The 57,671-nt window shown below is 59.7% G+C and carries 48 protein-coding genes and 4 pseudogenes (1 of these 52 running past the window's edge); 24 read left to right on the forward strand and 28 right to left on the reverse strand.

From position 1 onward, the window contains the following. The first annotated feature begins 465 nt into the window (after positions 1–465). The 11 genes and pseudogenes from ABMA59_RS25030 (at position 466) to ABMA59_RS25080 (ending at position 12,114) form a co-directional block, all read left to right on the forward strand. Positions 466–1,428 carry an NUDIX hydrolase gene (locus tag ABMA59_RS25030; RefSeq protein ID WP_349008108.1) on the forward strand — a complete coding sequence of 321 codons (963 nt, stop codon included), beginning with the start codon at positions 466–468 and terminating at the stop codon, positions 1,426–1,428. A gap of 62 nt (positions 1,429–1,490) precedes the next feature. Beyond that, positions 1,491–2,465, forward strand: coding sequence for a quinolinate synthase NadA (nadA, locus tag ABMA59_RS25035; RefSeq protein WP_349008109.1), 975 nt, complete (start codon positions 1,491–1,493; stop codon positions 2,463–2,465). Then, positions 2,462–4,003: an L-aspartate oxidase gene (locus ABMA59_RS25040; protein WP_349008110.1), complete on the forward strand. Its 1,542-nt coding sequence runs from the start codon at positions 2,462–2,464 to the stop codon at positions 4,001–4,003. The genes nadA and ABMA59_RS25040 overlap by 4 nt, the downstream gene beginning before the upstream one ends. After that, positions 4,003–4,857 (forward strand): carboxylating nicotinate-nucleotide diphosphorylase, encoded by an 855-nt coding sequence (gene nadC, locus ABMA59_RS25045; RefSeq protein ID WP_349008111.1) that lies wholly within the window; start codon positions 4,003–4,005, stop codon positions 4,855–4,857. Before ABMA59_RS25040 ends, nadC begins: the two co-directional genes overlap by 1 nt. Before the next feature lie 152 nt (positions 4,858–5,009). After that, positions 5,010–5,951, forward strand: coding sequence for a biotin synthase BioB (gene bioB / locus ABMA59_RS25050; RefSeq protein WP_349008170.1), 942 nt, complete (start codon positions 5,010–5,012; stop codon positions 5,949–5,951). Further along, on the forward strand, positions 5,948–7,087 hold the full coding sequence (locus ABMA59_RS25055; RefSeq protein WP_349008112.1) for an 8-amino-7-oxononanoate synthase: 1,140 nt from the start codon (positions 5,948–5,950) through the stop codon (positions 7,085–7,087). The genes bioB and ABMA59_RS25055 overlap by 4 nt, the downstream gene beginning before the upstream one ends. Beyond that, on the forward strand, positions 7,084–7,719 hold the full coding sequence (gene bioD / locus ABMA59_RS25060; protein WP_349008113.1) for a dethiobiotin synthase: 636 nt from the start codon (positions 7,084–7,086) through the stop codon (positions 7,717–7,719). Before ABMA59_RS25055 ends, bioD begins: the two co-directional genes overlap by 4 nt. Then, positions 7,719–8,984 (forward strand): adenosylmethionine--8-amino-7-oxononanoate transaminase, encoded by a 1,266-nt coding sequence (locus ABMA59_RS25065; RefSeq protein ID WP_349008114.1) that lies wholly within the window; start codon positions 7,719–7,721, stop codon positions 8,982–8,984. Before bioD ends, ABMA59_RS25065 begins: the two co-directional genes overlap by 1 nt. After that, positions 8,981–9,964 carry a beta-ketoacyl-ACP synthase III gene (locus ABMA59_RS25070; RefSeq protein ID WP_349008115.1) on the forward strand — a complete coding sequence of 328 codons (984 nt, stop codon included), beginning with the start codon at positions 8,981–8,983 and terminating at the stop codon, positions 9,962–9,964. Before ABMA59_RS25065 ends, ABMA59_RS25070 begins: the two co-directional genes overlap by 4 nt. A 69-nt stretch (positions 9,965–10,033) precedes the next feature. After that, complete coding sequence (gene panD / locus ABMA59_RS25075; RefSeq protein WP_349008116.1) at positions 10,034–10,555, forward strand: aspartate 1-decarboxylase; 522 nt, start codon at positions 10,034–10,036, stop codon at positions 10,553–10,555. A gap of 1,137 nt (positions 10,556–11,692) precedes the next feature. Continuing rightward, positions 11,693–12,114, forward strand: a pseudogene (locus ABMA59_RS25080) (Ros/MucR family transcriptional regulator). A 254-nt stretch (positions 12,115–12,368) separates the two neighbouring features. On the opposite strand, the gene ABMA59_RS25085 reads toward ABMA59_RS25080, so the two are convergent. The 3 genes from ABMA59_RS25085 to ABMA59_RS25095 form a co-directional block, all read right to left on the reverse strand. Further along, positions 12,369–12,581 (reverse strand): cold-shock protein, encoded by a 213-nt coding sequence (locus ABMA59_RS25085; RefSeq protein ID WP_027038889.1) that lies wholly within the window; start codon positions 12,579–12,581, stop codon positions 12,369–12,371. A gap of 555 nt (positions 12,582–13,136) precedes the next feature. Next, a complete protein-coding gene (locus ABMA59_RS25090; RefSeq protein ID WP_349008117.1) occupies positions 13,137–13,376 on the reverse strand; it encodes a DUF982 domain-containing protein in 240 nt (79 codons plus the stop codon). A gap of 215 nt (positions 13,377–13,591) precedes the next feature. After that, positions 13,592–13,894, reverse strand: a complete 303-nt coding sequence (locus tag ABMA59_RS25095) for a DUF982 domain-containing protein (RefSeq protein WP_349008118.1) — start codon at positions 13,892–13,894, stop codon at positions 13,592–13,594. 749 nt (positions 13,895–14,643) lie between these two features. On the opposite strand from ABMA59_RS25095, the gene ABMA59_RS25100 reads away from it, so the two are divergent. From ABMA59_RS25100 to istB, 11 genes and pseudogenes are all read left to right on the forward strand, one after another. Next, positions 14,644–15,066, forward strand: coding sequence for a hypothetical protein (locus tag ABMA59_RS25100; protein ID WP_349008119.1), 423 nt, complete (start codon positions 14,644–14,646; stop codon positions 15,064–15,066). A 669-nt stretch (positions 15,067–15,735) separates the two neighbouring features. Next, a complete protein-coding gene (locus ABMA59_RS25105) occupies positions 15,736–15,915 on the forward strand; it encodes a hypothetical protein (RefSeq protein WP_349008120.1) in 180 nt (59 codons plus the stop codon). A gap of 286 nt (positions 15,916–16,201) precedes the next feature. Next, positions 16,202–16,396 (forward strand): acyl-CoA dehydrogenase family protein, encoded by a 195-nt coding sequence (locus tag ABMA59_RS25110; protein WP_349008121.1) that lies wholly within the window; start codon positions 16,202–16,204, stop codon positions 16,394–16,396. Then, positions 16,393–17,229: an ABC transporter permease gene (locus ABMA59_RS25115; protein ID WP_349008122.1), complete on the forward strand. Its 837-nt coding sequence runs from the start codon at positions 16,393–16,395 to the stop codon at positions 17,227–17,229. The genes ABMA59_RS25110 and ABMA59_RS25115 overlap by 4 nt, the downstream gene beginning before the upstream one ends. Beyond that, positions 17,226–18,026 (forward strand): ABC transporter permease, encoded by an 801-nt coding sequence (locus tag ABMA59_RS25120; protein WP_349008123.1) that lies wholly within the window; start codon positions 17,226–17,228, stop codon positions 18,024–18,026. The genes ABMA59_RS25115 and ABMA59_RS25120 overlap by 4 nt, the downstream gene beginning before the upstream one ends. Next, entirely contained in the window at positions 18,023–19,093 is a 1,071-nt protein-coding gene (locus ABMA59_RS25125) for an ABC transporter ATP-binding protein (protein WP_349008171.1), read from the forward strand. Before ABMA59_RS25120 ends, ABMA59_RS25125 begins: the two co-directional genes overlap by 4 nt. A 16-nt stretch (positions 19,094–19,109) precedes the next feature. Continuing rightward, on the forward strand, positions 19,110–20,165 hold the full coding sequence (locus tag ABMA59_RS25130; RefSeq protein ID WP_349008124.1) for an ABC transporter substrate-binding protein: 1,056 nt from the start codon (positions 19,110–19,112) through the stop codon (positions 20,163–20,165). A 71-nt stretch (positions 20,166–20,236) separates the two neighbouring features. After that, positions 20,237–21,532 carry an NAD(P)/FAD-dependent oxidoreductase gene (locus ABMA59_RS25135; protein ID WP_349008125.1) on the forward strand — a complete coding sequence of 432 codons (1,296 nt, stop codon included), beginning with the start codon at positions 20,237–20,239 and terminating at the stop codon, positions 21,530–21,532. Positions 21,533–21,552: 20 nt separating this feature from the next. Continuing rightward, complete coding sequence (locus ABMA59_RS25140; protein ID WP_349008126.1) at positions 21,553–21,921, forward strand: ethanolamine utilization protein EutQ; 369 nt, start codon at positions 21,553–21,555, stop codon at positions 21,919–21,921. After that, a pseudogene (locus tag ABMA59_RS25145) lies at positions 21,918–22,559 on the forward strand (oxidoreductase); the annotation flags it as partial. The gene ABMA59_RS25140 and the pseudogene ABMA59_RS25145, both read left to right, overlap by 4 nt. Beyond that, a pseudogene (istB, locus tag ABMA59_RS25150) lies at positions 22,556–23,286 on the forward strand (IS21-like element helper ATPase IstB). The pseudogenes ABMA59_RS25145 and istB, both read left to right, overlap by 4 nt. Positions 23,287–23,609: 323 nt before the next feature. Here the strand turns inward: istB and ABMA59_RS25155 are convergent. From ABMA59_RS25155 to ABMA59_RS25170, 5 genes are all read right to left on the reverse strand, one after another. Next, positions 23,610–24,266 (reverse strand): LuxR C-terminal-related transcriptional regulator, encoded by a 657-nt coding sequence (locus tag ABMA59_RS25155; protein WP_349008127.1) that lies wholly within the window; start codon positions 24,264–24,266, stop codon positions 23,610–23,612. Between the two features lie 139 nt (positions 24,267–24,405). Further along, a complete protein-coding gene (locus ABMA59_RS37290) occupies positions 24,406–24,792 on the reverse strand; it encodes a helix-turn-helix domain-containing protein (RefSeq protein ID WP_425475982.1) in 387 nt (128 codons plus the stop codon). Between the two features lie 109 nt (positions 24,793–24,901). Next, the gene (locus ABMA59_RS25160) at positions 24,902–27,343 is read right to left on the reverse strand and encodes a GcvT family protein (protein ID WP_349008128.1); all 2,442 of its coding nucleotides are present in this window, start codon (positions 27,341–27,343) and stop codon (positions 24,902–24,904) included. A 206-nt stretch (positions 27,344–27,549) separates the two neighbouring features. Next, positions 27,550–29,613 (reverse strand): oxidoreductase, encoded by a 2,064-nt coding sequence (locus ABMA59_RS25165; RefSeq protein WP_349008129.1) that lies wholly within the window; start codon positions 29,611–29,613, stop codon positions 27,550–27,552. A 412-nt stretch (positions 29,614–30,025) separates the two neighbouring features. Further along, positions 30,026–30,937, reverse strand: coding sequence for a LysR family transcriptional regulator (locus tag ABMA59_RS25170; RefSeq protein ID WP_349008130.1), 912 nt, complete (start codon positions 30,935–30,937; stop codon positions 30,026–30,028). A 183-nt stretch (positions 30,938–31,120) separates the two neighbouring features. On the opposite strand from ABMA59_RS25170, the gene ABMA59_RS25175 reads away from it, so the two are divergent. Continuing rightward, complete coding sequence (locus tag ABMA59_RS25175; protein WP_349008131.1) at positions 31,121–33,118, forward strand: oxidoreductase; 1,998 nt, start codon at positions 31,121–31,123, stop codon at positions 33,116–33,118. Positions 33,119–33,360: 242 nt separating this feature from the next. Here the strand turns inward: ABMA59_RS25175 and ABMA59_RS25180 are convergent, their stop codons facing one another. The 18 genes and pseudogenes from ABMA59_RS25180 to ABMA59_RS25265 all read right to left on the reverse strand — a co-directional run bounded on the left by ABMA59_RS25180 (position 33,361) and on the right by ABMA59_RS25265 (position 54,249). After that, a complete protein-coding gene (locus ABMA59_RS25180) occupies positions 33,361–34,290 on the reverse strand; it encodes an electron transfer flavoprotein subunit alpha/FixB family protein (protein WP_349008132.1) in 930 nt (309 codons plus the stop codon). 23 nt (positions 34,291–34,313) lie between these two features. Beyond that, entirely contained in the window at positions 34,314–35,063 is a 750-nt protein-coding gene (locus ABMA59_RS25185) for an electron transfer flavoprotein subunit beta/FixA family protein (protein WP_349008172.1), read from the reverse strand. Positions 35,064–35,172: 109 nt separating this feature from the next. Then, positions 35,173–36,009 carry an ABC transporter permease subunit gene (locus ABMA59_RS25190; RefSeq protein WP_349008133.1) on the reverse strand — a complete coding sequence of 279 codons (837 nt, stop codon included), beginning with the start codon at positions 36,007–36,009 and terminating at the stop codon, positions 35,173–35,175. A gap of 3 nt (positions 36,010–36,012) precedes the next feature. Next, positions 36,013–37,080, reverse strand: a complete 1,068-nt coding sequence (locus ABMA59_RS25195) for an ABC transporter permease (RefSeq protein WP_349008134.1) — start codon at positions 37,078–37,080, stop codon at positions 36,013–36,015. 17 nt (positions 37,081–37,097) lie between these two features. Beyond that, positions 37,098–38,216 (reverse strand): ABC transporter ATP-binding protein, encoded by a 1,119-nt coding sequence (locus ABMA59_RS25200; protein WP_349008135.1) that lies wholly within the window; start codon positions 38,214–38,216, stop codon positions 37,098–37,100. A gap of 43 nt (positions 38,217–38,259) precedes the next feature. After that, positions 38,260–39,429 carry a polyamine ABC transporter substrate-binding protein gene (locus ABMA59_RS25205; RefSeq protein WP_349008136.1) on the reverse strand — a complete coding sequence of 390 codons (1,170 nt, stop codon included), beginning with the start codon at positions 39,427–39,429 and terminating at the stop codon, positions 38,260–38,262. 785 nt (positions 39,430–40,214) lie between these two features. Beyond that, complete coding sequence (locus tag ABMA59_RS25210; RefSeq protein ID WP_349008137.1) at positions 40,215–40,427, reverse strand: type 2 periplasmic-binding domain-containing protein; 213 nt, start codon at positions 40,425–40,427, stop codon at positions 40,215–40,217. A 60-nt stretch (positions 40,428–40,487) separates the two neighbouring features. Then, positions 40,488–40,682, reverse strand: a pseudogene (locus ABMA59_RS25215) (transcription elongation factor GreA); the annotation flags it as partial. An 804-nt stretch (positions 40,683–41,486) separates the two neighbouring features. Continuing rightward, positions 41,487–42,707, reverse strand: a complete 1,221-nt coding sequence (locus ABMA59_RS25220) for a substrate-binding protein (RefSeq protein WP_349008139.1) — start codon at positions 42,705–42,707, stop codon at positions 41,487–41,489. A gap of 807 nt (positions 42,708–43,514) precedes the next feature. Continuing rightward, positions 43,515–44,372: a branched-chain amino acid ABC transporter permease gene (locus ABMA59_RS25225; protein ID WP_349008140.1), complete on the reverse strand. Its 858-nt coding sequence runs from the start codon at positions 44,370–44,372 to the stop codon at positions 43,515–43,517. A gap of 119 nt (positions 44,373–44,491) precedes the next feature. Further along, positions 44,492–45,751, reverse strand: a complete 1,260-nt coding sequence (locus ABMA59_RS25230) for an amidohydrolase family protein (RefSeq protein WP_349008141.1) — start codon at positions 45,749–45,751, stop codon at positions 44,492–44,494. 50 nt (positions 45,752–45,801) lie between these two features. Further along, positions 45,802–46,503 carry an ABC transporter ATP-binding protein gene (locus tag ABMA59_RS25235; protein WP_349008142.1) on the reverse strand — a complete coding sequence of 234 codons (702 nt, stop codon included), beginning with the start codon at positions 46,501–46,503 and terminating at the stop codon, positions 45,802–45,804. Beyond that, the gene (locus ABMA59_RS25240; RefSeq protein ID WP_349008143.1) at positions 46,496–47,230 is read right to left on the reverse strand and encodes an ABC transporter ATP-binding protein; all 735 of its coding nucleotides are present in this window, start codon (positions 47,228–47,230) and stop codon (positions 46,496–46,498) included. The genes ABMA59_RS25235 and ABMA59_RS25240 overlap by 8 nt, the downstream gene beginning before the upstream one ends. Further along, positions 47,217–48,197 (reverse strand): branched-chain amino acid ABC transporter permease, encoded by a 981-nt coding sequence (locus tag ABMA59_RS25245; protein WP_349008173.1) that lies wholly within the window; start codon positions 48,195–48,197, stop codon positions 47,217–47,219. The genes ABMA59_RS25240 and ABMA59_RS25245 overlap by 14 nt, the downstream gene beginning before the upstream one ends. Positions 48,198–48,284: 87 nt before the next feature. Further along, on the reverse strand, positions 48,285–49,505 hold the full coding sequence (locus tag ABMA59_RS25250) for a substrate-binding protein (RefSeq protein ID WP_349008144.1): 1,221 nt from the start codon (positions 49,503–49,505) through the stop codon (positions 48,285–48,287). Between the two features lie 967 nt (positions 49,506–50,472). Next, a complete protein-coding gene (locus ABMA59_RS25255; protein ID WP_349008145.1) occupies positions 50,473–52,221 on the reverse strand; it encodes an FAD-dependent oxidoreductase in 1,749 nt (582 codons plus the stop codon). Positions 52,222–52,250: 29 nt separating this feature from the next. Further along, on the reverse strand, positions 52,251–53,081 hold the full coding sequence (locus tag ABMA59_RS25260; RefSeq protein WP_349008146.1) for a phosphoenolpyruvate hydrolase family protein: 831 nt from the start codon (positions 53,079–53,081) through the stop codon (positions 52,251–52,253). Further along, positions 53,068–54,249 carry a Tm-1-like ATP-binding domain-containing protein gene (locus tag ABMA59_RS25265; RefSeq protein WP_349008147.1) on the reverse strand — a complete coding sequence of 394 codons (1,182 nt, stop codon included), beginning with the start codon at positions 54,247–54,249 and terminating at the stop codon, positions 53,068–53,070. The genes ABMA59_RS25260 and ABMA59_RS25265 overlap by 14 nt, the downstream gene beginning before the upstream one ends. A gap of 174 nt (positions 54,250–54,423) precedes the next feature. Here ABMA59_RS25265 and ABMA59_RS25270 point away from each other — a divergent pair, with 174 nt between their 5' ends. Continuing rightward, entirely contained in the window at positions 54,424–55,035 is a 612-nt protein-coding gene (locus tag ABMA59_RS25270) for a hypothetical protein (RefSeq protein ID WP_349008148.1), read from the forward strand. A gap of 25 nt (positions 55,036–55,060) precedes the next feature. On the opposite strand, the gene ABMA59_RS25275 is transcribed toward ABMA59_RS25270, so the two are convergent. Further along, positions 55,061–56,833 (reverse strand): phosphoenolpyruvate hydrolase family protein, encoded by a 1,773-nt coding sequence (locus tag ABMA59_RS25275; RefSeq protein ID WP_349008149.1) that lies wholly within the window; start codon positions 56,831–56,833, stop codon positions 55,061–55,063. Positions 56,834–56,878: 45 nt separating this feature from the next. Beyond that, on the reverse strand, positions 56,879–57,671 hold the 3' portion of the coding sequence (locus ABMA59_RS25280; RefSeq protein WP_349008150.1) for an ABC transporter ATP-binding protein. Its footprint extends 320 nt past the window's final position; only the last 793 of its 1,113 coding nucleotides appear in the window; the start codon falls outside the window, past its right edge — the gene reads right to left on this strand; it ends in the stop codon at positions 56,879–56,881.

A 57,671-nucleotide genomic window follows, 5' to 3' on the forward strand; every position in this document is an offset into this window, starting at 1 on the left:
GCATCCTTGGAGGCCGGGATGCGCTCGACATAGTCCGCGCCGGCACCAACGCTAAGGCGTCTTCGATCACACATGGACGTCCAGTGAACCGAACGTGCCGGTTTATGAGCTAGAGTCTCATGAAGAGCTTTGCCACAACGGTACGCTCACCTTAGCACATCGCAGTGAGGATCGGCCATTTGGGGTGAGGACTGGCAGGCCGTCAGGCAGGCAAGCCGCGTTCCACCTTTTGCGAACCGATATCCGTCGGGTTCACCGCCATGATGCTAGCGACCAATCAACAAGGGCTGCTGCCCTCACGTTGCCAACCGTGGATGTCGCGTTAGGTAACATTTTTCTGCCGGCGCGAGGAGCTGGAGGGCCCTACGCGCGCGACGTTGACGGGCCGACAATTATCGTACAAAACCAAACTAAATCGGTTCAGCTGCTGCCGCAGCGGAACTTCGCCCAGCCAGTTTAGGGATCATGGACCATCAGGGAAAGCCGACCAGGCAACGCAGATCTGGAGGCAAGGGCAACAACGTCAAGGCGGATCTGATCGCTGTCGTCGTCGCCATGAACAACCGCGTCCCCTGCGTTCTCACCATCCAGCAGGCAAACGCGCTGCCGTCAGGTCCGTTCGAACTTGCTCACCGTTCGCTGCAGTCGGGTCTCAGAGGATGGGTCGAACAACAGACCGGCCACCCGCTCGGCTATATCGAACAGCTTTACACCTTCGCCGATCGTGACAGGATCGGCGCTGAGGAGCGCGTAATCTCGATCAGCTATCTCGCGCTCACGCAGGCCGACGATGTAGGCGCCGCAGCCAGGCGATCCTGGGCAAGCTGGTACGACTATTTTCCATGGGAGGATCATCGCTCCGGCGCGCCGGCGGCAGTGTTGAAATATCTGCGACCACGCCTGAGGGAATGGGCCGATAGCGCTGACGACACAGCCGTACGCCTTGACCGCCGGCGGCGCGCGGCTGTCGCCTTCGGCTTCGACGAGCGGTCATGGAACGAAGAGTTCGCGCTGCAGCGCTACGAACTCCTCTACGAGGCAGCGCTGGTAGAGGAAGCGATACGCGGCGGACATTCAGCCGCGCCCGCTCTGGTGGCGGGCAAATCCATGATCGCCGATCACCGTCGCATCCTGGCAACGGCGATTGCGCGGCTGCGCTCCAAGATCAAATACCGGCCCGTCGTATTCGAGCTGATGCCGCCGGTCTTTACGCTTTTGCAGCTGCAGCAAACCGTCGAAGCGCTCTCCGGCAGGCTCATCGACAAACCGAACTTTCGCCGGCTCATAGAACAACAAGAGCTGGTTGAGAAAACCGGGGAGACGACCAGCGAAACGGGCGGTCGGCCGGCGCAGCTCTACCGCTTCCGCCACGACATTCTCGACGAAAGGCCCGTGGCCGGGACAAAATTGCCGCTTACGAGGGCTTGACATCCCTTATAGTCACAAAGAATATATGTCTTATATTCTTGCAGACTATAACTGGAGGCTCGATGAGCGCCATCCTGCCTTTAGGTGCGTCCCTGTACGACCGCGTGCGGCGCGTCATTCCGCCCTTCGAATGGCCGGTTTTTGCTGAGGATGTCGAGGCCATCCTTGACCTCAAGCGGCAGCGAAACGCCGTCGTCCTGGCGCACAATTATCAAACGCCGGAGATCTTCCACTGCGTCGCCGACATCGTTGGCGACAGTCTGGCACTCGCCCGCAAGGCAATGACGGTCGAAGCCGATGTCATCGTTCTGGCCGGTGTGCACTTCATGGCCGAGACCGCCAAGTTGCTCAACCCGGACAAAACGGTGCTGATCCCGGATACGCAAGCCGGCTGCTCGCTCGCCGATTCCATTACCGCCGAAGATGTCCGTCTCATGCGGCAGCGCTACCCGGGCGTGCCAATTGTCACCTACGTCAACACTTCCGCCACCGTAAAGGCTGAGTCCGACATCTGCTGCACCTCGGGCAACGCCAAAGCCGTCGTCGAGTCTCTCAATGTTCCCCGAGTGATCATGCTGCCGGATGAGTATCTGGCCCAGAACATCGCGACCCAGACCGACGTTGAGATCATCGCCTGGAAGGGGCATTGCGAGGTGCATGAGCGCTTCACCCCAGCCGACATCCGCCAGTTGCGCGAGGACCATCCCGGCGTGACGGTGCTCGCGCATCCCGAGTGCCTGCCTGATGTGGTGTCTGAGGCCGATTTTTCTGGCTCGACCGCTGCCATGTCCGAATATGTCGGAAGACAAAAACCACCTCGCGTCGTCCTGATGACTGAGTGCTCGATGAGCGACAATGTCGCGGTCGAGCATCCCGAAGTCGAGTTCATCCGGCCCTGCAATTTGTGCCCGCACATGAAGCGCATCACGCTCGCCAACATCCGCATGGCGCTCGAACAGAACCGCCATGCCGTCACCATTGATCCCGAGATCGCCGGGCGCGCGCGGATGGCCGTCGAGCGGATGCTGGCGGTATGAGCATGGACGTCCGCGACCTCGGCGGCCGGCCGGTCATCATCGGCGGCGGCATAGCCGGGCTGATGACGGCGCTGCATCTGGCGCCCGAGCCGGTGCTTCTGCTCTCGCGATCGCCGCTTGGCGCGGACTCGTCCAGCGCGTGGGCACAGGGCGGGCTTGCCGCCAGCCTTGGTGATGATGACGATCCGGCGTTGCACTTGGCCGACACGCTCGCCGCAGGCGACGGTCTTTGCGATGCGCAAGCGGCGGGGCCTATTGTGTACGGCGCGCCCGCAGCGATCGAATATCTGGCATGCCTGGGGGTTCGCTTCGATCGGACGCCGACAGGCGCCCTCCGTCTTGGATTGGAGGCCGCCCACAGCCGGCGGCGCATCGTTCATGCCGGGGGTGATGGCAGCGGCCGGGAGATCATGCGCGCCCTTGTCGCTGCCATGCGATCGATGCCGACAATAGAGGTCGTCGAGGGCTTCGAGGCGCGTCGCCTGGCCATGGAGGGCGGCAGAATCGCCGGTGTTGTGGCGAGTGGCCCCACAGGTCCGGTGTTCGTCGCGACGGCACGGGTCGTTCTCGCCACGGGCGGAATCGGCGGCCTGTTCCACGACTCGACCAACCCGTTGGGCAGTTGCGGACAGGGCCTGGCGCTCGCAGCGCATGCGGGAGCCGTCCTTGCCGATATGGAATTTATCCAGTTCCACCCGACCGCGCTTGATGGATCGAACCGCCCTATGACGCTGATCAGCGAGGCGGTTCGCGGCGAAGGTGCTGTGATCGTCGACGAGACGGGTCGACGTTTCCTCGACGGCGTGCCAGGAGCGGAGCTTGCGCCGCGCGACATTGTCGCACGCGCTGTCTGGAAGCATCTCGCGGACGGCCACCGCGTCTTTCTCGACGTCCGCGAAAAGCAGGGCGCGACATTCGGTCGGCAGTTTCCAACCATCGCATCAGCCTGCGGGCGGGCGGGCATCGATCCGACGTGTGATCTCATTCCCATCCGGCCGGCGCAGCACTATCACATGGGTGGTGTCGCCGTGGATCTGGGCGGGCGCACTTCCGTTCCGGGACTTTGGGCCTGCGGCGAAGTCGCCTCGACCGGACTGCATGGCGCCAACAGGCTCGCCAGCAATTCCCTGACCGAGGCGGTCGTGTGCGCCCGCTGGGTCGCTGAAAGCGTTGCCGGAACCCCTGCGCGGAGAACAAAGCCTGCATTTGCAGAGGATTATCCATCGCCCGATCCGCTATCTGTTCGTCCTTTCTCGTCGCGTGCACTCGGCATCGTACGGGATGGTGAAGGTTTGCAAGCAGCAGCACGTGCCTTGTTGCCGCTCGCCGAAGGCACCCACGCAGTCTCGGATCCAGCAGCTGTCGGGCTGATGATTGCGATTGCCGTGTTGCAGCGCCAGGAAAGCCGCGGTGCTCACTATCGGACGGACTTTCCCCATCAAGCACCCGACGCCCGACGGTCCAAAATCACCCTCGACGACGCCTTGGGCGCAGCGCGAGAACTGGCCAACTCCCCAGCACTGGAAAGGGCCATGTGATGAACCTCAGCCCGCTTCCCGCAATCATGCTCGAGCCGCTGGTACGGGCAGCCCTTCTCGAAGACCTCGGCAGGGCCGGTGACGTAACCACGGACGCCGTTGTAACCCCCTATCACTGCGTAAAGACCGTGCTCGCGGCGCGCCAGCGCGGGATTGTCGCGGGGCTCGATCTGGCCATGCTCGCCTTCCGCCTGATCAGTCCCGACGTTGAAATCTCGCTGGAGCGGCCAGACGGCAGTAGTGTCGAGGAAGGAGAGGTCATCGCGTCGGTGGTTGGCCCGGCCCGGGCCATTCTCACTGCCGAACGCACCGCGCTCAATTTTTTATGCCATCTAAGTGGGATTGCCACCGCAACCGCGTCGATTGTTGCAGCCGTTCGCGAACACCCAGTGAAGATCACCTGCACCCGCAAGACGACACCCGGCTTACGCGCTGTCGAAAAATACGCCGTGCGTGCTGGGGGCGGCGCGAATCACCGTTTCGGCCTCGACGACGCCATCTTGATCAAGGACAACCACATCGCCATCGCCGGGGGGATCCGTGCGGCCATCAAGCGCGCGCGAGCGAGTGCCGGTCATCTCGTCAAGATCGAAGTCGAGGTCGATACGCTGACCCAGCTAGAAGAAGCACTGACCCTAGCTCCCGACGCCGTCCTGCTCGACAACATGTCGGTCGATGTGCTTCGCCAGGCTGTGTCGATGGTCGCCGGTCGAGCAATCACCGAGGCATCCGGCCGGATCACCGCCTCAACTGCGCCAGCCATCGCCGCCGCCGGCATCGATCTTATCTCCATCGGCTGGCTGACCCATAGCGCGCCGATCCTCGATATCGGCCTTGACTATCGAGCGCCCTGACGGCCATGCGCAAATACATGGGGCAATCGGCATTCCAAACCCGCATGACTCGTACGACCAAGACGGGCAGCGTAGAGATGGGAAACAGGATGGACATGCACGGCACCACTGCGACGACGACAATGCCACAGGCCCAAGCCCCTGACACTGGCATGTGGACCTTGGGGAAGGCTCGAGCTGTTCACGACGCACCTTTCAACAATCTCCTTTTCCTGGCGCAAACCGTTCATCGCGAGAATTTCGATCCCAACAAGGTCCAGCTCAGCCGGCTTCTCAGCATCAAGACCGGCGGATGTCCGGAGGATTGCGGCTATTGCAGCCAGTCGGCGCATCACGAAAGCGGGTTGAAGGCGTCGAAGCTGATGGAGGTCAGGCGCGTCATCGCCGAGGCGACCAAGGCGCGTGACGCCGGCGCGACCCGCTATTGCATAGGCGCCGCCTGGCGCAATCCCAAGCCGCGCGACATGGATGCGGTCGTGGCGATGGTCGAAGGCGTCAAGGCGCTGGGCATGGAGACCTGCATGACGCTCGGCATGCTCGACCTCGGCCAGGCGCAGCGGCTGAAAGAGGCCGGCCTCGACTACTACAACCACAACATCGACACTTCCGAGCGCTACTACAAAGAGGTCATCTCGACCCGGACGTTTGCCGACCGCCTGGATACGCTGGCCAATGTCCGCGACAGCGGCATCAAGGTCTGCTGCGGCGGCATTGTCGGCATGGGCGAAGAGCCGGTGGACCGAATCGACATGCTGGTGACGCTGGCCAATCTGCCGGAACATCCGGAAAGCGTTCCGATCAACATGCTGATCCCGATCGAGGGCACTCCGCTTGCCGACGCCAAGCCGATCGAGCCGATCGAATTCGTGCGCGTGATCGCGCTGGCACGCATCATGATGCCGAAATCGCATGTCCGACTTTCGGCCGGCCGCACCGCCATGACCGACGAGATGCAGGCGCTGTGCTTCTTTGCCGGCGCCAATTCGATCTTCGTCGGCGACACGCTGCTGACGGCGGACAATCCCGGCGAAGACAAGGATAGCCTTCTGTTCCGCCGTCTCGGCATCGAGCCGATGGAACTCGAGGCGCAATGAACGGGGCACCGCTTGCCCGCTATGACGCGACGTTGCAGGGACTGGCGCGCAAGGACCGGCTGCGGACACTGTCGCCGCGTACCGGGCTCGACTTCTCGTCGAACGACTATCTGGGGCTTGCCGCCTCGAGAAGACTAGGCGATGCGGTGGCAGTGGCGATCGCGCAGGGCACGCCGGTCGGCGCCACCGGGTCACGGCTGTTGCGCGGCAACGCGCCGGAGCATGAGGCCTTGGAGGCGGATGCGGCCGCGTTCTTCGGAGTCGACCGCGCGCTGTTCTTCGGCAGCGGCTACATCGCCAACTTCGCCCTGCTGACCGCCCTGCCGCAGAAGGGTGACCTTTTGGTCCTCGACGAGCTGGCCCATGCCAGCATGCATGAGGGGGCCCGCGCTGGCCGCGCCGAGTTCAAGCTCGCCGCGCACAACGACGTCGATGCCTTCGAGGATACGATCACACGCTGGCGCGCCGAAGGCGGCATGGGGCGCGCCTGGATCGTGGTCGAAAGCCTCTACAGCATGGATGGCGACCGCGCGCCGATGGAGAGCCTGGTCGCGCTTGCCGATCGGCACGAGGCGTTCATCGTCGTCGACGAGGCGCATGCCACCGGCGTCTGGGGACCGGACGGCCGGGGGCTGGCCGCCGCATTCGAGGGCCGCGACAACATCATTGCGCTCCATACATGCGGCAAGGCGCTCGGCGCCTCCGGCGCGCTGGTCACCGGGCCGGGACTGCTGTGCGACTATCTCGTCAACCGCTGCCGGCCATTCATCTATTCCACCGCGCCATCGCCGTTGATGGCCGTGGCAGCGCGCGAGGCGATTGCCATGCTGTCCGATGAGCCCCAACGCCCTGTCCAGTTGCAGGAGCGCGTTGCCTTCGCGGGCCGCCAACTGGCCGAACGCTGCGGCGTGGCATCCAGCGGCTCGCAGATTCAGCCCTTTGTCATCGGCGACGTCGGGCGCACCATGGCCGTGGCGGCGGCGCTGCAGGCGCGCGGTTTCGACATACGCGGCATTCGTCCGCCGACGGTGCCCGAGGGCACATCGCGGCTGCGCATTTCGCTGACGCTCAACGTCGACGAGGCCGACATTTCCGCCATGGTCGAGGCGCTCGTCGAGGTGTTGGCCGCGGCATGACCAAGCGCATCGTCATCACCGGAACGGATACCGGCATCGGCAAGACGGTGTTTTCGGCGGGATTGGCCGGCCTGCTCGACGGCTTCTACTGGAAGCCGGTGCAATCGGGCCTCGACGAAGAGACCGACAGCGAGGTTGTGGAACGGCTCGCTGGCCTGCCGCCGGGGCGCGTGCTGCCCGAAGTGTATCGTCTGAAGGAGCCGCTGTCGCCGCATCGCTCAGCCGAACTCGACGGCGTCGCGATAGACGTCGCAGAGCTCTCGCTTCCGGACTTGCCGGGTCCGCTCGTCATCGAAGGTGCAGGGGGACTGATGGTGCCGCTCAACCGGCGCACCAAGTTCATCGACATATTCGCTCAGTGGCGGGCGCCGGTCATCCTGTGCGCCCGCACCAAGCTCGGCACGATCAACCACACCCTGCTGTCGATCGAGGCGCTCAGGGCCCGTTCCATACCGCTCATCGGTATTGCCTTCATCGGCGATGAGGTGGCCGATACGCAGAGAACCATCGTGGAATTCAGCGGCGTGCGCCAGCTTGGCAGGCTGCCGCTGCTCGGTCCGCTGACGAGCGGGACGCTGCGGGAAGCGATGGCCGCCGGCTTCGACCTCACAGCGATCGCGGGAGGCGAATGATGTCGCAGTCTCAAGTCTGGCATCCCTTTACCCAGCACGCCCTCGAGCCGGCGATCCCTGAAATCGTACGGACGGAAGGCGCCTACCTCCACAAGGCTGACGGCACGCGCATCCTGGACGCCATTTCCTCCTGGTGGGTCGTCACCCACGGTCACCGCCACCCCCGCATCATCAAGGCCATCGAGACGACCGCGGCGAGCCTCGACCAGATCATCTTCGCCGGCTTCACGCACGAGCCGGCCGAACGCTTGGCCAAGGCACTTGTCGGCCTCGCTCCGCCCGGCCTCGACTGGGTGTTCTACTCCGACAGCGGCTCGACCTCGGTCGAGGTCGCGCTGAAGATGGCGCTCGGCTATTTCGGCAACATCGGTGCGCCGCGCTCGCGCATCATCGTCATGGAGCACAGCTATCATGGCGACACGATCGGCACGATGAGCGTCGGCGCCCGCGGCGTGTTCAATGCTGCCTACGAGCCCTTGCTGTTCGAGGTCGAAACCATCCCCTTCCCGGCCGTCGGGCGCGAGCAGGAGACGCTTGATCGGTTCGAGGCAGTCTCTCGCGACCGGCACGCCGCCGCTCTCATCGTCGAGCCGCTGGTGCTCGGCGCCGGCGGCATGCTGATGTATCCGGCCTGGGTTCTCACCGAGTTGAAGAAGATCGCCGAGGCCTCCGGCACGCTGCTGATCGCCGACGAAGTGATGACCGGCTGGGGCCGCACCGGAACCATGTTCGCCTGCGAGCAGGCAGCGATCTCTCCGGACATACTGTGCACCTCGAAAGGGCTGACGGGCGGCGTCACCCCGCTGGCCGCCACGCTCGCGACCGATGCCATCTTCCAGGCCCACTATTCCGAGGACCGGACCAAGACGTTTTTCCACTCGAGTTCCTACACCGCCAATCCGATGGCCTGCGCGGCGGCACTCGCCAATGTCGAGATCTGGCGTGACGAGCCGGTGGCCGAGCGTATCGCGACCCTGAGCGCGAGACAGGCCGCCGGGCTTCGGCGCTTTGGCGACAATCCGTTCTTCACCGACATCCGGACAACCGGCACGATCGCGGCCCTCGATCTGCACACCGGCTCCGCCGGCTATCTGGCCGAGATCGGGCCGAAGCTGCGTGCATTCTTCCTAGAGCGCGGGCTGCTCGTGCGCCCGCTCGGCAATGTGCTGTATCTCATGCCACCCTATTGCATCACCGGCGACGAACTCGAAGGGCTCTATGACGCCATCGAGGAGGCGGGCGAACGCTTCGGCGCGAAACCATGAGCGGGTCGTCGCGCCTTCTCGGGTTTGGCCATCATGCGCCGGCACGCAAGGTCGAGAACCCGGAGATCGAAAACAGTCTTGGGCTCGAACCCGGCTGGATCGAGCGGCGCACCGGCATTCGCTCGCGCTTCTGGGCCGCGGACGAAGACACGCTGTCGGGCCTTGCCGCGCAAGCCGGCGACATGGCGCTGGCGAGCGCCGGTATCGAGCGTGGCGACATCGGTCTTTTGTTGCTTGCCACCTCGAAGCCCGATCACCTCTTGCCGCCCAGTGCGCCGCTGGTCGCGCATCGGCTTGGGCTGGGGCGTGCGGGCGCGGTCGACCTGACCGGCGCCTGCGCCGGCTTCATCTATGCGCTGATGTTCGCGGACGGATTCACCCGCCTGCATGGCAAGGCGTCCCTTGTGATTGCGGCCAACATCCTCAGCCGCCGCATCAACCCGGCCGAGCGCGCCAGCGCCGTGCTGTTTGCCGATGCCGCCGGCGCCGTGGTGATCGGTCCCTGCGAGGATCCCGACCGGGGCATTCTCGGTGCATCGGTGGATTCCGACGGCTCTCGCTACGGGCTGATCCAGATCCCCGCGGGAGGAAGCAACAAGCCGTTCCATGGCGACCTCGACCTCGGGGAAACCCGGATGACGATCACTGACGGCCGTGAAGTGTTCGGCAAGGCCGTCGAGATGATGACCGCCTGCTCGCGAGATGCGCTCACTGCCGCCCGGATGCAGCCGCAGGACATCGATCGGTTCGTGCCGCATCAGGCCAACGCCCGCATATTCGATGCTGTCGGCAGGAACCTCGGCATTGCAGATCAAGCAATCGTCAAGACGATCGTCGATTACGGCAACTCTTCCGCCGCAACGATCCCGCTCTCGCTCTCGCTGACCCATCGGACGGAGCCATTCCGGCCTGGCGAGAAAATTCTACTTGCGGCAGCGGGCGCGGGCCTCACCGGCGGTGCGCTCTTGGTTGGAATTTAGCGGGGTGACCCGGAAAGCCAATGGAACGGCAAGACTGACCTTGTAAGATCGATAGGGACAACGGAACCAATGCGAAAGATAGTTGCCGGCAAGCTGCACGGCATCCACGTCACCGAGGCAAACCTCAATTACCATGGTTCGATAACACTCGACCCTGACCACTGCGAGGCAGCAGGGATCCTGCCCATGGAATTCGTGGAGATATGGAACAAGAATTCCGGTGCCAAGATTTCAACCTATGTCATTCTCGGCGAGCGCGGCTCACGATGCTGCATCCTCAACGGTGCGGCGGCCCGCACCTGCCAGCCCGACGACCAGATCATTGTCTGCAGCTCCATCTACTTGGACGAAGCGCATATCACATCACTCAAGCCGCGGATCGTCACGTTCGACCAGGACAACCACATCCTAGACCGCCTGAGCTACTCCGTCGATCTTGACGCAGATGGTCGTTACAGCTTCTCCATCCTTGACGAGTCGCATGAGGCTTTGGCCATTCCTGCCCTGGTCTCCGGGCGTGACTCCCGCCGCACTTCTGAGAGAGTCTCTCCTCCCGGTTGCAACTCGCCCATCCCTGAAGAAAGGACTTGAGTTTCAGGGATCAAAGGCACTCCAGCTTGGAGGAGAGGCCCGCCGCGCTTTAGCCAAAGCGGCTTTCGTAAGATAGCCCAATGTCGACATTCCCACGATTGAGCCAACAGCCGCGCGGCTCGATCCCTTCTGAAGTCAGTTGCGGCGGCGGCTTGCAAATTCATGCTGCTTTTTCGAGCGCCGCCGGCCGGGTCCTTGACGACGGGACTTTCATGATCTTAGCCACCGTGTCATCAGCAGCAAGCAGCAAGCAGCATCGCAGAGAGCCTTCGCCGACGTGTCTGTTCCGGCCCGCCAGCCATCCAAACGTCTCCCCCAAGTTCGGTGCAGGCATCAGTGTTCGTCAATTGGTGGCTTGCTGGCAAGACCGAGTCTGGCTCGTTGGCCATCGGCGAAATTCTCGGCAGGATACTGTGTCTTGAACCGATGAACTGTCAGTTTGCCGTCCTCAACAATATGAACGACCCATTCCCCAACGCAACGCTTGACGCGCACGTCGTTTGGTTCGCCAGCCACCATCGCTGCCCCTGATTTCGCCGCCCTGGACCGAGACTGAAAGTCGCTCCCTCCATGGCGAAAAACACGGGACCTTACGTTACGTCAAGCGCGGATTTTCTGAATAGCGGATGCGTATCGATTTGACGGCGACGGGCGATTTGGACCCGCAACGTCAGATAGCGCGACATCTGCGCTTGTATCGATTTAGATGGGTAGATTTCGCATTTTAATGATGCCTTAATTATCCATAGCTAATGTCAATGGGGACGCGTATTCTGTTCGAGTTGCTCTGCAAAAGCCCGCCGCTCTTGCCTTCAAGAGTGGCGGGCTTTTTTGGCTGTGAAAGGCTGGTGCGTCGGTGTGGATGCTGCCACAGCGCAAGCGCGGCAGATATGTTCTCCTCCCCTTTAATGTCGCGGTGCTGCTTTTCGGGGCGAAGGCTCGTCGAGGACGACGTTGACTCGCTAGCCGCCGGCTCTTCCTGATGCTGGTCGCCGGACCCCTCCCCCTGAGCACGTGCCTTGGCGTCCGGGGTGCTCGGTGCAATCGACGCCGTCTCGACCAGATCGTAGCGGCACTTCGAAGACTGTCTTTCAAGCCCACCCGTAGAGTTCCAGGACAGAAGAAGCCGACAACACCATCGACGTTCTCATCGACCTCACCGCCGATGTGGTCAGCGTATGTCTCGAACAATCCCGGTAGGTGAACTCCCTGCCCTGATCGGCCAGGTGCACGCAGCACTCAAAGGCACGGCCGGCGCCAGTATTTCCGCAGAAGAACCGGAGGTTCTCAAGCCTGCCGTATCAGAAAGTCAGTGACTCCGGACTACATCATCTGCCTTGAGGACGTTCAAGTCGCTCAAGCCATCTTTCGTCCCACTACTGGCTGACGCCGGACGAATATCGTGCCAAATGGGCTCTGCCGTCTGATTGTCCCATGGTCGCGCCGAATTACGCCGCTGCGCGCTCGGCATTGGCCAAGACGATGGGGCTCGGCCGCAAACCTGTGGAGCCGGAAAGCCAGCGCCGGCTAAGCGTACCCGCAAGAACGTCGCAGCTTAATTTCAGCAACCGAGCTTTGTTCTAGGAACGCGCAGTTGCCATTGAGATAAATTGCATCTGAACGGAATATGAAAAGGCGGGGTCTACCCCCGCCTTCGCTTTCAGCCAGCTTGGCTTTCCAAAGACTTCGCGCGGGCTTACACCAGATTGCTGCTCAAGCCGTCCGATCGAGCCCTGTGGTCGCCCGCTCTGATCACGCGACGCCAGACCACCCTGGATCTATCGCGTCCATCCGCTGCCAGGCGGGAGAAAATTCAGCCGGCTTTGCTGAGGTTGCCAGCCGAGGACTTGCCGGTGCGCCGGTCCTGTTCGATTTCATAGTTGATCTTCTGGCCATCAGCGAGGGTCGAGAGGCCTGCTCGTTCAACAGCGGAAATGTGGACGAAAACATCCTGACCGCCATTGTCGGGCTGGATAAATCCAAATCCCTTGGTGCTGTTGAACCACTTTACCGTTCCAGTCGCCATAAGCGTTTTCCTTGTAACAATTGCAACGTGGGCAGGCCGTCAGGCCAGTCCCGATTCATAACCGAAACTTCTGCGTTTTGGGGCAGCAAAAGCGAGAAATATGCAAGGCTCGGTTCGACCGGCCGCCTGAGGAAGCCTATCGGCGAACAATATCAATCGCTCCAACCCAGTGAAACCAGTGAAAGAAGCGCTCGTGCTGGCAGAGGGACGCGATGCTAGTCGGATGATGGTCGTGGAATTTCCGTCTTGGAGCTCGCCCAAGCCTGCTATGCCGATCCAGCCTATGACGAGGCGTGGCGGTCTGCGCTGCGCGCATCTCATCGAATCCTTGTCATTTTCGGGGAAAACCCGGCTAAGCCGGGATTGTCAACGATGATGGCATGTAGGCGCTCTCAGAAACCCCAACAAAGTCCGCATGGCAGCCGTCAGATCTTTGCTCTCGAGCTTCCGCTCGCCACCCGAGAACTGAATCTGAACTGAAGAGCCATCATCGTTCCAACCCAAACAGCTGTCCCGGTGATGGTCAGTCAGCAGTTCCTGAGCATCGAAGCTTTCTTAATCGCAGCGAAGTATCTTTGCTTCAAGCGCGGCTGCCACGAAAGCTCTTCGAGCTGCAGCTGGATAAGCCTCACCGCGCAACACTTGCAGACAGGCGTCCATCGCCGCCTTCCGTTTCACGGTCTGACGTTGAAGATCACGCAGCAAGATAGCGGCCGCCTCATTGACCTCGAACACGATCCGCTCTGGGCTGTGGTGGCTAACCTGAACAACGACTGGCCTCTCAAATCTGCGCACGCCGGTCCTCTCCGCTCCTGTGAGGCAAACAGCCTCGATCGCACCTCTTGCCCAGCCGAACTGTTCCGCTGATCGCAGAACCTGGCTCCTCGCGATCGATGTGCGGTACCTGATTCATGGCTGGATTGCGCCGCTAACGCCGAAACCGGCTTCTGCTTTCTGATATCCGCGAAAGCTCAACACAATGCCCCCCTCGGCGTGCCCGTGCCAGACGCCTATGCCTCCACTTTTCCACGGCCCGACTTGCAGGCAGCAAGCCATTGCATCGCAGAAATTGCATCTTCCAATATGGCTGCCCGTTTCGCAAAGCCGAAAAAGACATTGCGCGCTGCGCTTACAGGTTTTCGCCCATCGTATGCATCATAGCAGGCCCAGAGGGCGGCTTCGTGGATCAGGTCTCTGCAATCTTCTGGCCATTCATTAAGGAAATCGACAGCGTCCGCGAGGCTGGCAATCTCCTGCACCATGTAGGTTGCACGCTTCACGAAAACTGGGCTGCTAAAAGCATCAGGGTTCATTGGGCCCTCCTGACCTACTGAACGACTGGTCCGCGAGAACAGGCGCTTCATCGGCACCGCCGACGATTGCGGAATGTGCTGAGGGCAATGACGGTTCAAGAGGAAAGCAGGGGGCATTTGGCAGACTGGATTGGTAGCCTAGCAGGCCGATCCGCTGCCGCGGCTCCCCGAAGACCTCGCAATTAGGATGCGATGGCCAAGCGTTTGTATGAGGATCGCGCACGACGTCAATGAAGCCATCGAAATCGGATCGATATCATGCGTCCCTATCCCGCTCGGATCGCCACGATGCTGCAGTGACCCACCCAGCATCTCGCTGTCGCTCCGATCCGATTGCCGACGATCGGCCGCTCTGGCCCGCATGCCGACGCTGCAGGTCCATCAACGGCATGAATCGGTCGCTTGTGATCGATTCCGAAAATGCGTTGGACGCGTCCGATGCACTCGGGAACATGGGAATATGGATAGGAGCGGTCATCAACTTCATTGCATTCTGAATCTCCTACGGCTTTGCGATAGGCCCAGCAATGGCGACTGCGTGGGCGATATGATCGTCGTGACGATCATGCTGACCGCAGGACAAGAGATCGGGAGCGTAGGCCCGGGTGCCAGCGGCGAGCCGCTGGAGCGGTGGCTTGGACGGCGGCAACGTCTCCGAAAACCTTTGGAGAATGCGTGGCTGCGGGTGGACGAAGGCGTGCGCTCCGCCTAGAGGACACTCACAACTCCCCTAAGTCCGCGAGATCACTATGAGGCAGCAGCAGCGACCCTTTGTCGTCGAGATCAAACAGAAGCGCGGGCTTGTGAAGCGGCCACAGTCGATCTGGGGCGGCATCGACATGGCTGCCATCGCGAAAGAAGTCGCCGAAGCAAAGACGGAAGGTGCGATCGCTGAAGCGATGCCGCAACCGATTTCTGCCGAAGATGGTCGTCCACAGCCCATGCCTCCCACCGGCGAAGCCGCGTCCGATGCTAAGGACGAGATTGTACCCAACGGATCGCTTGTTAAGCCGATGGCTGTTGAGGAAGCGCCGATGCCGGAAGCATCGAAGGCACAGACCGGAGCCAGACGAACCCGCAAGAAGAAGCGCTGGCAGAAAGATATTCCTTTGCCGCGAGGTCAGCGATGGAAACGGCGCCTGCCTTGGGTGCTCCGTCAGAGCAAGGTATAGGGTAGGTCGACTGCTCCAGGATTGAAACTGCCCTTGTCGAACTCAGAGACCGGCAGTGTATCCAGTCAATGAAGATGATTGAACCGTACTGTAGAGTGACGCCTATCAGCCTCTCCCGGATTTGGGTGCGAGAATGAAATAATAGACGGGCTGAGGCAGTTGGCCAGCCGCCGGCTCTCGCAAAGCAGTCGGGAACGTTGTGGCCGCTTCGGCCTCTACCGCCAGGGCGGCAGGTGTGATTCCGAGTGCGCCCTCAAAGGGCGGGCTCGGCAGAAGGGCCATCCGACGAAAAAGCGCTGCAGCTCTTGCCGCATGGCGCGCGGCAGGGACATGTTTTCCCTCGCGGATCTTTATCCCCGCCGCCGCCAACAAGATCAATCCCTTGAAGAACAGGCGATGCTGGGCGCTTTGTTTCGCAGCATGCCATAGAGGCCCCAAGCCTCATGAGCTTCCCGTTAATAGCCGTGGTTGAAAAGGTCGATTCCCCATCGGGACACGTTTGAGCCAAGCGACTCCTTGACGGCAACAAAGGTCACCGGGTCGCATTGATAACTGTGACCTAACGGGTCGCGAACCGGATGTGGATGTTTGCCAGGCAGGTAGCCACGTCTTCATCGCGGCTCGAACGACGGCATCTTCCGGCTGGATGCTAGTATAGCGAACGCTTGAGTGATCGACGAAAAAACCCTTGCACGCCCGACGCTGGCTCACCCCATGCCGACCGCAGGCGTGGGCCAAAGCGCATCGCTTGCCACGAAGCGGCGGCCGCTCAGGAAGCCGGCGACGATGGTGCTTGATTGGTTGCGGGAGGAAATGAGCTTGCTGCGTCGGAAAATTCTAGCCGCCTGACTTTAGGCGTCATGACTTCCAGTCATGTCTACCCAACTTTTTTAAACATTCACAATAGGAGATTTCCGCATAGCATCATGCTTGCACTTGCGTGGGAGACGTAGGCGCGATTGGTTGGGAGGACCACAGCGAGCATGACCGCATGCATTAGCCAGATGCCCCCTATGCGCGTCCAACCTGCGGCTGGACATCCACTGGACGCCCTCCTGAAGTCGGCCTCGATTGCCCTTGAGGGGGCATCCCTCAAGGCGAACACGCCGGGAAACACAATGCTGCGCGCCGTCAGGTGCTGGGCGGCCACGGTTACATGCGCGCGAACCCGGTCGAGCGCCTCTACCGCGACATTCGCGTGGACCGTATCTGGGAAGGCACCTCTGAAATTCAGCGTGTCGTGGTGGACATATCCGCAAGCGCGGCATCGGCGTGTTCACTGAGGTCGTCTAGCCGGCCATTCATCCAAAGGGAGAAGGCGCAATCGTGACTTCACGCTACCATCTGCAAACGGTTTTGCTTCTGGCCCCAGCGGTGCTTGTTCTCGCTGCTGTGTTCGTGATTCCGCTTGGCCGGCTCTTCTCGCTTGCATTCACCGATCCCGCCGGACCCTTTGTCCCGTTCGCGACGTTGATGGAGAGCCCGGTCTACAGGCAGGTCCTTCTCAACACCCTCCTTGTCGCTCTGGTCGTCACCGCGATCTGCGCGATCCTGGCCTGGCCGGTTTCGTATATCCTCAGCCGGCTCAAGGGCGTCTGGTACGTCGTTGCCCTATATGGCGTATTGTTTCCTCTGTGGATCTCCGTCCTGGTTCGAACCTTCTCGTGGATGCTGCTGTTGGAGCGCAACGGCCCGCTGAACAGGATGCTGGTCGGCTCGGGCCTGACGGATGGACCGATCCCAATGCTGTTCAACAGCAAGGGTGTCCTGATCGGCATGGTGCATGTCCTGCTGCCCTACATGATCCTGCCGCTCTATAGTGCGATGTCCCGGATCGACCACCGCCTCCTCCTGGCTAGCGATGGCCTTGGGGCCGCATTGACCGACACATTCCGACGCATCTATCTACCGCTTTGCATGCCAGGACTTGCTGGCGGAGCAACCTTTGTTTTTCTACTCTCGCTGGGTTTTTTTATCACCCCCGCATTGCTGGGGGGAGCCAACGCAATCACCCTCTCGATGCTGATTGCCAGCTTCGTCAATGATCGGCTCGCCTGGTCGCTCGCCGCGGCGGCCTCGCTGGTTCTGCTTGCGGTCGTCCTGCTGGTCATAGGCCTGGCGGCCAAAACCTTGCCGCTTGAAAAAGGGATGTTTGCAAGATGAGCAAATTGCCCCTTTGGCTGCGTATCGCCGGAAATTCGGCGGCCAGCCTGATTCTAGGCTTCCTAGTCCTTCCGATCCTCGCAGTCGTACCGGCTTCCATCAACAGGGCCAGCTTCATATACCTGCCGCCTCACGCCTATTCCGGGGTATGGTACGAGCGCTTTTTCGAAGACGCGGAGTGGCGGACTTCGCTTATCAACAGCCTTCAGGTGGCATTTCTCGCTACGGTCATCGCCGTCGTGTTGGGAACCGTTGCCGCCATAGGCCTGCGCAGGCTGGAAGGGCGCTGGCGGGCCGGTATCACCGCCCTGTTCCTCGCCCCAATGATCGTGCCGGTCGTGGTCACTGCGGTCGCGCTCTATCGCAGCGCGCTCGATGTTGGACTGAGCGGCACGATTCTCGGGATGAGCCTTGGACATATGATCCTGGCGTTGCCTTTCGTGATCATCAATGTCGGCATCGCCTTGCGCGCCGTCGATGAGAACTGGCTGAAGGCTGCAGCGGGCCTGGGCGGCAGCCCGTGGACCGTGTTCCGCACGATCACCTTGCCAAACATCACGCCCGGCATTGTGGGCGGCGCCATTTTTTCATTCATCACCTCCTTCGACGAGGTGGTCATGGCAGTCTTTCTCGCCGGCTACTCGAACAAGACGCTGCCGGTGAAGATTTGGGAGTCGATCCGTCTGGAGTTCACTCCGGTGATCGCCGTGGCGGCAACAATGATGATGGTTCTAGCCTTTGTGCTGTTCGCTGCAGCGCAGCTTGCCAGCAGCGGCAGGGAGACCCCGACACGATGACGAGAACAGGATTGCCGCTTCGGCTAGCGGGCGTCTCGAGACGCTACGGAACGTTCCCTGCTCTAACGCCGACCGATCTCGATGTGGTCGCTGGGGAGTTTCTCACGCTGCTCGGTCCCTCGGGTTCGGGCAAGACGACTTTGCTGAACCTAATCGCCGGCTATGTCGAGCCGACGACAGGCAGCATCGAGATCGGCACGCGCGATGTCACACACCTTCCGGCGCGGCAGCGCAACATTGGCATGGTCTTTCAGAACTATGCCTTGTTTCCGCACATGACGGTTGGAGAGAACATCGGGTATGGCCTTGCCGTGCGAGGCGTTTCCAAGGACGAATGCAAACGTCGCGTGTCAGAGATTCTCTCGCTCATGCAGCTTGAGGAATTCGTCGACAGACCTATCCAAAAGATGTCCGGCGGCCAGCAGCAGCGGGTCGCGCTCGCCAGGGCCCTGGTCATCGAGCCCGACGTGTTGCTGATGGACGAACCGCTGAGCGCCCTGGACAAGCAGTTGCGCCGTACCGTCCAGCTGGAATTGCGTCGGCTCCACCAGAGGCTGGGCCGCACAACGATCTACGTCACGCACGACCAGGAAGAAGCACTCGTGCTGTCCGACCGGATCGCCGTGATGGACCAGGGCCGCATCCAGCAGCTTGGCTCGGTCGAAGCCATCTATGACCGACCCGCAAACGCGTTCGTCGCCGGCTTTATCGGTGAATCGAACCTGCTTGCGGCGAAGGTCACAGCTGTGGCCGAGGGCAAGGCCACCGCGGATGTCGAACCCTTTGGCCGCACCATCGTGGCTTCGATGGGGCCGGGGGTGGAAGCCGGAAAACCTGCCCGACTGCTGGTGCGCCCCGAGCACCTGCTTTTCAACAAAACCGGCGACGGCATCCCGGCCGAGATCGTCGAAACCGTCTATCTCGGCGAACTGAGCCAATACGGGCTGGCCCTCGAAAGCGGCCAGATCGTCACGGCGCGCCAGATAACAGATCGATCGCTTCAAACCGGCACGAAAGTGACGTTGTCGTGGAAGCCGGGGCACGCGCTCGTGGTTTTGAAGAGCTAGAAAAAGGAGGAACACAATGGATAGACGCACATTTCTCATGTCCGCAACGGCGGGCACAATGCTGGCTGGATTGGGCGGGTTTCCGCGCCCGGCTCTTTCCCAGACAAGACCTTTCACCTTCACCTCCTGGGGTGGTGCGCTTTCCGACGCCGAGAAATCGGCATTCACCGACCCGTTCGCGGCGTTGAAGGGGGTGGAGATCGTCAACACCTCCCCGACAGAAACAGCCAAGATCAAGGCAATGGTCGAGGCCAGCGCGGTCGAATGGGACCTTGTCGACGTTGGAGGCCGCTCGGTCTGGCAGGGGGACGAGGAAGGCTTTCTGGAGAGACTCGATCTCGCCAAGATCCCCAATGCCGCCAACCTTGAAAAGGGCTGGGTCGCACCGAATGGAATCGCGACGTCGACTGGCGCCACCGTCATGGCATGGTCGACGACCGCATTTCCGGACGGGGGGCCGCAAAACTGGGCCGACTTCTGGGACGTCAAACGGTTCCCTGGACCACGTGGTCTCTACAAGTACTTCTACTACAACTACGAGGCGGCCTTGCTGGCTGCCGGTGTGAAGCCCACGGAGGTTTATCCACTGACGGCGGAGAAGGCGGAGAAGGCGCTTGCCAAGATCAAGGAGATCAAGCCCCATGTCACGGTCTGGTGGGGCACCGGAGCACAGCCGCCGCAACTCCTTTCGTCGGGAGAACTCGCGCTCTCGTCGGCGTGGAGCGGCCGCGTCCTTGCAGCATCCCAGGAAGGCGCGCCAGTCGGATTTGCCTTCAAGGACGGCATCGCCTGGGCCAACTGGTTCGTGATCCCCAAGGGATCGCCTCATGTCGACCTCGCGCACGAACTGATCAATTTCAGCCTCGCGCCCGAGCAGCAGGCCAAGCTCTTGAAACTCAAGACCTATGGCCCCGTACTCGGCTCAGCCACAGCGACCGCCGACGCCGAAACCCTGAAGGTCATGGTCATGGCCCCGGACAACCTGAAGAACATGCTGATGATCAGCGAGAAGGATGCTCGAAAATACATGCAGCAATACGAAGAACAGTGGAACCAGCTGATGCTGCAGTAAGCCGCAGATGTCTCCCGCGCCGCGGCGCCGGAGGCATCTTGTCCCCAGCGTCAAATCGAAAAGCGAGTAAGATGGTTCAACCCCTACCGACGAGTCTGTGGGCCGCCACTGCGTCTCCCGCCGGCGCCTACGCACACCTCGATCGCGACAGAACTGCCGATATTGCCGTTGTCGGCGCGGGTTATACGGGCCTCAGCGCGGCCCTGCATCTTGCACAGGCCGGAAAGAAAGTCGTCGTCCTCGAAGCGTCGGAACCCGGCTGGGGTGCATCCGGCCGCAATGGTGGACAGATCATTGCCGGCCTCAAGCATGATCCGGAAAAGCTTCAAAAGGCCCTGGGCGAACACCTGGGTTTGCGTGTCACGCAAGAGTTCGGCAGCAGCGCCGACCTCGTGTTCTCGCTGATCGACCGCTACGGCATCGAGTGCAATGCGCAGCGCAGCGGATGGATCCAGGGGGCCCACGGCAAGAAGGGGTTTGAGGAGATTGTTGGGCCCCGCTGCCGTCAATGGACTGCTCAAGGTGTGGAAGCCAAGCTGCTCGATCAGGCCGAAATGTCCGTGCTGGTCGGGTCACGCGAGGACGCCTATTATGGCGGTTGGCTTGATCCCCGCGGTGGGGTTCTGCAGCCTCTCTCCTATGCGAGGGGGCTGGCCAAAGCGGCTGTCGAAGAAGGCGCGGAGATTTACCCGCGATCGCCCGTTCAGGCGCTGCGGCGCGACCATGACAGCTGGGAGGTCAAGACAGCTGGGGGCAATGTACGGGCAGCCCAGGTCATCCTCGCGACGAATGCCTACACAGACTCGCTTTGGCCGGGTCTGCGTCAGACCGTAATCCCAGTCGCCAGTTTCCAGGCGGCAACGCGCCCGCTTCCGGCATCCGTCCGCGCCACGATCCTGCCTGGCGGGCAGGGAGTAGCCGACACCAGGCGCCTCCTTCTTTATTTTCGCCTTGATCATCAAGGCCGGCTCGTCATGGGCGGGCGATCTCCGGTGGACGACGCCCCGCGATTTGAGGATGCAAGGACGCTGGAAGCGGCGATTGCGCGCATCTTCCCGCAGGCGGCGGGAACGCCGCTGGAATTCGTCTGGAGCGGAAAGGTCGCCATCACCAAGGATACGATGCCGCATCTGCATGTGCTCGCGCCCGGTATACATGCTGCGCTTGGCTGCAACGGTCGAGGTGTCGCGGCCTGCACCGTTATGGGCAGGCTTCTGGCGCGGCTCGCGTCTGGCACACAGCCGCAGGACATTCCCTATCCCGTAACCGCGCCGCATCCGATCCCGCTTCACGCGTTCCGCAAGCTGGCGGTATTCACGCTCAGCCAGTGGTATCGGGTGCTGGACAGCCTTGACGCGAGAACCTGAACCCAATTCGGAGGATCATCATGTCAGGCGCAAAGCACTTCCCATCCCGCGAAATGAAGTTCGAACCCTATGGCGGCCCTCCTGGCCAGGCTACGATAGCGCGCCTTGTCGGACCCGAGCTGTCGTCGAGCATGGGCGGGGGGATCGCCACCTTTGACAACTGCTCGATCGAATGGACCGTTCTTTATGATGAACTGATCGTCGTGCTCGAAGGGGCTTTTCGGCTACAGCTTGGCAGCGAGAACAGGGCCATCGAGGCGGGTCCCGGTGACGTGATCTGGATCCCGGAGGGCACGCAACTGCACTACGAAGGAGTGGGGGCAAAGGTGTTCTACGCCCTTAGTCCGGTCGACTGGAAATCCCGCACCGTCCGTCGTGAGGCGCTGTGACCTCGTTTCCGCATCTCTTTTCGCCGCTCCGGATCGGCGGCATGGACGTCAAAAACCGCATCCTGTCGACAGGCCATGACACGGTCATGGCCCGTGACGGACATGTCACCGACAGGCTGATCGCCTATCAGGAGGCGCGCGCGAAGGGTGGTGCCGGACTGATCGTGGTCCAGGTCTCGGGCGTGCACGAGACCGCGCGTTACACCTCCCATGCTCTGATGGCGACCTCGGACGATGCGATCCCCGGCTATCGGGCGCTTGCCGACGCCGTGCACAGCCACGGCGCAAGGATCTGCGGCCAGCTTTTCCATCCGGGGCGCGAGATCATGGAGACGCAGGACGGGACCGCTCCTGTCGCCTATGCGCCCTCCGCCGTGCCGAATTCGCGTTTTCATGTGATGCCGGTTCCGCTGTCGCTCAGGATGATCGGCGAGATCATCTCCGGCTATGGCGACGCCGCGGCACGACTGATGCAGGCGGGTTTCGATGGATGCGAAATCGTCGCCAGCCAGGGTTATCTGCCGGCGCAATTTCTCAACCCCAATGTCAATCGGCGCGAAGACCTGTATGGCGGCAGCGTGGAAAATCGCCTGCGCTTCCTGCGCGAGATCGCGGCTGGCATCCGGGCCAAGACATGCGGAGATTTTGTCATCGGGCTGCCGTCGCCGAACTCACCGAGCAGGCTTCTCCCGCCTTCGAGGCCGCCATCCCGATCCTGTCGCAACTGCTGAAGAGATGGCAGAACGGGAGGTCAGGTCCACGGCCTATCAGCTCAAGGCTGCCCGCTTCCCGCTCTACCGTGACCTGGCCGGCTTCGACTTCGCCAGCAGCGAGATCAACGAAGCGCTCGTGCGCCAGCTCCATCGTTGCGAGTTTATGGAGGATGCCAATAACGTCGTGCTCGTCGGCGGCCCGGGCACTGGCAAGACCCACATCGCCACCGCTCTCGGCGTGCAGGCGGTCGAGCATCATCGCAAGCGCGTACGCTTCTTCTCGACTGTCGAACTCGTCAACGCGCTCGAGCAGGAGAAGGCCCAGGGCAAGGCAGGCCAGATCGCCAATCGGCTCGCCCATTCCGATCTCGTCATCCTCGACGAACTCGGATACCTGCCCTTCAGCGCATCAGGCGGGGCGCTGCTGTTCCATCTACTGAGCACGCTCTACGAGCGCACCAGCGTCGTCATCACCACCAACCTCAGCTTCAGCGAGTGGGCTACCGTCTTCGGCGATGCCAAGATGACGACGGCACTGCTCGATAGGCTCACCCATCATTGCCACATCCTGGAGACCGGAAACGACAGCTTCCGCTTCAAGAACAGCTCAGCCCAGACCACTGCCGCAAAGAAGGAGAAACACCCACCTTGACCAAAACCTGAGACCCGAAGCATACATGAAGGCGGGTCACTTCTCGGCGAAAATCCCGGGTCAGCTCTCAGCGAAAATCAACAAAGGCAGCTCTGTGCGAGGGTGGCAGGGCGGCGCCGTTAGCGTTTCCCTTGGGCGCGCGGTAGCAGCACCGTAGATGCGCGCCGCGCGACGGGCCAAAACGGTGTGGCCAACAAGATCGGCATGAGGAAGTCCCGTGCGTCTTCACTACCCCCGCCGCACGAAGCGTCGCCTCCATCGGGTTCCGCCATTGGTTCAATCGTACCCAGTCGTTCAAGACTTCGGCAAAGACGGCCAGAAATCTATCTGCCCGACCCCGCCGGCGAGCGCGGGGAATACTTTCGCTCACCCGAAAACACAGACACAGCCATGGCGCGGTTGCGGACACCAAGTTTGTCGTAGAGATTCTTAAGGTGATATTTCACGGTGTTTTCAGAGATCCCAGTGCGCGCGGCTATCTGAAAGTTCGACCAGCCGTCGGATAAAGCCGCCAACAGCTCGTGTTCACGCACTGTAAGTTGCGATAGCGGCGATTCATCCACACAGCCGAGATCGATACGCGGAATGCAGATGCGGTCTTTGGCAACGGCGAGCAAAGTGTCAAGTAGAACGTCTGGGTCGCCGAATTGGTAACAGAACCCTTGCGCACCGAGGCGGACGCATCGCTTGAGAATATTCACGTTGTTCTCATTGCAGAACACGACGATGCGAGCCGCGGCGTTTGTGCGCTGAAGCTCAATGAGAACTTCGCCTGCATCCATGTCAATCAGTTGCCAGCCTACGAGGATGACGTCACAATTCAATCGACCCTCGGAAAGCCCTGCGATGAACGTCCCGCCGCTTGTCAGGCTTTCGACGAGTTGGAAGCGAGGATCGTGGCTGATCAAGTTTTGCAGCGCCAGAACGATCAGCGTGCTGCTTTCCACAAGCACCACTTTCAGCTTCTTTCCCTGGCTCATCGACGGATCATCACCTCAACCTTCCCGTGTACATCGCGTTGGGTTAAAGTTGGCCGCCGAGGCGCACTGCCCTCCGGCATACGCCGCATAACCGCTCCGTTGTCCAAACTAGTCCAGTCCTGACACGCCGGTTTGGCGATCACGCGGCCGAACGGCTGCTTGGTGAAGTGGCTGCCATTCTGGCAGCGCTTGGCAGTATCTGAAAATGGTCCTTGAAGCTCTTCGAAAAATGGGACGAGGAAACGTATCCACAGGCCACCGCCACACCGATCACCGGCATGTTTGTCATTTCGAGGAGTTGTTTTGCCTTCTGCAATCTGAGCGTCAGACAATGTTGCCATGGTGTGGTTTTGAGATACTCCGCGAAGAGGCGCTCGATTTGGCGACGTGACAGTGATACCTCCCGAGCAACGTCCTCAAGCGGAAGCGGCTCTGCCTCGGTCGCGCCATGAGGTACAGGTTCACTCACGCGCGAGGTACGACACGGGCGGCGCCCGTTAGTCTCGCGACTTGCCAATATATTCATTGTGGACCCTGCGCCATCTGCAAAGCCTGCTGGCTCGCTCCGGATTGCTTCACAAATAGCTCATTGCCAAAGATTTTGGGCCGTTATGGCCCAGCACCGATGTACACGCCTATGAACGAATGCGAACGTTGTTGGGGTCGTAAAAAGGCCGGCCTTGGCACACAGCCCTATGCCGGACGCCGGCAAGCTCAACCTCGAAGTTCCCCTCCGACAGCCACGACTTCCAGTCGGCCCCAGGCACGCTCACATAGCCTTGGGCGACCGAACTTCCGACCGTGTAGCCGAAGGCGGCCGAAGTCGTCCTGCCGATGATCTTGCCATCGCGCAAGATCGGCTCGTCATGCAGCAGGATAGGCTCCGGATCATCCAGCCGCAGAAAGGCCAGCCGGCGTTTCAATCCTTCGTCCTGCTGTTTTTCCAGCGCCGTGCGTCCAATGAAACAATCGCTTTTCTTGAACGAGACCGCAAAGCCGAGCCCGGCTTCTAGGGGAGTTTCGCCCGGCGTAATGTCATGGCCAAAATGGCGATAACCTTTTTCACTGCGCAGCGAATCCAGCGCATGATAACCCGCGAGCCGCAACCCCAAAGACTGGCCTTCCTTGACCAAAACATCGAAGACCGGGCCAGCAAATTCGGTGGGCACATAAAGCTCCCATCCGAGCTCACCGACATAGGTAACCCTAAGCGCATGTGCCCTTGCATAACCGATCTCGATTTCCTGCGCCGTGCCGAACGGGAACGCCTCGTTAGAGAAGTCGGCATTTGAAACGATGTTGAGAAGTTCGCGCGAACAAGGCCCCATTACCGACAAGACAGCAAAACCTGAAGTGACGTCCGTGACAGTCATACGAGCGTCATCGGACAGATTGCGCTTCACCCAGTTCATATCCTGAGCCTGGGTCGCTGCGGCAGTCACCATCATGTAGCGCTGCTTCGAAAGCCTTGTGAAGGTGACGTCGGCGACGATGCCACCGCGGGAATTCAGCATCTGCGTATAGACGATCTTGTTGTTGGCCACTGCCATGTCGTTAGCGCAAATGCGCTGCAACTCCTTTTCGGCATCGGGGCCCTCGATAAAGGTTTTGCCGAACGAAGAGAGATCAAAAAGGGCCACCGCTTCGCGCGCGGCACGGTGCTCTTGCGCGACGACGTCAAACCAGTTCTGCCGGCCATAGGAATAGACGTATTCAGCGCTGCTTCCCTCCGGCGCATACCAGTTCGCCCGCTCCCATCCCGCAGCGGTTCCAAACACCGCATTGCGGGCTTTGAGACGCGCAAACAGGGGTGTTTCGCGGGCCGGTCGGGCGGTTTCGAACTGGCGGTGCGGCCAGTGCATCGCATACAAGAGGCCCAAACTTTCGGAAATGCGCTCATGTAGATACTTGCGGTTGGTCTGGAAGCTGTGAAAGCGGGCAACGTCGACCTCCGACAGGTCAATCGTCGGCTCGCCCGCGACAATCCATTCCGAAAGGGCTTTTCCGACGCCCGCAGCGCTGAGGATGCCTTGCGAGTTGAAGCCTGCGGCCACATAAAAGCCTCTGACCTCCGGCGCCTCGCCAAGGATGAATTTGTTATCGGGGGTAAAGCTTTCAGGCCCATTCATGAAATGGCGAATGCCGATGGATTGCAATAGCGGCACCACTTCCATTGCCTTGGACATCGGCAGTTCGAACTGGCCCCAGTCCTCGGGCAACTCCCCGAACTCGAACCTGTTCGGCAATTTCTCCATCGGCAGCGGTTTCGCCAACGGCTCGAATGCGCCAACCAGCAGCTTGCCGGCGTCCTCCTTGATATAGAGATAGCCGTCCGTGTCGCGCAAAACCGGAAGGCTTTTCGGAATCGCTGCGTCAGCTTCCGTGGTGACATACATATGTTCGGCCGCGTAGAGGGGCACGTTGACACCAGCCAGCTTGCCGAGATCACGCGACCAGGCGCCTGCGCACAGAACGGCTACCTCGCATTTCACGGTGCCTTGGTCCGTAACGACGCCCTTGATCCTGTCACGCTCGATTTCAAAGCCTGTGACAGACACGCCCTCGAATATACGCGCTCCGCCGGTGCGGGCGCCTTTAGCCAGAGCCTGTGTGGAATCGACTGGGTTGGTTTGACCATCGCCTGGAATGAAAGCGCCTCCAACGATGCGAGACTCATCGAGAAGCGGATAGAGGTTCCTGACCTCACGCGGCGAAAGCATGTGGGCTTCTACGCCGAAACACTTTCCCAGCGAGACAAGGCGGGAGATTTCCACCAGGCGGTCCGCAGTGCGGGCAATCGGCAAGCTGCCAGTGCGGCGAAAGCCGGTGTCTTGACCTGTCTCCTTCTTAAGGTCGTCGAACAAGCGCGTCCCATACCGGCAAAGCTCGGTCATGGTATGGGTCGTGCGAAGCTGCATCACCAGCCCGGCGGCATGCCAGGTCGTGCCGCAGGTCAACTGGCCACGTTCCAGAAGCACAACGTCACGCCATCCCAGCTTGGTCAGATGATAGGCGATGCTGACGCCGATGATGCCGCCTCCAACGATGACGACCTGGACCTGATTGGGAAGAGTCATTGCGTTTCCTCGGAGTTCAATATCGTCATCAGCGCTGCTTGCTACGGACCATGTCCTAGCGATGCCGAAGCATCATATGTTCCGATAAATAGTTGGCTTGGCGATCTACCGTCAAAACCAACCGTGCGAGTGACGACCCGATTGACAATCTAGGTGCAAGCTCCGCCGGGGAGCCTTTCCTATTGCTTCTTGGGCAAGCCGTGGACTCACTCGCCTCCGAAGCCAACCTCGCGTCTGAAGGCAGGAATATCTTCACCTCTACCAAGTTCGCGCGCGTATCGGTGACCGGCCTGCACGGATATCGCAATGGTCGCTGGAGCATAGCAGTCTCCAATCGCCGTCAATGATTTCAGACCAGCTTCTCGCCAAAGATCAGAGGCAGCCAACAACTGACGGTAAACGCCATCCTCGGGAACGCGGGAGGTGACCGCTACGAAAGCGTCGGATTCAATTTCCTCTTTGTTGCCAGTGTAGGGACATTCGAGAACGACCCCACCAACCTTGACCTCGCTGATCACCCGGTTGCACGCGAGCTTCACGCCTGACCTCAGTAGACGCGTTTTTACGTGCTCGTGCTCAAGAGTATTATGGGACCATGTGGAGATGTCTGCCGCTGGCGTGACGAACGTGACGCCGCATCCATCAGCCGCCAGTACCTCGGCGATCACATTGGCCATGTAATAATGATCGTCGTCAAAAATGACGACGCGTCCCGTGGGTCTCTCGCCGGCCATGATGTGGTCCGGCGTAAGGACGCGGTATTGAGAGTCCACATTCGGCTTGGTTCGATGCGCGCGGCCGATCAAATCATCTCGCCACCTTGAGCCAGTGGCTATCGCGACATGCTCGCAGTCGGCCGAGAGCACGTCCTCCGCGGACAAGCGGCTTTGCGTGAAGATCTGGACACCCGCCCGGCTCCCTAACATGTACGCGCGATGGTCCGCCACGCGGCGCCATTCACGAAGCGGGAGTAAGGAACTTTCCCGAAGAACACGGCCGCCCAATTCGTCGTCGGCTTCGGAGAGCGTAACTTCATAGCCGCGGTTCGACAAGGCAAGTGTGGCCTCCAAGCCGGCGGGACCAGCGCCGACAACGAGGACCTTCTCGTTTGCGTGGCGCTTGTCAATGCGCATTGGATGCCAGCCGCTTCTCCACTCTTCGCCCATGGTCGGGTTTTGCGTGCAGCGCATCGGGGTCGCGAGAGTATCTCCCGATGTACACATGTTGCAGCCAATACATTCACGTATCTCGTCGACAAGTCCGTTGTCGATCTTGTAGGGAAGAAACGGGTCCGCAATAGAAGGTCGAGCGGCACCGATGAGATCCATGACCCCACTCCTGATCTGCCGCACCATCGTGTCCGGGGAAGTGAAGCGGCCCACGCCAACCACGGGCTTGGTCGTCATTCGCTTGACGAACTTGATGTACTCTTCCTGAAAGCCTTCCTGTCCAAATCGGGAGGCTAGTGAGTCGTTCTTCCAGTCAGCGACATTCACGTCCCATAGGTCCGGAAGTTCGGCGAGCAGACCGACGGCATCCTCAGCCTCGCGCACCGTCATTCCCTCCTCGCCGATCAGCTCGTCAACAGCAAACCGGAATGCGATCGCGCAATTGTCTCCGACGGCATCCTTGGCATCGGAGAGCACTTCAGTGACGAGACGTATTCGATTTTCGAGGGATCCACCGTATTCGTCCGTCCGTTGATTGAAGCGACGGAGCAGAAACTGAGACAGGAGTGTCATGCTGCCATGGGCGGCGTATGCGTAGATGATATCGTAGCCGGCCTTGCTGGCTCGCCTCGCCGCTGTGACGTGCCACTTACGAAACTCGCGGATGTCGGCTTTGTCCATGCCGCGGGCTTGGACGTGCGCGAAAGATTCGGTCGGTGTGTTGGAAGGCGCGAGCGGTGGAAGGCGCGAGTAGTAGTTGGCGACCGAAAGCCCATTGTGGACGAGTTGGATGCCTGCCAAGGATCCGTGTTCATGAACCTTTTGAACCATCAGCTCATGAACCGGGAGATCTCTGTCGTCCCACAGTCTCATGAGCGTGTGCGGAGACAAATCGCTCGAGGGATGGATTGAACATTCCTCGGTGTTGACTACCCCCCAACCGCCCTCGGCTTTGACGCCGCGCATCTCGGCCATGGCTCTTGGATAGCGATGGCCCATGCCGTTGCAATGCGGAACTTGATAGAAGCGATTTTTGGTCTTCTTGGGTCCGATCTGCACTTCATCGAAGAGGATGTCGTATCGTGGATCTCTGTTGCGCATTGGCTCTCTCAAATGGAGGCCAGGGCAGACAGGCCCTCCACCTCAATTCATTGCAATGCACCTTGCACAGATACATTTGCTTGTACTTGTCGAAGAGCCCAAACAGCGCGGGGCCGAGCCCGCTCCCCCACGGCCCGCAGCAAGCGCGCCGCTGGCGGGCGAATGTCGCCTGCCATGCCCGTCCAAACTGCAGTTCTGTCAGCGTTTGGCTTGCTCTTTGTTAGCGAAAAATCGGGACCTAGACCGCCGTTCCTGAGGAAACCGGCTTCGCCGGGGCCAATGGCGTGTCCCGAAAAATGGCAGGCGGCTTTCACTCCCCATCAGTGCCGAGTTTCAACGCGATCGATATTATTATGTTGGACGACGTCTGGAAGTCTCAAAAATGTGAGGAGGTCATGACTTCAAGTCATGCCTAATTCAAGTCTGTAATCATGTTCCGCATTTCGGCGATGATCCAGTCCTTTACGCCAACCGCAACATCCCTCAGGGGGCGACTGGTGGCGGCCACGATGTCATAGCTAAAGCCGGTTCTGAGCTCCCTAGCCCCCGCCCGAACAAGCCCTCCCTCCAAAATTTCGTCACCAACCACGTGGAGCCACCCAAGCGCGAGAGCACGCCCCTTCAGCGCTGCCTGGACCACCAGCGCGTAGTCGGAAAACGTCATAAATCTGGCCTGTTCAGGTTCCGCTGCGCCTGTTTGCTCGAAGAAAGCCGCCCATGGCACCCTCGCTTGGTTCGTTTGATTAGCCAGCACATGACCGGCTCGATTGTCGTCCAGACCGCCATGGCTCGCCACATATCCCGTGCTGCCTATGGGAACGATGATCTCGTCAGCCAGCTTCCAGCTGTGGTGTTCCGCATTCGCCGGGTGATTATATCGAACAGCGAGATCGACATCCTCAAACGGGCCGACCGGTTCTCCCTTTACGAGTTGGAAGCGAAGGTCAATTTCGGGAAAAGTCTGCTGAAACTTGTCCACTCGAGGAACGAACCAGTGCATTGCAAATGCGGAGGATAGCGAAATCGTCACGCGACGCGTGCTGCCTTGACGAGAGCGCAGTTCGTCAAGCCCCGCCTCGATGCTGCGGAACCCTATACTAACGGACTTGAACAGCTCGCCGCCATGGGCAGTCAGCTCCAATCCGGTCGGAGTCCGCCTGAAAAGCTCTGTTCCAAGATGTACTTCCAGCCGTTTTATCATTCGGCTGACGGCCGACTGCGTCACATTGAATTCCGACCCGGCCCTCGTAAAACTGAGGTGCCTGGCGGAGGCTTCAAACATAAACAGCGCGACGGGCGAAGGCAGAGCTTTCCTAAGCGACATATGACCTAATTCCATTGGACCTTGCCCCGCTCTGGGTCACGGGGCGGATGTGAGGACAAACCGTGAGCTATTGCTCGGCTCATGACCCAGCATCATGAGGTTATGACAATTCAGGGCTTTCCTACAAGAGAGCGGAATGCTTCCTGCTCATGACTGACGGTCTCTAGATTTGATTGGAAAACGGTGGACAATCGCTTCGAATTGCTTTTTCAGCCCGTCAAGATCGGCCCGGTGACAGCGCCGAACAGATTCTATCAGGTGCCCCACTGTACCGGTATGGGATATGCCCTCCCCAGGACGCTTGCGACCATGCGTGGGGTGAAGGCGGAAGGCGGCTGGGGCGTGGTCAACACCGAATATTGCTCGATACACGCGACGTCCGACGACATGCCTCAGGCATTCGCCAGCCTATGGGACGACGTCGACGTCGCCAACATGGCCTATATGACGGACCTCGTCCACGCTCACGGATCTCTGGCGGGCGTCGAACTCTGGCACGGGGGCGCGCTGCCAGCCAACCTTCACTCCCGAATGACGCCCGTGTCTTTCGAGAGCATGCCTGTCGCGAAGGCCCCCTGGCAATCGCGACGCTTGGACCTGCAGGATATTCGAGACGTTCGAAGGTGGCACCGCGACGCGGCCCTGCGTGCAATGAAGGCAGGTTTCGACATCGTCTACGCCTATGCCGCACATGGCTATCTTCTCGGCCAGTCCCTCGATCCGGAGGTGAATAATCGGGATGACGAGTATGGAACCGCCTCGCACGGATCAAAGCTCTTGGTCGAAATACTTCAGGACATGAAAGAGGCGATAGGGGAAAAATGCGCCGTGGCTCTGCGAATTGCCGTGGGCAGTGAGGCATCGCGGGGGCAGCGCAACGAGCTTCTGGCTTCAATATCGCACTTGGTGGACCTCTTCGATGTCACCGTGCCCGACTACCAACAGGAGATGGGGGTTTCCCGATTCGTCAAGGAAGGATCGCTGGAGGGAGAAGTCGCTCACGTCCGCGCGCTGACGGGCAAGCCCGTCGTCTCCGTCGGCCGCTTCACCAGTCCCGAAACAATGTTGTCGCAGGTGAAACGGGGGGTATTGGACTTTGTTGGTGCAGCCCGTCCCTCAATCGCCGATCCATTCTTGCCGACCAAGATTCGCGAAGGACGCAGCGAGGACATCCGCGAATGCATAGGATGCAATATCTGCTACGCGCACAACTCGCTGAGTGTTCCGATCCGATGCACCCAAAATCCAACGATGGGAGAAGAGTGGCGGCGCGGGTGGCATCCCGAAAGGGTCGCAAGGAGCGACGATCCTGGCCCCGTTCTCATCGTCGGCGCTGGACCCGCGGGCCTGGAAGCGGCGGTCACTCTCGGTAGGCGCGGCGTTGACGTCTATTTGGCCGAGGCAACAAGACATCTTGGCGGCCGCGTAAACATGGAGAGCAAGCTGCCCGGTCTCGCCGAATGGGCGCGCGTCCGCGACTGGCGCTTGGAGCAACTCGCTAAGTTGTCCAACGTGCAGGTCTTTCGCGAGAGCCTCATGGACAAGGGGGCAATCGCTGAGCTTGGCGTTGAACATGTGATGATTGCCACGGGCAGCCATTGGCGGACCAATGGAAAGGGGCGAACCTTTCCGGGTGGCGTATCGTCCTATGCCAACCCGATCACCATTTCGGTGGAGGCTGCGGCCCAACTTGGTGAGGGCGAGCTCAGGATCATTATCTTTGATGACGACCATTACTACATGGGATCCGCATTGGCCGAGCTAATGGCTCGCTCGGGCCATAAGGTCGTCCTTGTAACCTCCCAAGGTCGTGCAAGCCACTGGTCAGCCCACACCGCCGAGCAAAGCCTCGTACACAAACAGCTATCGTCGCTAGGCGTTGAAATCCTGACAAACTCGATCGTGACCGGCGTAGGGGACCGTGAGGTCGAAATCGATGCTCTCTTCTCGCGCACACGGCGGGCACTGGCCTGCGATGTCTTTGTCCCCGTCACGTCACGCGAACCCATCGATGGGCTGTGGCATGATCTCAAAGGCGCTGGTCTCCGTAGTCTTTGCCGTGTGGGGGATTGCAGCGCCCCTGGGATCATTGCTCAAGCCGTTTATGACGGCCATCGCCATGCCAGGCAATTCGGGGATCCGGGCGACACAGAACCCGCTCGCGAGCGGGTGATCCTTTGAACTTGGTCTGACGCGACTTTCTCCCGTCGCCTTGCACGGCCAAAGATGAGACATTGGCAAAGATGCAGTCCATTGATGCAACCCGACCTCGATCGGGAGGAGCGTTCCAGTAACCAGGCGCCCCTCACCGGCACCTGTTTTGAGAGCGCTGATGGGTCACCCATTGGCCGAACACTTTAACGATGGCGCGCCGATCGGTGCGATTTTCAGGCCGAGTTTTGTCTGACCTATTGGGTTGATCGTTAAAGCGCCTTTTGCAACTCGGGCAGAATGACGAAGAGATCGCCGACGAGGCCGTAGTCGGCAACCTGGAAGATCGGCGCCTCCTCGTCCTTATTGATGGCGACGATGACCTTGGAATCCTTCATGCCGGCGAGATGCTGGATAGCGCCGGAAATGCCGACCGCGATGTAGAGGTCAGGAGCGACCACCTTGCCGGTCTGGCCGACCTGCCAGTCGTTCGGCGCATAGCCGGCATCAACCGCGGCACGCGAGGCGCCGACCGCCGCGCCGAGCTTGTCGGCGACCGGCAGGATGACTTCCTGGAACTTCTCCGACGAGCCGAGCGCGCGGCCACCCGAAATGATGATCTTTGCCGAGGTCAGCTCCGGACGGTCGTTCTCGGAAAGCTTGTTCTCAATGAAAATGGAGAGCCTCGGGTCGGCTGCCGGCGAGACAAGCTCGACGGCAGCCGCATTGCCTTGGGAGGCGCTCGGATATGATGCGGTGCGCACGGTGATCACCTTCTTGGCGTCGGTCGACTGCACCGTCTGGATGGCGTTGCCGGCATAGATCGGCCGCTTGAACGTATCCGGCGAGACCACTTCGATGATCTCGGAGACCTGCGCGACATCGAGCAGGGCGGCCACGCGCGGCGCGACATTCTTGCCCGACGAGGTGGCGGGGGCGATGATGGTGTCGTAGCCGCCGGCGAGCGACACGACGAGGGCCGCCGTCGGTTCGGCGAGGCGCTCGGCGAGTTCATCGGCTTCGGCGAGCAGCACCTTGCTGACGCCCTTGAGCTTGGCCGCGGCGTCCGCCGCACCCTTGGCGCCCTTGCCGGCCACCAGCACATGCACGTCCGAGCCGATCTGCAGAGCCGCCGAAAGCGCCTTGGCGGTCTGGTCGGAGAGGCTGGCGTTGTCGTGTTCGGCGATGAGGAGAATTGCCATCTATCTGTTCCTTTCCCGATCGCTTACAAAACGCCGGCTTCGTTCTTGAGCTTGTCGACCAGTTCGGCGACGCTCTTGACCTTGACGCCTGCCTTGCGGCCGCCCGGCTCCTCGGTCTTGATGACCTTCAGCCGCGGCTTGACGTCGGCGCCGTATTCGGCCGGGGTCTTTTCGTCGAGCTGCTTCTTCTTGGCCTTCATGATGTTGGGCAAAGAGGCATAGCGCGGCTGGTTGAGGCGCAGGTCGGCGGTGATGATCGCCGGCATCTTCAGTTCCACCGTCTGCAGGCCGCCGTCGACTTCGCGCGTCACCTTGGCCTTGTCTCCGGCGAGCTCGATCTTGGAGGCGAAGGTGCCCTGCGCCCAGCCCAGCAGTGCCGCCAGCATCTGGCCGGTCTGGTTGGAATCATCGTCGATCGCCTGCTTGCCGAGGATGACGAGGCCGGGCTGTTCGGCTTCGACGACGCCCTTCAGCACCTTGGCGACGCCGAGCGGCTCGGTCTGTTCGTCGGTCTTGACCAGAATAGCGCGGTCGGCGCCCATGGCGAGCGCGGTGCGCAGGGTTTCCTGCGCTTGGCTAGGCCCGATCGAAACGACGATGATCTCGTGAGCGTCGCCCCCTTCCTTGAGAAGGATCGCCTCTTCTACCGCGATCTCGTCGAACGGGTTCATCGCCATCTTGACGTTGGCGAGCTCGACGCCCAGTCCGTCGGTCTTCACCCGGACCTTGACGTTGGCGTCCACAACCCGCTTCACGGGCACAAGGATCTTCATGTTTTCACCTGCAAAATTGCCGTAATGGGTAGCCGCCATGGCATGTGTCGAACGATATGGGAGCGGCACCGGTCGGGTGTGTGTTCTCGGAAGCGCCTGACACTCTCAATCATTCGTTTTGCTGAGCCATATGGATGTCGCGCTCGCGCCGGCCCTCGGCGCGATTCATCAAGACTGCGGCCACGCCGACGCAGACAGTCACGACCAAGATTATGAGCGACGCCAGTGCGTTGATATCCGGAGTTACGCCGAGCTTCACTTTCGACCAGATCAGGATCGGCAACGTGGTCGCGCCAGGTCCTGTGGTGAAGTTGGTGATGACGACGTCGTCAAGTGAGATGGTGAAGGCTAGCAACCAACCCGAAACGATGGCTGGTGCGATGATCGGCAGTGTGACGTCCTTTAGGACCTCCCAGGGCTTCGAGCCGAGGTCTAAAGCCGCCTCCTCGATAGATATGTCCATGGAAGAAAGCCGCGACTTCACGATGGTCGTGACGAAGGTCAGGGAAAAGGTTATGTGCGCGATCGTGACGGTCGTGAAGCCGCGTTTGCTCGGCCAGCCGACATATTGCGCCATCAAGATGAAGAGCATTAGCATTGATATGCCTGTGATGACCTCGGGCATGATCAGCGGGGCCATGACGAAACCAGAAAAGAGGGTGCGGCCGCGAAAACTATGGAACCGCGCCAGGGCGATCCCCGCCATGGTGCCGAGGATCGTGGCGATCGTGGCGCTGGTCAACGCGATCTCCAATGACAGGATGGCTGCGTCCATTACCTGTCGATTGGCGAACAGCTTCTGGTACCATTCAACCGAGAACCCTCCCCACACACTCGCGAGCCGCGACTTGTTGAACGAGAAGAAGATGAGCGAGAAGATCGGGATATAGAAAAAGGCGAAGCCGACGAAGAGACAGACCTTCAGGAAATAGTGGTTCTGCCGCATATCTCAGTCCTCCCGCCGTGCGGCTTGGGCCTTCGCCTCGAAATGGGCATAAGCCATCGTAGGAACCACAAGCAGAACTAAGAGGGCGACTGCGACGGCGGCCGCCATGGGCCAGTCGCGCGCTGAGGAGAATTGATCCGAGATGACTCGGCCAATCATAGGATCATAGGCATTGCCGACGAGACTTGGTATCACCAGTTCACCCGACGCCGGGATAAAAACCAGAAGCCCCCCCGCCACTATGCCAGGAACCGACAGGGGGAGAGTTATGTCGCGGAAGACTTGTCTGGGCCGGGACCCGAGATCCATTGCCGCCTCGTTTAGAGTGTTGTCCAATTTTTCGAGGTTGGCGTAGAGCGGCAGGATCATGAACGGCAGGTATGTATAGACCATCACCAGGATCACCGCAAAATTCGAGTTCATCATGGGAATGGAGTTAAGTTCCCACCCTTGGGCGACGAGCATGTTCCAAACAGCGGTCACCCCTCTGTTGAACCAGCTGCTTGAGCCCATCAACCCCATCCAGGCATACACACGCAGCAGGAAAGACGTCCAGAACGGCAGAATGACCAAAGTGAGAAGGAAGCTGCGCCAGACGCGGCTAACTCGTGTCAACCCAAGGGCCATGGGGTAGCCGAACAGCAGGCAAAGCGCTGTGGCGACGGCTGCGTTGCGGGCCGAAATGACGTAGGCGTGGACGTAAAGCGTGTCCGTGAATAACCGTGCGTAGCCTTCCCAATAGACAAAGGGAAACTGTGGCTTGAAAGCGAAAGGGGGCGAAACTGGCGCGGTCTTGCCCAAGCTGATCCAGATGATGATCAGGAAGGGAACGAAAAAGAAGGCGATGAGCCAGAGGTAGGGCGAGATGATAATGATCTGGCGCCAGCCGCTGCCGTTGAACCAGCGCGACAGCGCCGTTCCGTGGCTGGTTCCATTGATTGCGGCGATCGCCTGCGTCGGCCTCGCCGAGGGACTGCTCGATTGAAGTTCCACAGCAGGCCCGCCTACGGTCGAATTGAGCGGTGGCGTCGAAAGGATCGCTTCATTGCCCAGGAGCTTCAAGGATGTCATAGCGGGGGGTGCAACTCCTAATCCCTCAGTAGGATTACCGATGAGGGGTCGAAGGAGAGCCAGACCTTTTCCCCCCATTGAGCGACACGACCGCCTTCTTCAGTGCGATGGCGATTGACGTTGTTAACTTGCAAAACGGCGCCGGTTGCGAGCTTTACGCGATAGATTGAATCCTTTCCAAAATAGGCGAGGTCGTCCACCATGCCTTCGATGGTATTCATGCCTGCCGGCGGTGGATCTCTACTGATGTGAATCTTCTCTGGACGGACGGCGACCTTGACGTTCTGGCCGGCTGCCAAGTTTGAATTCTCCCGAGCTTCGAAGATCGCGCCGAGTCTCGGCACCCCAACACGCGTCGCCCCGTTGATGGCCTCGATTCGCCCGTCGAACATGTTGATCGATCCGATGAACCCGGCGACGAACGCGCAGTTTGGATATTCATAGACCTCGCTCGCCGTTCCGATCTGGCGGACCGCGCCGCGGTCCATAACTGCTATACGGGTGGCGAGCGTCATCGCCTCCTCCTGGTCGTGTGTTACAACCACGAAGGTGATGCCAGTCTTATGTTGGATGTTGGCGATTTCGAACTGAGTATGCTCTCGCAGCTTCCTGTCGAGGGCACCGAGCGGCTCGTCAAGCAGAAGGACCTTGGGGTGCTTGGCGAGGGACCGCGCCAAGGCCACACGCTGGCGTTGACCGCCTGAGAGCTGGTGTGGCTTGCGATGACCGAGGTCGGAGAGCTGGACCAAGTCCAGCATCTGCCTCGCGCGATCCTTGCGGTCGGAAGCTGACATCACATCATGCTTCAGGCCATAAGCCACATTTTTCTCGACAGTCATATGCGGAAAGAGGGCATAGGACTGAAACATCATGTTGATGGGCCGCTCATAAGGCGGCACGTTGGTCATGTCCTTGCCGTCGATATAGATCTTGCCAGAAGTCGGAGTTTCGAACCCGGCGAGCATCCTCAGGAGCGTGGTTTTGCCACAACCCGAGCCTCCAAGCAGGGCGAAGAGTTCGCCCTTGCCGATGTCGATCGAGACGTTCTGCACTGCTGGCACGCTGCCAAAAGTTTTCGTGACGTGCTCGATCTTCACAAAATCGATCCCAGTTGTGGGCTCTTGCGCTTGATTCATCATCCCTCCTGGCGGATCGAAAGCGAGGTGATCAGCGATCGCCTCAGCCGGATTTCACATCCGCCCAGACGCGAGTATAGGCCCGCTCCTGCTCTTCAGTCGGCGAATGAGGCGCATAGAGACGGCTCATCGTCTCCTTGTCGGGATAGACCGCGGGATCGGAGGCGATATTCTTGTCGACGAAGGGGAGCGCCTTGCTATTGGCATTGGCGTAGTTGGTGAAATTGGTGCACTTGGCCACCACCTCGGGCTCGAGCAGGTAATTCAGGAATTTGTAGGCATTATCCCTGTTTGCCGCGTCTGAAGGGATGCACCAGCAATCAACCCAAGCCGGCGCGCCGGTCTTCGGAACATAGTAGGCAAGATTGATCTTCACGCCGGCCTGCGCAGCGCGGGCTTCTGCGGTCGCATAGTCGCCGGCCCAGCTATTGGCGACGCAGAGCTCCTTGTTGGGCAGCGCGTTCAGCATGTTCGTATTGTCAAACGCCTTGATGTACTTTCGGACCGGCTTGAGCACCTCGGCCGCGGCCCGGTAGTCCGCCTCCGTGGCGTCATCTGGGTTCTTGCCAATGTACTTCAGCACCATGGCGAAGACGTCGTCAGGCGCGTCGAGAATTGAAATTCCGCAATCGGCGAGCCTGGAGGCATTTTCCGGTTTCAACAGGATGTCGAGCGACTGCATGTCCCCATTCGGCAGGCGCTGTTTGACCATATCCACGTTGAAGGCAATACCGACCGAACCCCACATATATGGCATAGCGTGGTCATTGCCGGGATCCCAGCCTTCGCAAAGCTTCAGCACCAGCGAATCGAGATTGCCCCAAAGCGACAACTTGGACTTGTCGAGTTTTTCATAGATCTTGGCTGTGATCATCTTGGATACGGAGCGTCCGGACTGCAAAACGACGTCGTAGCCCGACGAGCCGGCCAGCAGCTTGGCCTCCATCTCCTCGACCGAGGCGAAATTGTCGTAGGTCACCGCGATGCCGGTCGCCTTCTCAAAATCATCCACCGTCGTCTCGCCGATATAGTCGGCCCAGTTGTACACATTCAGTGAGCCTGCGGCCCGCGCACGCCTTACGAACGGGGCAGCAAGAACAGTTCCGCCCAACAAGGTAACAACGCGACGTCTGGTAACCTCTGGCATATTGTTCCCCTTTTTGGTTTGCCGAATGTCATCGAGAGGCTCTCGCCAGTCCGACAGGCGTTGCAATACTGGGCATTGGATCTGGTCTAATGCTGCTAGGTTGGGCTAGCGTTCTTCACATGTTGGATACATGAATTCTTCTCTGCCAAGCAGGCGGCTCGGCGCCTGATCGTCGCTTGAACTTTCTCTGACACGGTTCGAAGAACCGAACGTTCAGCCTTCGATCACTCAATCCTTTTCGCGACCTTGCTGCGTCCGATGTCATCTGCATGCAAAAGATTGTAGGAGCAAAATTAGGGCTTCGCACACCGCAAAAAAGTTGGACCCTCCTGACTTCAGGTCATGCGCCCCTTCAAAACGCGCAAGCGTCCCCAAGTGTCTTGCGCGTAGATAGGCGCAGCTCCATGACCAGCAATCATTACGCCAAGACATCTCAGTACGTTCTGCGTTGCCGCCCATTGTTCCCGAAAACGATCACCTTTCAGGGGCAGAAGCCGTGCCGTTCCCACCGTGATCACGAGATGATCGAGAGAAGCCACGTCGCAATTTCGAGAGCGGCGTCGCAGTCGCCGACACGTCGGCGACGATCTGTGTCGCGCCGCCCGTCGAGGCAGCCGCGTTGTGCCATGTGTCTTGATTGCCGAACTGTTCACGAAATTGGCGTGGCTTTGTCATCCCGTGTCCCGAAATGCGGCCGTCGTTCGAACGATATGCGGAGCCCCTTCTCGGCCAAGAACCGGCGAGCCAGATCAGTGTCGCGCTTGCCGACCCGTGAAACCCATTCCGAAAACAGACGGACCGCGCGCCGGTTCATGTGCCTGGAAGGACAGACCAGCCAATAGCCGGGAAACTCAATGACGTCGAACTCGGTCGATACCGGCACCAGGGGAGCCCGACACGAGATTCTCGAACGCGATTGTCGTGCTTTCCAGGACCACGCCTGCTCCGTCCTTGGCCAATTGAACCGACATTGACGAACGGTCGAAACGGTAGGGATACGTCATGCGGGCGCCCCGGATACCGTTGCGCGGCAGCCAATAGTCCCACCGGAAATAGGCCTTCACACTGTCGATCAGTCTCGTATGGCGAAGCTGCTAGCGCATATCTCGAACCGGAACCGCCTACCGCCGTCGCCTCTCGTTGAGATCCTCCAGCACGTTGGCAGTCTCGAGAGCGTGCTGAGCCCGAGCCAGTTCGTCCTGCAGCATCTTGAGGCCCGCCTCCGTGACCAGATTGATCCGATCGGAGACAGTGCGAGCCGGCAGGATAGTTTCCGATGCTGTCTCGACGCTTTCCTCCTTGGCAAAGGCTACGCTCAATTGGTCGCAACTCCGTGTCGAACATCATTGGCAATCGGATAAGCCATAGGCGACAATAAAGCTGCAACAATTCGACGGCCGACTTCGGCAAAACAGAAATGTCCCGAAGGGTGGGAAGGAAACGGCCCGGTTTGTTCGGGATCTGCAACAAAAGCTCACACAGCACGATGATCTTGGCTGTCTCGACAGTCGTCGGCGGTGTCGAGTTTATCTCCGGGTTTTTCCCTGACGCTTCCGTGTCGGCGATCTGATCACAGAATTTAGGAGTTTCGCGAAGCTGCGGCGGTTTCTGCTCTTGCCCGGCGCAGCATCCAGCTGGCAATCGCGATGTTTGCTGCCACCAGCCCCACCATCACAAGGAGCGCGGCGTCAATGCCGCGGGCCGCGATCAGGTGAATTCGAGCCGGATCGGGCTTTCAAAAAGCTGCCCCAAATGCGCGACCACGATTCCCCTGCTTGCATCGGTCTGCCCGGTTTGCAAATCTGATATCAGCAAAAAGACGACGGGTGAGAAGAGACGCGAGCGCCTTCTGAAGTTTGCGACGTTTTTGAAAGATTGGATCAGCTTCCCTGCCGCTGCACTCGGCAATTGTTGCCGCTGAGGCAAGAAGGTAAGGCACGGGGGTTGGCGTCGGCCACATTGATGCACAACTCCGTGGCCGATGGTGACGAAAGCGACGCCTGCTGAGGTGAGAGGGGCGAGGCCCCTCTCCCTTGTGGCCAAGTTTCCCGATTTACAACGGTGGCCTGGAGCTAATTGCTTAAGATGCTGTCTTACCTCCCGCCAGACAGCGTTCGTCGTTTTCAGCACTCTCTTGGGTCGACCAGGCCATTGCTGCGAGACACGACCTCGTATTTGCCACCTTTTGCTACGCCAATGTACATATTCATCTTGCAATGGCGCTTGCCGGGCACCATCTCGGCTGGGCCGCCCGGGCCCTCCGCAATTTTAGCGTGATCCAATGCGGCGGCTACTTCCTCGCGCTCAACAGTGCCAGCCTCCTTCACGGCCGCCTCCCACAGCTTCAATCCGCGATAGACGCCTGTGGCAGCACTGCCTGCCGAAAACCGGAACTTGCCAGGAAACTGCTTTTCATAGGCAGCCTGTATCCGGGCGCTACCCGGATCTTCATATGCCAAGGCCCTGTAGTAGTCGAGGCTACTGGCTAGACCTTCGATCTCGTCAGCCTGGTTCATCTCCAGGTTAATCTCATCATAGTAGGTGCAGCCCAGCCGACCGCCGTTCTTGGTGAATCCCGCTTGATGAAGCTGCTTGAACAGGGCGGCTACCCCTGGAGGAACGATGGTATTGAAGACAACATCGACCTTGTTGGAAATGATGCGGCTTACAGTGGACGAAAAGTCGACCTGGTCCATTGGATAGTATTCTTCCAGAACGACTTCGCCGCCGTTCTTTTCAATCAACGTCCGCGCATACGCGTTGATCGTTTGCGGCCACACGTAGTTGGAACCGGGCATCGCAAATCGCTTACCGCCATTTTGGATCAGCCAAGGGATGAACTGGTCGCAATTCTGTGCAGGCACGGGGCCGGTGCAGAACAGATAAGGCGTGCATTCTTTACCCTCATAGCCTTCCGGATAGATGTAAAGTGTCTTGCCGCGCGAGATGATCACATCCTTGATGGCATTTCGCATTGAGCTCGAAATACCTCCAAGCACCACGTCGACCTTGTCACGCTGAATCAGCTTGCGGACATTGCCGACCGCCACTGCTTCGTCTGACGCCGTGTCCTCTATGTGCAGTTCGATCGGGCGCCCCAATAGACCGCCTGCATCGTTGATCTCTTTGACGACCATGCGGGCTACGTTAGCGTCAGTGTTTCCCAAAAAGCCGAGCGAACCCGTAAGATCAGTAGCGATTCCAAGCTTAATCGGCCCTTCAGCAGCGTTTGCCCACTCTGGTCGAATAACCCAGCTAGCAGGACCTGTCGCGATGGCGGCAGATACGAAGGCAAAGTTGTGAAGGAAACGGCGTCGATTGATTCGGTGTGCGTTGTTTGACATCAGAAAACCCCTCTCTTCTATTTCGTTAATACACCTGCATACTTCAGTTGGAGTAGGCTATCCGTCCGCTTTTCGACTCAACCAGGCTTTCAGCCTGCCCTTTGGGTAAAGTTGAGCAACTTAAGACGGTTCCGCTACTGCGTGCGGCTGTCGGTCTTAGGCGGCACTTGCCGTCCCACATTCCCAAGGTTGATCGCAACCGAGGAATGGAGCGTCGTGGTGAGGGTCGCCAAGCCTGTTGAAGGCTCAGACAAACGCCGTGCAGCATCTCTGTGCATGCACGGCCCGCTGACCTTTGGAATATCGCTCATGATCGTAGCGAGCCGGCCTGGGCTGGGATGGTCTGGCTCACAAACGAGGCGCGCGGCCGACCGATTTCGCTAGACTTGCCGCTGCCCTCCGAAGAGCCGAAGTTTTGAATGGCCTTTGCGGCCGGCACCTCGCGGGCGGCCGGCCGCAGCCAAGCCAGCCAGAGGGGAAGTGCGCCCGTCGTGTGGGGTTCCGACGAAGCTGGGACGACGACCGGAAATAGGTTCGGCTTGATGCTATGGGGCAAGGCCGCCCGGCAAGTTTGATGGTCCGCGAGTTGCGGCTATCACTCGACTTGGTGCGGGCCTCTCATCCTGCCGCGCGATAAGGTTGCTGGGTCATTTGGCCGATCGCTCGCCGGCCAAAGACTTGTCTTCGCTCCGATCGATGCGGCATCCGTTGTAGTGCGTTTCACCGTTTCACAGAAACGGCGAAGCGCCTTCTCTTTGTTTTGACTCAATCCGGACCGAAAACCGCTCACACTTTCCTGGAATTGCTCTAGACCGCCCGCCCCGCCACTAAACCCCGTGGGCGGTATTTGACAAAGATTATCGCGAGCACGAACACGAGAACGTCTGCGATGACAGGTGCCATCACCCAAGGTAGTGCCGCACTGAGAGTGCCGATAACGCTAGCTCCGGCAACCGGGCCAGCGAAGGACCCGACGCCGCCCACCATGACAGCGACGAAACCCTGGATGAGGAAGCGGATACCAAGATCGGCAAACAGCGAGAAAACGGGCACGATCAACGCACCTGCGAGCCCTGCCAACGCAGCTCCGAATGCAAACGTTACGCTGTAAACTACGCTGCTCGAAATTCCGGACGCACGCGCCAGCGAGGGGTTTTCGAGCGAGGCACGGATACGCAACCCGAAAGAAGTATACGCTAGAAAGGCGTAGCTGCCCGCCATGACAAGAGCCGTGACGATGATGATCAGGCAGCGCCACGTTGCAAAGTGCAAGGTGCCGATTTCGATCGATCCGCTGATCGGCTCGGGTACCGAGAGGTAGAGCCCCCCAATGAGGCCACGAACGACCTCTCTTATGATCAAGCCCAGCGCATAGGTGCCGAGCATTGCAACGATAGGTGCCGAGTAGAAGCGCCGCACCACCAGTCTCTCAAGCGCAAAACCTAAGGTTCCCACCACAAAAGGCGCAACCAACATGCCGACGAGAACCGGCAAACCTGCGCTTTGCACGAGATACGTGACATAGGCGCCTAGCAAGACGAACTCTCCTTGTGCGAAATTGAAAATGCCCATCATGCTGGCGATGATGCCGAGCCCTAGCACCACCAATACGACGATGGCGCCAAAGCTAACGATCTCGAACAGAGCTACGATCAGCGTGTCCATGTTGATGGCCTCGAGGTTGGAAGAAAATGCCGTTCAATCAATCGCGGTCCGGGTTCTACATATAGCTCCGGGTTCATAGGCCGTACGCCAGCGGCATTGGTGCGCCCCAAATCTTCCGGCTACTCAGCCAATCCAAAAAAGTCCGTCGCGTTTTCCGATAGTATCCGGGTCGCCAGGCGCTCCGCATGGCGCAAATGGAAATAATGATCGGCAACCTTCTCGGACAGCACGTCTCCAATAAGTCTTCTCGCGCTCTTTATGGCGCCGTACGATTCCTCGACGTGCACGCAATCTCCTCCGATCATCATGCGCGAGTGATCAGGCAAGACTTCGATGGCTTCGTGCAATGCCAGCTTGAAATGGGACGGGCTCAAGAGAAATGACCAACACAAGTCGAGCCAGACATTTCGGTACACAAACGCCATGCCCAACAAATCGCGGCTCCACGGATAGGCCAGATGCATAAGGAGGAACCGCGTCCTGGGATGACGCTCGATCAACCCTGCGATGCGTAGTGGATGGGAGCCCTTCAAGATCGCAGTTCCCAGGTGAGTCTGGACTGGCAAATCCATCTCACCGGCGAGCCGGCAGAACAGATCTACGATAAAGTCCCCGAACGCCTTCCGCTCGGCAGCAGAGGGAGAAATCTGGCCCCAGGCCCGGCGAGCGAGCTCTTCATCCGGCTCATCAAAGTTTACGTCGCGGTCGTAGGCAAGGGCGTTCTTGAGTGCAACTTGATGTCGTCCACGGCATCCCGCCACAAGCTCGCGAATGGCTGCACAATAATCATCGAAGGTTCTCACCTCCATGTGGAGGCGCGCCAACATTGATTGAGCCGAATTGCCGTTGTGATCGACCGAGTCCGGGTGCCATCCAAACGCGAACGCGTTAATACGGAGCACCGCGTCGTAACAATCACCCAACTGAGGACGCAAGTCCGAAACGGGGTCCAGGAAAGAGTCCGTCACGATCCTTTTTATGCCGGCGCGTCTAACCACTTCCCTTGGCCATTCCAGCTCGGTGTGACGAGAGCGTACTGCGAGGTCTATCGCCTCCCAGTTCTGACGTGTGATCCCCTCCTCGCCCACTTGGTAAAGCCGCGAAATACCCCCGACCAAGTTGCGCACGAACGCGTTTGGGTAGCATCGGTCCAAGTAGGGGGATAAAGCTTCCCACGTGGTTGGTTCAACCGCGGTCGAGACGATGTCGCCGGTCGCTTTCGGCTCCGACGGCAGCACATCGGTTGTCCAAGCCGCATAGCTCTGCCTGAACAGGCGCAACAGATTCACCTCGCGTGCAAGTGTGATCTGAGGCATATGATGCTCATGGACGTCGACCACTTCGCACGCTTCGACGAATTCCCGAATTGATGCTGGCATGGATCTGAGCACTCCGCTATTGACTGGGTCCATCGTCTCGGTGACAGGGTCTACGGCGCCAAATACGCCATCAAGCGCGGGTCTTCGCGCAGGCCAAGTGAAGGAGCCGAAAGAGCCACGCGGCCGCGGTCAAGCACATAGGCCCGCTGCGCCACGCGCAGTGCAAGGTCGAGATGCTGCTCGACTACGATCACGGCAATGTCCTTGGCTAGATCGATCAGCCGTTCGGTGATCTCTTCGACCACACCAATCCAGACGCCCTCGGTGGGCTCATCGAGCAGCAGTACTCGCGGATTGGCCAGCAGGGCTCGTGCGATCGCCAGCATCTTACGCTCACCGCCTGAAAGCGTGCCGGCGGCCTGACCTAATCGGAGAGCGAGCTTTGGGAATATTGCAAGAACCCGGTCGAGCGCGTCCTGGTCTCGGGTCGAGAGCATACCAACAGCCAAATTATCTCGCACCGTCAGGCGCGCGAACACCGCGTGCTCTTGCGGCACGTAACCCAGACCAAGCCGAACACGCTGTTCGGTTCGAAGTGGCCCAAGTTCACGATTTTCGAGGCTCACGGCGCCCCCGCGCAGCGGCAGTTCCCCGATGATCGTCTTCATCAGCGTGGTTTTGCCTGCGCCATTGCGGCCTAGTACTGCGACGCCACCCCGCCGAGGTATTTGCATTCCCACGCCAAACAAAACCTGGCTGCCGCCATATCCGGAGTCGAGGTCGGTGATAACGAGCAAATTTTCTTCAGGCACGGCGCAGATAAACCTCTTGCACGCGAGGATCGGCTTGGACTTCTTGGACCGTGCCAGAACAGAGGACGGTGCCCTGGTCGAGCACAGTCAGGCGGTCGCAGACATCCCGGATGAAGTCGAGGTCATGTTCGACGATGATGAGCGAGCAATTTTGTTTGATAGGTCGCAGCAAGTCGCCCGTGACTCGGCGCTCCTCAAGGCTCATACCTCCCGTTGGTTCGTCGAGTAGCAGGAGCTTGGGATCGGTCGCCAGCGCCATAGCGATCTCAAGCCACTGTTGCTGGCCATGGGACAGTGCCGAGGCGGGCTGGTATGCACGGGCCGCCAGGCGAAACTGCTCCAGCATCCCCATCACACGGTCATGCAGAGCGCCGCGACTTCGCGAGAACATCAGCCCCATCAGTGACGACTTTGCCTGAAGAGCAAGCAAGATGTTGTCGTAAAGGGTAAGGGCAGGCAGGACACTTGTGATCTGGAACTTAAGGGTGAGGCCGGCACGCGCGCGCGCCGCGGGAGAGTGGCGCGTGATGTCGATCCCAGAGAACTTGACCCGGCCTTTGGAAGGGGTCTCGGCGCCGGCCACGCACTTCATAAGGGTGCTCTTGCCAGATCCGTTTGGTCCGATAAGACCATGGAACTCGCTTTCGCCGACGGTGAGTGTCGCGCCGTCCAACGCGACCAGCTTTCCGAAACTCTTTTGGATGGGGGTCGTCTCAAGCAGAGCCATGGCCGCCTCGCCTCACTGGTCGTCCGAAACTTCCAACGCGCTCGCGTTCGCTCACTACAAAGCTAATCAGCCCGGCAGGCCGGAACATGATAACGAGCAGCAGGAGCAGGCCGAGAATAATTGGCCAGATATCTTGGAAGGCATTGGACAGCCAGTAGCCCAATGCCTCAATGACGAGTGTGCCGATTACAGCGCCAATAAGAGTCCCGGAGCCGCCGAACAAAACGTAGAGAACAACCTGGGTGGACATCACCACACCCAGCATGTTCGTCCATACAAAACCCTCATGGAATGCGTAGAGGCTCCCGGCAACACCAGCGATCGCGCCGCTGACGGCGAAGATAATCGCTTTAAGGTGCTGTGCTCGGTACCCGAAGAAGGCGATCCGCTGTTCGCTTTCGCGCAAGCCGGCGAGTGCGAGACCGAACTGCGAGCGCAACATGAAGCGGCATAGGAGATAAAAGAACACCAGAATGCCGAGGGCAAGATAGTAGAATACAGGACCCTCGCTCAATTCATAATGGCCGATGGTCATCAACTGAATCGAAGGTATTCCATTTTGCCCACCTAGGTATTGCGAGCCTCTGGCAAACCTATCTGCCGCATAGGCGCCGGTCATGGTCCCTAGTGAGACGAAAACCACGCTCGTAGGATGACGCCCGAGCAGCAAGAAGCCCGCGAGTAACAAAGCTGCGACTAGCCCGACAACCATCCCGAGGGGCAAAACGACGAATATCGAGGCTATGTTTGCGTCACGTGCGATAAGGGCGACCGCGTATCCGCCGATACCAAAAAAAAGTGACTGGCCCAGGCTGAGTATTCCGGCGTAGCCCCATACCAGATCAAACGATAGCGCGAACAGACATAGTACAAGAACGCGAGTAGCGTAGATGGTTATGTAATCCGGCAAAGCAAGCGGCGCCAACGCACCCATAACGAGCAGGATGATTTCTATTAGGCCGATCATTGCGCCGCTTTTACCAAACCATCGTTTATCTGCAGAATGCGGCAATACATTATCGATTTCTGTTCCCATCGGAGTTGCCTCAGTCATTCAGCACTCCTTCGGTTCGACCAGGCCACCACTCCTCGACGCAATTTGATATTGACCGTTTTTCGCAACGCCTATGTACATTTTCATCCTGCAGTGACGCTTCCCGGGTACCATCTCCGCTGGACCGCCCGGACCCTCGGCTATCTTGGCGTGGTCAAGTGCCGCGGCCACCGCGTCGCGCTCAACTGTGCCGGCCTCCTTCACGGCCGCTTCCCATAGCTTCAAGCCGCGATAAACGCCGGTCGCCGCGCTGCCGGCGGAGAACCGGAACTTGCCAGGAAACTGCTTCTCGTAAGCAGATTGGATCCTGGCGCTCACGGGATCCTCCGCCGTCAGCGACTTATAGTAGTCGAGACTGCTGGCAAGACCCTCGATCTCTTCAAACTGATTCATGTCGAGCAGGTTCTCATCGTAATAGACGCATCCCACCCGGCCGCCATTTTTAGAAAATCCGGCCTGGTAGAGTTGCTTGAAGAATGATCCAACGCCCGGAGGAATTATGGTGTTGAATACCACGTCCACTTTGTTGGAGACGACGCGGCTCACCGTTTCGGAAAAGTCCACTTGGTCAGTTGGATAGTACTCTTCGAAAATCACTTCTCCGCCGTGTTTTTCGATAACGGTTTTTGCATAGGCATTGATTGTCTGCGGCCAGATGTAATTCGAACCGGGCAAAGCAAAACGCTTTCCGCCATTCTGGATCAGCCACGGGATGAACTTATCGCAATTTTGTGCAGGCACGGGGCCGGTACAAAACAGGTAGGGCATACACTCCTTGCCTTCATAAGCCTGCGGATAGATGTAAAGTGTCTTGCCCCTCGAAATGATGACGTCTTTGATGGCATTGCGCATAGAGCTTGCGATGCCGCCGACCACCAGGTCCACCTTATCCCGCTGAATGAGCTTGCGGACATTGCCGACAGCTACAGACTCGTTCGAAGCTGTATCTTCGATCAGAAGTTCGACAGGCCGCCCCAACAGACCGCCGGCATCATTGATCTCTTTAACGAGCATGCGCGCCACATTCGCATCGGTATTGCCATTGAAGGCAAGCGAGCCTGTCAGGTCAGTAGCAATGCCAATCTTGACGGAGCCTTCCGCCGCATTTGCCCATTCTGGGCGAATAACCCAACTACCAGGGCCAGTCGCGATGGCTGTCGAGAGGAATGCAAAATTGTGAAGAAATCGGCGTCTGTTAATTTGCTGCCCATCGCGTGACATCAGTGGAGCTCTCCCCTCGTTTTGTCGTTGACCACGTGCTCTCATTGTCGGCACCGGCGTAAGCTACCCGTCATGTTTTTGTCTCACACAGACCTTTCTCAGTGACAGTTGAGTAAAATTGAGCAAGAGAGCCTCGGCCCTAGTCCGAACCACTGGCTGCGTCCGGCTCCGGACGGTACAGTCGTGAAGCGAGGGGGGCGCGCTAGAAGGGCCGATGAAGCATGCCGAGGCTCGTCGCGACCGCAGCGCGGACCGAGTGAACCGAACGGGTTTTATTCGATGGGCTCGCGCGCTGCCGCTCCGGAGCCTCACGGCAAGATTTTGCAAATGTGCCGTCTCGACGACGGCGGTGAGCCGGTCCCGAATTGGCGCGGACTGTCGCGGCCGACATACCCTTGAGCCTGGAGTGGATAGGGGCCTGACGAGCCCAGCGACACGATCCACACCCGTATAGGACGCTCGGGCGTCTCGCCCGTATCGGCTATCGCATCAATGGCGATAGCATCGGCCAAGGCGACGACGATTTCCCGCAAAGGCGGGTCGGGCTAGGAGTTCGACCCACGTCCTGTTGACGATGCAACCGCATCGCCTTGAGCAGCCATCGTCTACCATCCGAACGTCTTGTCCACCAATTAGCGATCAAACGGCGACTGTTGACCCGCGCCTGACGTCTGCAAAAGCTGTAGGTCTCTACATCCGAGCCAAGGCGGGGGATTCATACAGACCCTATCATGAGGCCTGTCCGAGAGCCGGCAAGAGCTCAAATCGCCGTGCTCCCCGTTGGGCGGCTCGACGCATCTGCACCGTCGCCCGCCCATACTTATCGTCGCCTCGGAATTGCCCGAGGACAACATGTTGAGGCTCCACAACTGGAGTTGGTCTAGAGGACGCTGCTCCCTTACGCTTTGCCGCTAATTCGAGCTGTGTCTAGGCGTTCCGGCAGCGTCATGGTATGCGGCCGGTTCCGTCAATGCGCTGCGCTGGCATTCGTAACCGCCCGATAAGCAAACACGATGGCAGGCCCAATCGTGATGCCGGCTCCGGGATAGAGGCCTCGCATCAGCGACGTCGTGTCGTTCCCGCAGGCATAGAGACCCGCGATGGGCTTTCCGTTTTTGTCTAAAACTCGGGCCTCGGTGTCGGTTGCCAGACCCGTGGCGGTGCCCAGCGTTGCCGGAACAATTCTCAGCGCCACAAAGGGACCATTTTGGATTGGCCCGAGGTTAGGGTTTTTCTTACCTACGCTCGGGTCGCCAAGCATACGATTGAAGGCGGACTCGCCTCGCTGGAAATAGGGATCTTTGCCTGCCTCTGCATTCCGATTGTGTTCCTCAACTGTCTGTTCCAGCGCCGCCGGGTCGAGGCCGATCTTGCGTGCAAGTTCGCCGATGGTGGGGGCTACTTGGATGTAGCCGTTGCGCGCGTATTTCCTAATACTGAGAGTCCATGGCCATGGAAGCAGATGACCCATGCCGCGTTTGCGGACGAACTCGTGATCGCAGATGAAAAAGAAACGTCGATCCTTTGGATAGCCTTCCTGGAACATCGCCAGGCAGATGTCGTGGTAGGAATTGGATTCGTTGACGAACCGCCTGGCGTTCGGGCCTACGGCAATCACGCCCGGACGTCCCCGGTCCAGCCATCCATAGGGAACGGTTTTGTGTCCCTGCCGGGTTTTGAGCAGCGACACCGGAGTCCAGAAGCCGGCGCTTGCGACATCGGTGTCGACCATCCCGCCGACTTCTCTGGCTAGTTCGATGCCGTCGCCAGTCACATCCGGGTGCGCGAGCGTTTCATCATGCTGGTGGGCACCGCTCAATTCGCGTCTCAGACGGGCATCGCGCGCAAAGCCGCCAGTCGCCAGGATCACGCCGCGTGAGGCCTCTACGCGCCACTTCTCGCCGTTGCGGCTTACCAACGCACCGTTGACGCGATCGCCATTCGTGATCAGTTCCGTGGCGGCCGCGTTTGTCCATATCTCTACGGCGCGCCGACGAAGGCTGACGAGCAGCCGGGCAATCAATGCGTTGCCGCCGCTGAGCTCGGTTCCGCGCCGATAACCGAAGCGATCCGCCGCGTAGCGTGCCACGCGACGGGCGACATGGCTAAGGGCGGTTACTGACTGGAATGGATTGAGGAATTTGCCGACCTCGCCGGAGGAGATCATCATTCCTCCCAGCACCACCCGGATGGGATCACCGATGAGATCGAAATCCTTGGCGAGCTTTCGTCCGTCGTAAGGGGCTGGGCTAAGCGCGCGGCCCTTGTCGACTCCCCCAACCTGGTTTGAGTGATAGTCTGGCGCGGTGGCTAGCGTGAACTGGACCTCTGTATCCGCCTCCAATTCTTCGATCGCAAGCGGGCCGTCCTCAAGATAGGCATCGATGAATTCGGACCTGTAGTAATTGCCGAGTTCGCGCCGGAGGTATGTTCTTGCCTTCTCAACGGAATCCTCGATCTTGGCGGACACCGCTTGAGGCGAACAAGGCACCCAAATTATGCCGTTTGACAACGCTGTCGTGCCGCCCAGGGTGGCTGATTTTTCGCAAACGATAACCTTCAACCCTGCCTTTGCAGCGTAGAGCGCGGCTGACAGTCCAGCAGCACCGCTTCCGATCACTAGGACATCCGCTCGCACGTTCCGGCCGGCATCGGCCAGGGTTTGTGCCGTCGATACGGTTGCGTGACTGCCCGCTTTTTTGATCGGGGTATCCATGCCGGTCCTCGTGTTCAGATGTTTGGAATTCAGACAGGTCGCGACAGCGGAACCGCCTTGAAGGCTTCCGCGGCGGTTTTGACAGCGCGCTCGATAGGGATTCTCTCGATGGACGAAGCCCCGACAAAACCGACACACTGGGTCGACTGGTATACCTCGTGCGTGTCTTCAGGCTCAGCCACCGCTCCACCGTGGCAAAGCAGCACGATCTCGGGTCGGACGGCACGAGCGGCAGAGCTGATCTCATTGATCCGCCGCACGGCATCGGCCAAAGGCTGACCGGCTTCATGGCCGACGAGACCGCCGCGGGTGGCGCCGACATGCGGGACGATGCAATCGGCACCTGCCTTCGCCATCTCCTCGGCATCGTCAGGGCTGGCGACGTAAGCGAGGGAAAAGATGTTCTTCTTGCGGGCGAGCGCGATCATTTCGACCTCGCGCTCGAAACCGAGCCCGACGCGCCCACGCCGTTCACGCCATTTTTCGCCCATGGTCGAGATCGTGGGGTAGTTGATGACCCCAGAGAAGCCCGCGGCCCAGAACCGGTCTAATAGCGTGTCCAGATCGAGCCGGACCGGATCCCAGGCCTCGACGCCGCCGATGACGGGAACGGATGAGACGACGTTGCGGATTTCTGCGGCGAGTTCGAGCGTGCGGGCGTTGGAATCTCCAATGCGGCTTGTCGGCAATCCCATCAGCCGCGACAATCCGGTGCTGTAGACGACCAGCATGTCGGCACCGCCCAGAGCGGCGCATTTCGCCACCAGGCCACAACTGCTGCCTGCGGCCAGAACCGCTTTTCCCGCTTGCACTTGAGCAGCGATCCGCTCCAGAATTTCGGCGCGTTCAAACATGCGCATTGGCGTGGGGTTTTCCTTGCAGTTGTGAAACAATCCAGGCGACCGCGGTGTCCGCGAACTCGGGATCGTTAATGTGGCAATCCAGTTCGCGGCATTCGATCTTGGTCGGCAGCTCGCACTTCACGGCGCTCAGCCACGCGGCGTCCGCCATTGGATCGTGGAAGATGCCTCCTTCGCGGTCATAATCCGACACGCCCCTGGCCGGCCAAAGTACAAGACAAGGACCTTCGGCCTGTGACAGGCGCTCTGCTGTCAGGCGGCCGATCTCTTGGTTTTCTGAGGCCGTGGTTCGCATCAGCGTCGTGTATGGCGTGTGCGAATAAAACTGCCGGCCCTTGAACCGATCTGGCACCGTTGAGGGCGGCCCGAAATTGACCATGTCGACGGCGCCCGGGGCTATCAGTTGTGGAACCGGACGGCTGCCAGCTGCCTTCAGCCGATCAGGGCCCGCGCTTGCGGTACCGCCGACCACCTCGTCGGCCAATTCGGTTGTCGTCAGGTCCAGGACAGCGTCGAACTCGCCTCTGGCAACAAGAGCCTCCATTTTGCGTCCGCCCGCTCCGTTTGCGGGAAACACAATCGCTTCGATCCCGGCCTTCGAAAGCCGCGCCACGCAGCCGCTGGCCGCCGGAGTTGTGACACCGAAGGCCGTTATGGCGACGATCTTAGTGCTGCGGCGAACAGGCGGCGGCGTATAGTGCATGGCCGCGATCGCCTGCCCCGCATTCTCCAATATCCTGCCTGTAAAGCCGTTGACGCCGAAGAGGTCGACGACCGTCGGGTAGATGATGATATCACTTTTGGCAGCTAGCTCGGCCAGGAGCGCTGGTCTGGCGCTCGAAATCAGAAGCTTGGGAAAACCATATGGCAGATCCGCGACCACTTCGCCGAACAGACTGCTGCCCTTTCCGCCCCCAACGCCGATGACGGCGCTGATCACTCCTGATGCATGGAGGGCGGCAATTCGGGGTCGTGTCGCGGCCGCGATCTTCTGGAGCAATTCTGCAGGCGTTGCCACGCGGTCCCCAGCCGTCATATCGTTTGGCCTAGCCTCGGTTTTCGTCGTGCCAACGTCGACGAGGATGGTTTCTCGTCCAGACCGGTGAATGATGTCGCAGAGGTAATCCGCCTCCTGTGCCTTTGTGTCGAGGGTGGCAACGATTGCCACGGCACCTGAACTCGACGCGGTCACTGCTCGAACCTCGCGTCGAACCGGGCGGCGCCTTGGTCTGGGGCGAACCCACTGGTCACAAATGTTCTCCCAAATTCCGTGATCTCCGGTAAGGGTCTAGACCTCAGCCGCTTAGCCGATAAGATTAGGCGCACTCCTGGATGGGTAAAATTGGGTAGCATCGTGACAGGTCTTCGTTCCGGCTGGCTTTCAGCGGACTTGCTTGACAAGGGGCAAGCGCAGGACCTGCAAATCTATGCGCCGTCGCTCGCGTACCTGCCTCAAGGCTCTCCGTTGGTGCTGGCGAGCTTGCCTGTGATTAACTGGAACGACTGCCTGTTAGAAGCTTTACGCACCCATCGCGAGAAAAGGCAGCTTTCCGCCTACGCAGCTATGGCGATGGTTGATCCGTTTGCCTGCTGGGAGGATTTTGCCGACGCCCTGCGGGACAGGGACGTAACCGGCGTCATCAATTTCCCGCCTGCCTCGGTCAACGAACAGCCGCCCGCGGGCGGAACAATCGAGCCTGGTCAGGACCTCGAGCTTCGACGTCTCGAATGGTTTGGAAGCTTGGGCTTCAGAACGATCTTTGCGACCTTCACCTCTTCTATAATTCCTGCTGCCAAGGAGCGGCTAAAGATGTCGCTCGACGGCATCCTCCATGTGCAGCCGGCTGCCCTTGAGATCTCAATCTCAGACAGGTTAGAACTCGTCACTGGCGATGCGCCGTCTACCAAGGAGCATGCGCTCCCAATCTTTGAGCTCGCCGGACATAGGGCTTGATCCTCAACCGCAAAGCAAGAAGTCATCACTCCAAGATCCGCAGTTTCTTTATCTTGTTGTAGAGCGTCTTTCTTGACAGGCCGAGATAGCGGGCCGTCTTGCCGCGATGGAGCCGGTTGCGCTTCAGTCCCTCGATGATCCAGTCACGCTCGGACAGGGCATTGGCTGGCGTGGTCGACGGCTTATTCGATGACTCCAGCAACGGCGCCAACACTTCTGCCGTGATGTGAGTGTCGGGAGGTAGTGTGACCAGCTGGTTGACCAAGTGCCGCAGCTCTCTGACGTTCCCAGGCCAACGATGGCTCGCCAGTGCCAGGAACGCGGAGTTTTCTATCGCCAAAGCTTTGGAATTGGCATCCCCTTTTGCTTCGACCGTCAAGTGGTTGAGCAACTGGGGCAAGTCTTCAAGACGATCTGGCAAAGCAGGTATCGCGATGTCCATACCAGTGAACAAAGCGATGAGCCTGGGGTGAAGAACGCTGTCCAGAGTTGCTCCGCGGGGCACAGTCGCAGTCGCAACAACCCTGGCTTTGGAGCGCAACGACGATATCCCATTCAGCGGCACAAAGGTGCCAGTCTCCAGATAGTCGGCCAGACGCTCTTGTCCGTCGGCGGAGAATTGATCAAGGTGCAACAGCAGAATTGACGTGTCGCCAGCGGTCTCGAGCAGCGACATGCGACGTTTTCTTGCTTCGTCGCGTTCGATGCCGAACAGGGTGCCGACGGTTTCATCCGAAGGCCCGGCCCGACACGCAAACACCACCGGCTTGAAATGTTTCCGTTCGCTTAAAGCGTGGACAAGGCCTGCCAAGCGTCGCTTGCCCGAACCTGGCTCACCCCTGACAAGCACCGGATTGGGACCGCCCGCCAATCGTTTGGCCGTTTCCAGAACCCGGTTCATCGCCGACGATTGCGCGATGATGCCGTGTCTGTAGCCGCTTAGCTGCAGTTGCCGCTCCAGGATATCGACCTTCTCCCGCAGGAGGTGAATCGTCTTGAAACCGGAGGTCACTTCGAGCACCGACGTCTGTAGCGGAACGCGGTCCAGCGAGGACCCACCGATAAAGCCTTGTGTGGCTGTCTCCCGGCACACGTCCAGGAGTTCGTCCGGCTTGGTGATCGGACCGCCGCCCAACAGGCAGACGACGCTTTTGTCGATTGCGTGAACCGTTCGCGCGATGTCGCGCGTGCGCGTAGCGAGCTCCGCCAGTCCGATTGAAGGCTGGGCCCCGCTTTCGGCATCGGGATTGAGGTTGAAGTTCATGCAGATGGCCTGGACACCGGCCTCGACCATTCGGCGTGCTTCAGATTGGGTGCGCGTGTAGCCGATCGTCATGAGGCCGCGCGCCGCGGCCCTGACCAGGAGCTCAATCTCGCGACCGTAGCCCAAACCGTGTTTTTCGAGGATCGCCCTACGGTGATCGTCGATATGGATGACGGATGGGAAGTTGGTTACGCCGGAAAATCCCCATCTGACGATCTTGTCGAGAAAACTATCGATCTCAAGCCTTGGATCGAATGTGCTCGCCCCGAAGAAGACAGGCAGCCTCGTGTTCGGCAGGATCTCGGTTCTACCGAAGTCAGCGACGAACTCATTGCTGTTGCGAATGGGAAGGATCGATGCCGGCGAAAAACCGCCCATCGCTCTGAATCGGCCAGCGTTGAGCGCCAGTACGAAATCCGCACCGGCTCGCTCGGCCGCGCGCGCTGTCATTCCCGATCCGATGCCCGCGCCGAGCATGAAGGAACGGGCATTTCCCAGGAACTGTCTGATGCTGCCGCCTTGCGCCTGCTTCATCCACGCCCCCGTTCCACTCGCAGCCGGCGCTTCGCGAGGGAGCAATCAGTTCCAGCTCGTCGGTGCGCGCAATCTGCGCAGTGCCTTGCCGTTGGGAAGAAAAAGATGGCAGTCCGAGGGCGCCACTGCAAGGCCGATCTTTTCTACTCTTCCTGCCGCGGTCAGCCCTGGTGCACGAGCGACAAGACTTGCAGCACCGGCATTGCCGTAGAGATAGGTGGCATTGCCGAGGTGCTCGACAAAGTCGACGTCGAGTTCGACCAGCAGGTCGTCTTCACTATCTGCGGGTGCCCTGAAATCATCGGGCCTGATGCCTAAGGTCACGTGCTTGCCCACCGCCTGCGCATCCGCGTCGACAGGTAAGGAGACGGTCACACCCGTCTCAAGTCTGACTTCAACTCGATCTTGATGTGCCGAGACGATCGTCGCGTCCAGGAAGTTCATCTTCGGCGAACCGATGAAGCCCGCCACGAACTGAGACGCGGGCTTGTGGTAGAGATCGTGGGGCGTACCGACCTGTTCGATATTGCCGTCTTTAAGCACGACGATCTTGTCGGCCATGGTCATGGCTTCCACCTGGTCGTGCGTCACGTAGATCATAGTATTGCCGAGCTGCTTGTGAAGCTTGGCGATCTGCACCCGCATCTGGACCCGGAGTTCCGTGTCGAGGTTGGACAAGGGCTCGTCGAATAGGAAGACCTTCGGTTCGCGCACGATGGCGCGGCCGATAGCCACTCGTTGTCGCTGACCGCCGGACAACTGCCGCGGTTTCCTGTCAAGCAAATGATCGACCTGCAGCAGGGCGGCGGCCTCCTTTACCTTGGCTTCTATCTCTTCG

It is taken from the genome of Mesorhizobium yinganensis (assembly GCF_040081985.1).
In the GTDB taxonomy this organism is placed as follows: Bacteria; Pseudomonadota; Alphaproteobacteria; order Rhizobiales; family Rhizobiaceae; genus Kumtagia; species Kumtagia yinganensis.

Excerpts from the sequence above, each read along its gene's own strand:
- ABMA59_RS25030 (WP_349008108.1), top strand. The coding sequence starts at position 466 with ATGGACCATCAGGGAAAGCCGACCAGGCAACGCAGATCTGGAGGCAAG.
- nadA (WP_349008109.1), top strand. The coding sequence starts at position 1,491 with ATGAGCGCCATCCTGCCTTTAGGTGCGTCCCTGTACGACCGCGTGCGG.
- ABMA59_RS25040 (WP_349008110.1), top strand. The coding sequence starts at position 2,462 with ATGAGCATGGACGTCCGCGACCTCGGCGGCCGGCCGGTCATCATCGGC.
- nadC (WP_349008111.1), top strand. The coding sequence starts at position 4,003 with ATGAACCTCAGCCCGCTTCCCGCAATCATGCTCGAGCCGCTGGTACGG.
- bioB (WP_349008170.1), top strand. The coding sequence starts at position 5,010 with ATGTGGACCTTGGGGAAGGCTCGAGCTGTTCACGACGCACCTTTCAAC.
- ABMA59_RS25055 (WP_349008112.1), top strand. The coding sequence starts at position 5,948 with ATGAACGGGGCACCGCTTGCCCGCTATGACGCGACGTTGCAGGGACTG.
- bioD (WP_349008113.1), top strand. The coding sequence starts at position 7,084 with ATGACCAAGCGCATCGTCATCACCGGAACGGATACCGGCATCGGCAAG.
- ABMA59_RS25065 (WP_349008114.1), top strand. The coding sequence starts at position 7,719 with ATGTCGCAGTCTCAAGTCTGGCATCCCTTTACCCAGCACGCCCTCGAG.
- ABMA59_RS25070 (WP_349008115.1), top strand. The coding sequence starts at position 8,981 with ATGAGCGGGTCGTCGCGCCTTCTCGGGTTTGGCCATCATGCGCCGGCA.
- panD (WP_349008116.1), top strand. The coding sequence starts at position 10,034 with ATGCGAAAGATAGTTGCCGGCAAGCTGCACGGCATCCACGTCACCGAG.
- ABMA59_RS25085 (WP_027038889.1), bottom strand. The coding sequence starts at position 12,581 with ATGGCGACTGGAACGGTAAAGTGGTTCAACAGCACCAAGGGATTTGGA.
- ABMA59_RS25095 (WP_349008118.1), bottom strand. The coding sequence starts at position 13,894 with ATGAACCCTGATGCTTTTAGCAGCCCAGTTTTCGTGAAGCGTGCAACC.
- ABMA59_RS25100 (WP_349008119.1), top strand. The coding sequence starts at position 14,644 with ATGAGGCAGCAGCAGCGACCCTTTGTCGTCGAGATCAAACAGAAGCGC.
- ABMA59_RS25120 (WP_349008123.1), top strand. The coding sequence starts at position 17,226 with ATGAGCAAATTGCCCCTTTGGCTGCGTATCGCCGGAAATTCGGCGGCC.
- ABMA59_RS25125 (WP_349008171.1), top strand. The coding sequence starts at position 18,023 with ATGACGAGAACAGGATTGCCGCTTCGGCTAGCGGGCGTCTCGAGACGC.
- ABMA59_RS25130 (WP_349008124.1), top strand. The coding sequence starts at position 19,110 with ATGGATAGACGCACATTTCTCATGTCCGCAACGGCGGGCACAATGCTG.
- ABMA59_RS25135 (WP_349008125.1), top strand. The coding sequence starts at position 20,237 with ATGGTTCAACCCCTACCGACGAGTCTGTGGGCCGCCACTGCGTCTCCC.
- ABMA59_RS25140 (WP_349008126.1), top strand. The coding sequence starts at position 21,553 with ATGTCAGGCGCAAAGCACTTCCCATCCCGCGAAATGAAGTTCGAACCC.
- ABMA59_RS25155 (WP_349008127.1), bottom strand. The coding sequence starts at position 24,266 with ATGAGCCAGGGAAAGAAGCTGAAAGTGGTGCTTGTGGAAAGCAGCACG.
- ABMA59_RS37290 (WP_425475982.1), bottom strand. The coding sequence starts at position 24,792 with ATGAATATATTGGCAAGTCGCGAGACTAACGGGCGCCGCCCGTGTCGT.
- ABMA59_RS25160 (WP_349008128.1), bottom strand. The coding sequence starts at position 27,343 with ATGACTCTTCCCAATCAGGTCCAGGTCGTCATCGTTGGAGGCGGCATC.
- ABMA59_RS25165 (WP_349008129.1), bottom strand. The coding sequence starts at position 29,613 with ATGCGCAACAGAGATCCACGATACGACATCCTCTTCGATGAAGTGCAG.
- ABMA59_RS25170 (WP_349008130.1), bottom strand. The coding sequence starts at position 30,937 with ATGTCGCTTAGGAAAGCTCTGCCTTCGCCCGTCGCGCTGTTTATGTTT.
- ABMA59_RS25180 (WP_349008132.1), bottom strand. The coding sequence starts at position 34,290 with ATGGCAATTCTCCTCATCGCCGAACACGACAACGCCAGCCTCTCCGAC.
- ABMA59_RS25185 (WP_349008172.1), bottom strand. The coding sequence starts at position 35,063 with ATGAAGATCCTTGTGCCCGTGAAGCGGGTTGTGGACGCCAACGTCAAG.
- ABMA59_RS25190 (WP_349008133.1), bottom strand. The coding sequence starts at position 36,009 with ATGCGGCAGAACCACTATTTCCTGAAGGTCTGTCTCTTCGTCGGCTTC.
- ABMA59_RS25195 (WP_349008134.1), bottom strand. The coding sequence starts at position 37,080 with ATGACATCCTTGAAGCTCCTGGGCAATGAAGCGATCCTTTCGACGCCA.
- ABMA59_RS25200 (WP_349008135.1), bottom strand. The coding sequence starts at position 38,216 with ATGAATCAAGCGCAAGAGCCCACAACTGGGATCGATTTTGTGAAGATC.
- ABMA59_RS25220 (WP_349008139.1), bottom strand. The coding sequence starts at position 42,707 with ATGTCAAACAACGCACACCGAATCAATCGACGCCGTTTCCTTCACAAC.
- ABMA59_RS25225 (WP_349008140.1), bottom strand. The coding sequence starts at position 44,372 with ATGGACACGCTGATCGTAGCTCTGTTCGAGATCGTTAGCTTTGGCGCC.
- ABMA59_RS25230 (WP_349008141.1), bottom strand. The coding sequence starts at position 45,751 with ATGCCAGCATCAATTCGGGAATTCGTCGAAGCGTGCGAAGTGGTCGAC.
- ABMA59_RS25240 (WP_349008143.1), bottom strand. The coding sequence starts at position 47,230 with ATGGCTCTGCTTGAGACGACCCCCATCCAAAAGAGTTTCGGAAAGCTG.
- ABMA59_RS25245 (WP_349008173.1), bottom strand. The coding sequence starts at position 48,197 with ATGATCGGCCTAATAGAAATCATCCTGCTCGTTATGGGTGCGTTGGCG.
- ABMA59_RS25250 (WP_349008144.1), bottom strand. The coding sequence starts at position 49,505 with ATGTCACGCGATGGGCAGCAAATTAACAGACGCCGATTTCTTCACAAT.
- ABMA59_RS25255 (WP_349008145.1), bottom strand. The coding sequence starts at position 52,221 with ATGGATACCCCGATCAAAAAAGCGGGCAGTCACGCAACCGTATCGACG.
- ABMA59_RS25260 (WP_349008146.1), bottom strand. The coding sequence starts at position 53,081 with ATGCGCATGTTTGAACGCGCCGAAATTCTGGAGCGGATCGCTGCTCAA.
- ABMA59_RS25275 (WP_349008149.1), bottom strand. The coding sequence starts at position 56,833 with ATGAAGCAGGCGCAAGGCGGCAGCATCAGACAGTTCCTGGGAAATGCC.